The organism is Xanthomonas citri pv. citri, assembly GCF_000961215.1.
GTDB classification, from domain to species: domain Bacteria; phylum Pseudomonadota; class Gammaproteobacteria; order Xanthomonadales; family Xanthomonadaceae; genus Xanthomonas; species Xanthomonas cissicola.
Map to the genome: position 1 here is coordinate 4673378 of NZ_CP008998.1, position 57671 is coordinate 4731048.

46 protein-coding genes, 2 other RNA genes and 2 pseudogenes (2 of these 50 running past the window's edge) are annotated in these 57671 nt (G+C 65.6%); 21 read left to right on the forward strand and 29 right to left on the reverse strand.

Translation table 11 applies throughout. The features are described from left to right. Together AMD14_RS20620 and aroE are read right to left on the reverse strand one after the other, a co-directional pair. Positions 1-16: the start of a hypothetical protein gene (locus tag AMD14_RS20620; protein WP_015471456.1), read on the reverse strand. Its footprint begins 359 nt before the window's first position; only the first 16 of its 375 coding nucleotides appear in the window; the start codon lies at positions 14-16; its stop codon lies off the left edge, out of view. Further along, positions 6-857, reverse strand: coding sequence for a shikimate dehydrogenase (aroE, locus tag AMD14_RS20625; protein ID WP_003489839.1), 852 nt, complete (start codon positions 855-857; stop codon positions 6-8). The genes AMD14_RS20620 and aroE overlap by 11 nt, the downstream gene beginning before the upstream one ends. Before the next feature lie 64 nt (positions 858-921). Between aroE and AMD14_RS20630 the strand changes: the two genes are divergently transcribed. Then, positions 922-1803 carry a TolB family protein gene (locus AMD14_RS20630; RefSeq protein ID WP_011052687.1) on the forward strand — a complete coding sequence of 294 codons (882 nt, stop codon included), beginning with the start codon at positions 922-924 and terminating at the stop codon, positions 1801-1803. A gap of 465 nt (positions 1804-2268) precedes the next feature. On the opposite strand, the gene AMD14_RS20635 is transcribed toward AMD14_RS20630, so the two are convergent. Further along, positions 2269-4803: a PepSY domain-containing protein gene (locus AMD14_RS20635; protein ID WP_011052688.1), complete on the reverse strand. Its 2535-nt coding sequence runs from the start codon at positions 4801-4803 to the stop codon at positions 2269-2271. Between the two features lie 230 nt (positions 4804-5033). On the opposite strand from AMD14_RS20635, the gene AMD14_RS20640 reads away from it, so the two are divergent. Next, a complete protein-coding gene (locus tag AMD14_RS20640; RefSeq protein ID WP_015471454.1) occupies positions 5034-5783 on the forward strand; it encodes a DNA/RNA non-specific endonuclease in 750 nt (249 codons plus the stop codon). Between the two features lie 129 nt (positions 5784-5912). Here AMD14_RS20640 and AMD14_RS20645 read toward each other — a convergent pair whose 3' ends face one another. Then, a complete protein-coding gene (locus AMD14_RS20645; RefSeq protein ID WP_003489849.1) occupies positions 5913-6827 on the reverse strand; it encodes a LysR family transcriptional regulator in 915 nt (304 codons plus the stop codon). A gap of 92 nt (positions 6828-6919) precedes the next feature. Between AMD14_RS20645 and AMD14_RS20650 the strand changes: the two genes are divergently transcribed. Both AMD14_RS20650 and AMD14_RS24230 read left to right on the forward strand, forming a co-directional pair. Continuing rightward, positions 6920-7912: an SDR family oxidoreductase gene (locus AMD14_RS20650; RefSeq protein WP_011052690.1), complete on the forward strand. Its 993-nt coding sequence runs from the start codon at positions 6920-6922 to the stop codon at positions 7910-7912. A 64-nt stretch (positions 7913-7976) separates the two neighbouring features. After that, a non-coding RNA gene (locus tag AMD14_RS24230) (sX9 sRNA) lies at positions 7977-8053 on the forward strand. Positions 8054-8097: 44 nt separating this feature from the next. On the opposite strand, the gene hemB is transcribed toward AMD14_RS24230, so the two are convergent. Continuing rightward, the gene (gene hemB, locus AMD14_RS20655; protein WP_005916512.1) at positions 8098-9090 is read right to left on the reverse strand and encodes a porphobilinogen synthase; all 993 of its coding nucleotides are present in this window, start codon (positions 9088-9090) and stop codon (positions 8098-8100) included. Between the two features lie 218 nt (positions 9091-9308). Next, positions 9309-9551, reverse strand: a complete 243-nt coding sequence (locus AMD14_RS20665) for a hypothetical protein (protein ID WP_005916515.1) — start codon at positions 9549-9551, stop codon at positions 9309-9311. 225 nt (positions 9552-9776) lie between these two features. On the opposite strand from AMD14_RS20665, the gene AMD14_RS20670 reads away from it, so the two are divergent. Continuing rightward, complete coding sequence (locus tag AMD14_RS20670; protein WP_011052691.1) at positions 9777-10247, forward strand: hypothetical protein; 471 nt, start codon at positions 9777-9779, stop codon at positions 10245-10247. Between the two features lie 98 nt (positions 10248-10345). Here the strand turns inward: AMD14_RS20670 and AMD14_RS20675 are convergent, their stop codons facing one another. Further along, complete coding sequence (locus AMD14_RS20675; protein WP_015463711.1) at positions 10346-12136, reverse strand: DUF885 domain-containing protein; 1791 nt, start codon at positions 12134-12136, stop codon at positions 10346-10348. A gap of 304 nt (positions 12137-12440) precedes the next feature. Between AMD14_RS20675 and AMD14_RS24235 the strand changes: the two genes are divergently transcribed. Further along, positions 12441-12812 (forward strand): hypothetical protein, encoded by a 372-nt coding sequence (locus tag AMD14_RS24235; protein ID WP_011052694.1) that lies wholly within the window; start codon positions 12441-12443, stop codon positions 12810-12812. 251 nt (positions 12813-13063) lie between these two features. Here the strand turns inward: AMD14_RS24235 and AMD14_RS20680 are convergent, their stop codons facing one another. Beyond that, entirely contained in the window at positions 13064-15310 is a 2247-nt protein-coding gene (locus tag AMD14_RS20680; protein WP_015463712.1) for a S9 family peptidase, read from the reverse strand. A 327-nt stretch (positions 15311-15637) separates the two neighbouring features. Further along, positions 15638-16327 (reverse strand): glutathione binding-like protein, encoded by a 690-nt coding sequence (locus tag AMD14_RS20685; protein WP_015463713.1) that lies wholly within the window; start codon positions 16325-16327, stop codon positions 15638-15640. Positions 16328-16716: 389 nt separating this feature from the next. On the opposite strand from AMD14_RS20685, the gene AMD14_RS20695 reads away from it, so the two are divergent. The 5 genes from AMD14_RS20695 to AMD14_RS20715 all read left to right on the forward strand — a co-directional run bounded on the left by AMD14_RS20695 (position 16717) and on the right by AMD14_RS20715 (position 24317). Next, on the forward strand, positions 16717-19731 hold the full coding sequence (locus tag AMD14_RS20695; RefSeq protein ID WP_011052697.1) for a TonB-dependent receptor: 3015 nt from the start codon (positions 16717-16719) through the stop codon (positions 19729-19731). Between the two features lie 191 nt (positions 19732-19922). After that, complete coding sequence (locus tag AMD14_RS20700) at positions 19923-20624, forward strand: SapC family protein (protein WP_003487286.1); 702 nt, start codon at positions 19923-19925, stop codon at positions 20622-20624. After that, entirely contained in the window at positions 20614-21627 is a 1014-nt protein-coding gene (locus AMD14_RS20705) for a cupin-like domain-containing protein (RefSeq protein WP_011052699.1), read from the forward strand. Before AMD14_RS20700 ends, AMD14_RS20705 begins: the two co-directional genes overlap by 11 nt. Positions 21628-21637: 10 nt before the next feature. After that, complete coding sequence (locus AMD14_RS20710; protein WP_011052700.1) at positions 21638-23167, forward strand: tryptophan halogenase family protein; 1530 nt, start codon at positions 21638-21640, stop codon at positions 23165-23167. Between the two features lie 139 nt (positions 23168-23306). Then, entirely contained in the window at positions 23307-24317 is a 1011-nt protein-coding gene (locus tag AMD14_RS20715) for an energy transducer TonB (protein ID WP_011052701.1), read from the forward strand. Between the two features lie 235 nt (positions 24318-24552). On the opposite strand, the gene AMD14_RS20720 is transcribed toward AMD14_RS20715, so the two are convergent. Genes AMD14_RS20720 through AMD14_RS20740 form a run of 5 tightly spaced genes read right to left on the reverse strand, consistent with a single transcriptional unit; the run spans position 24553 to position 28961 of the window. Then, a complete protein-coding gene (locus tag AMD14_RS20720) occupies positions 24553-25746 on the reverse strand; it encodes an ABC transporter permease (RefSeq protein WP_003487291.1) in 1194 nt (397 codons plus the stop codon). Further along, positions 25743-26489, reverse strand: coding sequence for an ABC transporter ATP-binding protein (locus tag AMD14_RS20725; protein ID WP_003487292.1), 747 nt, complete (start codon positions 26487-26489; stop codon positions 25743-25745). The genes AMD14_RS20720 and AMD14_RS20725 overlap by 4 nt, the downstream gene beginning before the upstream one ends. A 31-nt stretch (positions 26490-26520) precedes the next feature. Continuing rightward, positions 26521-28122 carry an alpha/beta hydrolase gene (locus tag AMD14_RS20730; protein ID WP_011052702.1) on the reverse strand — a complete coding sequence of 534 codons (1602 nt, stop codon included), beginning with the start codon at positions 28120-28122 and terminating at the stop codon, positions 26521-26523. 54 nt (positions 28123-28176) lie between these two features. Beyond that, positions 28177-28377 (reverse strand): helix-turn-helix transcriptional regulator, encoded by a 201-nt coding sequence (locus AMD14_RS20735; protein ID WP_005914830.1) that lies wholly within the window; start codon positions 28375-28377, stop codon positions 28177-28179. Beyond that, a complete protein-coding gene (locus tag AMD14_RS20740; protein WP_005929261.1) occupies positions 28374-28961 on the reverse strand; it encodes a hypothetical protein in 588 nt (195 codons plus the stop codon). The genes AMD14_RS20735 and AMD14_RS20740 overlap by 4 nt, the downstream gene beginning before the upstream one ends. A 447-nt stretch (positions 28962-29408) precedes the next feature. Between AMD14_RS20740 and AMD14_RS20745 the strand changes: the two genes are divergently transcribed. Beyond that, on the forward strand, positions 29409-30971 hold the full coding sequence (locus tag AMD14_RS20745) for a GH39 family glycosyl hydrolase (RefSeq protein WP_040107691.1): 1563 nt from the start codon (positions 29409-29411) through the stop codon (positions 30969-30971). A gap of 118 nt (positions 30972-31089) precedes the next feature. Here AMD14_RS20745 and AMD14_RS20750 read toward each other — a convergent pair whose 3' ends face one another. Next, positions 31090-31362 (reverse strand): metal/formaldehyde-sensitive transcriptional repressor, encoded by a 273-nt coding sequence (locus AMD14_RS20750; protein ID WP_003487297.1) that lies wholly within the window; start codon positions 31360-31362, stop codon positions 31090-31092. A 65-nt stretch (positions 31363-31427) separates the two neighbouring features. Between AMD14_RS20750 and dmeF the strand changes: the two genes are divergently transcribed. Next, positions 31428-32450 carry a CDF family Co(II)/Ni(II) efflux transporter DmeF gene (gene dmeF / locus AMD14_RS20755; RefSeq protein WP_011052705.1) on the forward strand — a complete coding sequence of 341 codons (1023 nt, stop codon included), beginning with the start codon at positions 31428-31430 and terminating at the stop codon, positions 32448-32450. A gap of 72 nt (positions 32451-32522) precedes the next feature. Here dmeF and AMD14_RS20760 read toward each other — a convergent pair whose 3' ends face one another. The 3 genes from AMD14_RS20760 to AMD14_RS20770 all read right to left on the reverse strand — a co-directional run bounded on the left by AMD14_RS20760 (position 32523) and on the right by AMD14_RS20770 (position 36570). Then, positions 32523-33932, reverse strand: a complete 1410-nt coding sequence (locus AMD14_RS20760; protein ID WP_040107692.1) for a hypothetical protein — start codon at positions 33930-33932, stop codon at positions 32523-32525. A 61-nt stretch (positions 33933-33993) separates the two neighbouring features. Beyond that, positions 33994-36174 (reverse strand): TonB-dependent receptor, encoded by a 2181-nt coding sequence (locus AMD14_RS20765; protein WP_011052707.1) that lies wholly within the window; start codon positions 36172-36174, stop codon positions 33994-33996. A gap of 45 nt (positions 36175-36219) precedes the next feature. Then, positions 36220-36570, reverse strand: coding sequence for a DUF3088 family protein (locus tag AMD14_RS20770; RefSeq protein WP_015463716.1), 351 nt, complete (start codon positions 36568-36570; stop codon positions 36220-36222). Between the two features lie 128 nt (positions 36571-36698). Here AMD14_RS20770 and ftrA point away from each other — a divergent pair, with 128 nt between their 5' ends. After that, positions 36699-37709, forward strand: a complete 1011-nt coding sequence (gene ftrA, locus AMD14_RS20775; RefSeq protein ID WP_011052709.1) for a transcriptional regulator FtrA — start codon at positions 36699-36701, stop codon at positions 37707-37709. Between the two features lie 79 nt (positions 37710-37788). Here the strand turns inward: ftrA and AMD14_RS20780 are convergent, their stop codons facing one another. Further along, positions 37789-38616 carry a ferredoxin--NADP reductase gene (locus tag AMD14_RS20780; protein WP_162010803.1) on the reverse strand — a complete coding sequence of 276 codons (828 nt, stop codon included), beginning with the start codon at positions 38614-38616 and terminating at the stop codon, positions 37789-37791. 36 nt (positions 38617-38652) lie between these two features. On the opposite strand from AMD14_RS20780, the gene AMD14_RS20785 reads away from it, so the two are divergent. The 5 genes and pseudogenes from AMD14_RS20785 (at position 38653) to AMD14_RS20805 (ending at position 42690) form a co-directional block, all read left to right on the forward strand. Beyond that, a complete protein-coding gene (locus tag AMD14_RS20785) occupies positions 38653-39648 on the forward strand; it encodes an ABC transporter ATP-binding protein (RefSeq protein WP_011052711.1) in 996 nt (331 codons plus the stop codon). Next, positions 39645-40457 carry an ABC transporter permease gene (locus AMD14_RS20790; RefSeq protein WP_170913597.1) on the forward strand — a complete coding sequence of 271 codons (813 nt, stop codon included), beginning with the start codon at positions 39645-39647 and terminating at the stop codon, positions 40455-40457. The genes AMD14_RS20785 and AMD14_RS20790 overlap by 4 nt, the downstream gene beginning before the upstream one ends. A gap of 36 nt (positions 40458-40493) precedes the next feature. After that, positions 40494-40820, forward strand: a pseudogene (locus tag AMD14_RS20795) (DUF3800 domain-containing protein); the annotation flags it as partial. Between the two features lie 115 nt (positions 40821-40935). Further along, the gene (panE, locus tag AMD14_RS20800; protein WP_011052713.1) at positions 40936-41874 is read left to right on the forward strand and encodes a 2-dehydropantoate 2-reductase; all 939 of its coding nucleotides are present in this window, start codon (positions 40936-40938) and stop codon (positions 41872-41874) included. Between the two features lie 300 nt (positions 41875-42174). After that, complete coding sequence (locus tag AMD14_RS20805; protein ID WP_003487308.1) at positions 42175-42690, forward strand: hypothetical protein; 516 nt, start codon at positions 42175-42177, stop codon at positions 42688-42690. A gap of 12 nt (positions 42691-42702) precedes the next feature. Here AMD14_RS20805 and AMD14_RS24240 read toward each other — a convergent pair. The 10 genes from AMD14_RS24240 to mgtE form a co-directional block, all read right to left on the reverse strand. Beyond that, positions 42703-42779, reverse strand: a non-coding RNA gene (locus AMD14_RS24240) — sX9 sRNA. A 57-nt stretch (positions 42780-42836) separates the two neighbouring features. Then, the gene (locus tag AMD14_RS20810) at positions 42837-43238 is read right to left on the reverse strand and encodes an acyl-CoA thioesterase (RefSeq protein WP_011052714.1); all 402 of its coding nucleotides are present in this window, start codon (positions 43236-43238) and stop codon (positions 42837-42839) included. Between the two features lie 37 nt (positions 43239-43275). After that, on the reverse strand, positions 43276-43728 hold the full coding sequence (locus AMD14_RS20815) for a hypothetical protein (protein ID WP_003487310.1): 453 nt from the start codon (positions 43726-43728) through the stop codon (positions 43276-43278). Positions 43729-43765: 37 nt separating this feature from the next. Next, positions 43766-44092 carry a thioredoxin family protein gene (locus tag AMD14_RS20820; RefSeq protein WP_003487311.1) on the reverse strand — a complete coding sequence of 109 codons (327 nt, stop codon included), beginning with the start codon at positions 44090-44092 and terminating at the stop codon, positions 43766-43768. Further along, positions 44064-44546: a flavodoxin gene (locus AMD14_RS20825; protein ID WP_003487312.1), complete on the reverse strand. Its 483-nt coding sequence runs from the start codon at positions 44544-44546 to the stop codon at positions 44064-44066. Before AMD14_RS20825 ends, AMD14_RS20820 begins: the two co-directional genes overlap by 29 nt. A gap of 95 nt (positions 44547-44641) precedes the next feature. Next, positions 44642-45685, reverse strand: coding sequence for a ribonucleotide-diphosphate reductase subunit beta (locus AMD14_RS20830; protein ID WP_005914812.1), 1044 nt, complete (start codon positions 45683-45685; stop codon positions 44642-44644). A 176-nt stretch (positions 45686-45861) separates the two neighbouring features. Next, positions 45862-48360 carry a ribonucleoside-diphosphate reductase subunit alpha gene (locus AMD14_RS20835; RefSeq protein WP_003487314.1) on the reverse strand — a complete coding sequence of 833 codons (2499 nt, stop codon included), beginning with the start codon at positions 48358-48360 and terminating at the stop codon, positions 45862-45864. A gap of 1048 nt (positions 48361-49408) precedes the next feature. After that, positions 49409-50452 carry a DUF475 domain-containing protein gene (locus AMD14_RS20840; protein ID WP_011052715.1) on the reverse strand — a complete coding sequence of 348 codons (1044 nt, stop codon included), beginning with the start codon at positions 50450-50452 and terminating at the stop codon, positions 49409-49411. Between the two features lie 106 nt (positions 50453-50558). Beyond that, positions 50559-53267 (reverse strand): bifunctional acetate--CoA ligase family protein/GNAT family N-acetyltransferase, encoded by a 2709-nt coding sequence (locus AMD14_RS20845; protein ID WP_011052716.1) that lies wholly within the window; start codon positions 53265-53267, stop codon positions 50559-50561. Between the two features lie 115 nt (positions 53268-53382). Continuing rightward, entirely contained in the window at positions 53383-54750 is a 1368-nt protein-coding gene (gene mgtE, locus AMD14_RS20850; protein ID WP_005914809.1) for a magnesium transporter, read from the reverse strand. Positions 54751-55361: 611 nt separating this feature from the next. On the opposite strand from mgtE, the pseudogene AMD14_RS20855 reads away from it, so the two are divergent. Together AMD14_RS20855 and AMD14_RS20860 are read left to right on the forward strand one after the other, a co-directional pair. Next, a pseudogene (locus tag AMD14_RS20855) lies at positions 55362-56077 on the forward strand (carbonic anhydrase). 218 nt (positions 56078-56295) lie between these two features. Further along, on the forward strand, positions 56296-57671 hold the 5' portion of the coding sequence (locus AMD14_RS20860; RefSeq protein ID WP_015463719.1) for a monovalent cation:proton antiporter-2 (CPA2) family protein. Its footprint extends 436 nt past the window's final position; the window shows 1376 of its 1812 coding nt (coding positions 1-1376); its start codon is at positions 56296-56298; its stop codon lies off the right edge, out of view.

Genomic DNA, 57671 nt, shown 5'->3' on the forward strand with positions numbered 1-57671 from the left:
CCACGTCAGTCGGCACTGATCAGCACGGCCTCGCGCGCGCGCAGCGCGGCGTAGACCGGGTCGGTATCCGGGCGCACGCCATGCCACAGCGCGAAGCTCTCGGCGGCCTGCTCCACCAGCATGCCCAGCCCGTCGATGGCGTACCGGCATTGCGCCGCACGCGCCCAGGCAAGGAACGCAATCGCGGTATCGCCGTAATTCAGATCGACCGCGGCAGTCAGGCTGTTGACCAGGCCCAGTGGCAATGCGAACGCGCCGGCATCGCGGTCGCGGCCGGCGGCAGTGGCATTGACGATCAGTTCGAAATCGCCGAGCTCGCGCAGGTCCTCGATGTAACGCGACGTCACCCGCGCCGGCTCGCCCAGCGCATCGCACAAGGCATCGGCGCGCTCGGGCGAGCGGTTCACCACCACCATTGCGGTGATGCCCGCCTCCAGCAGCGCCGGCGCCACGCCGCGAGCAGCGCCGCCGGCGCCCAGCAGCAGCACGCGGCGGCCACGCAGATCCAGGCCCTGGCGCTCGGTGAGGTCGCGCACCAGGCCGGCGCCGTCGGTGTTGTCGCCCTGCCACTGGCCGTCGTTACGCACCAACGTGTTCACCGCCCCGGCCAGCCGCGCGCGATCGCTCAGGCTGCTGGCCAGCGCATAGGCGGCTTCCTTCAACGGCAGGGTGACGTTCGCGCCTTTGCCGCCTTCATCGGCGAAGCGTTGCAGCGCGGCGCTGAAGTCTTCCAGCGACGCGTCGATGGCGGTGTAGTCCAGCGCAATGCCGGTCTGCTTCCCGAAGTCGGCATGGATGGCCGGCGACAGCGAATGGGCGACGGGGTGACCGAATACGGCATAACGGGAGACGGGCATGAAACGCTCTCTGGTTGACTAGACTGTGCGCGACTTAGAGCCGCTCTTGAGGCAGGAACACCGCATGCACTATCGATGGACGCTGCTCACGCTGGCGGCAAGTTTACTCTGCGTCCCGTCCGCTTCGGGGCTTGCTGAATTCGGCATCGAGGGCATGGGTGTGGTCTCCACGCCGGCCAACGAGGCACGCGCCACGCTCAGCCCGGACGGACAGCGCATCGTTTGGGCCAGCGACCGGACCGGTGGCACCGGCGGCTGGGATCTGTGGCAGGCGCAGCTGCGCGGCGGGCGCTGGCAGGACGCGCAGCCGCTGCCGATCAATACCGCGCAGGACGAGACCACCCCATTGTTCAGTGCCGACGGCCGCTGGCTGCTGTTCGCCTCCACCCGGCCAGGCGGCGCGGGCGGCAGCGACCTGTACCGTGCACCGGTGGATGCGCAAGGCGCCGTCGGCCCGGTGCAATCGCTGGGCGCAGCGATCGACAGCGCCGGCAACGAGCGCGCACCGACGCTGTCGCTGGACGGCACACGCCTGCTGTTCGCCAGCGACGGGCATGGCGGTGCTGGCGGCATGGATCTATTCGTCGCGCACTGGGATGGGCAGGCGTTCACTGCGCCGGTGGCCTTGGTCGACATCAACAGCGCAGCCGACGAGCTGGACGCCGCCTGGCTCGGCGACGGGCGCGCGCTGGTATGGGCGCGCGGGAAGACCGATGACCCCAGCCAGTTGCTGCTGGCCATCTGCAAGGACGGGCATTTTGTACAGGGCTCGCCGCTGCCGCTGTCGTTCAACGGGCCGCAGGAGCGCACTTTCGGCGCGGTCGTGGATACGGCCAAGCCCGGCGAATTGCTGGTGACCGGCAGTGCTCGCGCGCCGCGCGCAGGGCAGTTGGACATTTACCGGATGAAGGCACCGGCAGCCGATGGCGATGCGAGTTGCCGTTGAGGTGGATGGGTGCATCGGTCAGATCGAGAAGATGTTATCTGGGCATTCGCCGCAGAGCTGCTGATCGCCTCCGATGAGGTGACTAGCAAGCCGTGCGACGCGAAGTCCTCATTCTTCAATAAACAACCAGCGAACTGACTGGCGTGGTGCTCTCCCACGCTTGCGGCACCGTTGGCGGCATGGATGCCGCCATTGAGCCTCAGGAATGGGTTCATGGCGTGTCCCGCGAGCGACGAGGACACCGCACGCTCGACCGGCGAGGATTTATTGATGCGTCCAACAGGTCGTAAACCGATACAACGCTGCACCAATGCCATGCAAACGTAGAACGCTCGCCACCCGAAGTGGGCGCGTATCCGTCGTCCACGGTGATCTGCGGTTCTACACTCTGCGCACCCGCACAGTGCTCACTCGCCAGGTTCTGCTAGCCGATGTAAAGCGGGGCTGGTGCCGTCATCGCCGCGCTCAGTACACATCGCGTCGATAACGCCCCGCCGCGGTCAATGAGTCCAGACGCGTGTCGCCGAGTACTTCGCGCAATGCCGCATCGACCTCGCGCGCCATGCTGTCCAGACTGCCGCAGACGTAAATCACCGCACCTCGGTCGATCCAGTGTCGCAACGTGTCGCCGGCGTCGCGCAAGTGATGCTGCACGTAGCGTTTTTGTGGTTGATCGCGCGAAAACACCCATTCCAGCTGCTGTAGATGCCCACTCGCCTGCCAGACCTGCAGCTCGTCGGCGAACAGGCGGTCGTGCGCCGCATGCCGTTCGCCAAACAACAACCAGTGCCCATGCACGCCGGCCAACTCGGCCTCGCGTAGCAGCGCGCGCAGGCCCGCAATGCCGGTGCCGTTACCGATCAAGACCATCGGCATCGTTTCGAGCCGATGGAACCCGGGATTGGTGCGCAACCGTGCGCGCACCGGCGCGCCGATCGCCGCGTGGCAGATCAACCAGCCCGAACCCAGACCGGGACTGCCATCGGCACGCGCCGTCAGCCGCACCACCACCATCGCAGTGGCGTCAGCCGGTACGCTGGCGAGCGAATAATCGCGTGTGGGCAGCCAGGCGCATGCGTCCAGCCAGGTTTGCGGATCAGGGCGATGGGCAAGCGGCATCGCGGGCGGCTCGGGCAGTACGCGCTCGGCGGCAGCCTGCTGCAATGGCAGCAGCTGCGCATCCACATGCACCAGTGCGTCCGGCGCCAGGCCCCATGCCGCCAGACAGGTGCGCACCTGCGCCTGGGCATGCGCAGGCTGCACTTCGAGGATGTCGCCGGCCTGCCACTGCGCATCGGCGGGTGGCTGCAGATCGATACGCCAGATCGGCGCCCCCTGGCTGCCCGGATTCAGATGCGTGCGCGAGGACAGGGTCCATTCGGTCAATCTGGGGCGTGCCAGCGGCGCCACGTTCATGGGTGCACCGGCGATCTGGCCCAGCTGCGCATGCCAGTGCGCCAGCGCCTGCGGGTCGACGTTGTCCAGTTCCACCGCAGGAAACAGGGCGCGTGCACCTTGCGCATCCAGCCACTGTTCGACACGCCGCGAGAACCCGCAGAACTGCGCGTATTGGCGGTCTCCCAGCGCCAGCACCGCGTAGGCCAGGTGCGGCAATTCCAGGCGTTGCCGCAGCAGCCCACGCTCGAAACCGCGTGCCGCATCCGGGGGTTCGCCATCGCCAAACGTGCTGATCACAAACAACGCATGCCCGGTGCGTTGCAGTGCCTGTGCATCCAGCTGCGCCAGCGAGCGCACCTGCACCGGCAAGCCGGCAGCCTGCAGATGCCCGGCGGCCTGCCACGCCAGGCGCTCGGCAAAACCGCTCTGGCTGGCAAACGCAATCAACCATGGTGCCGCCTGCGAGGCCGGTGCTGCGCCTTGCAACACCTTGCGCGCCGCGCGCAGCGCACGTTTTTTGCGGCGCCGATCCAGATATAGCATCCAGCCGGTGACGAAGAACACCGACATGCCCAGGCTGGCCAGCATCACCACGATGCGCCCGGGCAACCCGAAGAAACTGCCCGAATGCAGCGGGAACATGCTCACCGCCAATTGCTGCCCGCGCGGCAGCAGCGCGTAGTCCTGGCGCTGCAGCAGTGCTCCGCTGTCCGGCGCGATATCAAGACTGTTGTAGGCGCGATCGTGAGCCGGATTGTCGGGCAAGAACCGCACATTCAACGGCTGCCCGGCGCGCGTGGGAATGCGCAGATCCAGGGCGGCGCTGCGCGTGGCGGGAATGCCATCGAGCGTGCGCTGCACGCGTGCAAGATCGACGGTGGCCGGGCGGCTATCGCCTTTGTCGCCACGTATCGCAGGCGGGCCGCCGAGCAAGGCCACCATGCCATCGCGATACCAGGGGTAGGACCAGGTCAGCCCGGTCAGCGCGACCAGCAAATACACCAGCAAGCACCAGGTGCCGAACACCGCATGCAGGCTCCACAAAAAACTGCGCCCCTGCCGTCGCCATTCCACCACCCACCAGGTGCGCGGGCTCCACCACCGTCGCGGCCAGCGCAGATATAGCCCCGATGCGCAGAAGAACAGCAAGATGAGGGCGCCCGCACCGGTGACCGCCTGCCCGCGTTTGCCGGCCGTCAGGTTGCGGTGCAGGTCTTCGATGAAGGCAAACGCTGTACTCAGCCGCGGCGGCGCGACCCGCTCACCCGTGTAGGGGTCGAAGTACACCCGGCCCGCGCCCTTGCCGGAAAGACGCGCGGCAGACGGGCGCGCACCGGTGGGGTCGATCAACAGGCGCGTCACCGCCTGTTTTTGCCCCGCACCGGCTGGCGCCAGATCGAGCCGTTGCAGCAGCACATCCACCGGCAAGGCCCGCTCGCCCGCCGCATGCCGCTGCGCCAGTTGCGCAATGGCCGGATTGGCCATGCGCACGATCTCGTTTTCGAACGACATCGCCGCGCCGGTCAACCCCATCACCGACAGCACCAGCCCGGCAGTGATGCCGAGCAGCCAATGCAGCTGGAACAGGAGCGTCTTGATCAAGACCTGGCCACGAAACAGGACGGCCGGCCATTGTAGATGAGAATGAGTCTCGCATCCGATCTGCATCGATGCCGATGGCGGCCCGCGTCCCGCTGCACGCCACGCACCGGAAACGGTCCGTCTTGTCGGATGCGTTCTGCCTCGCCGTCATCTGCCGCACATGGCGCGGTCATCGTTCGGACATCGCGCATCGCCACCTTCCTCACTCCCCTTGGCAAGCGAGCTCTGCAATGTCCTTCTTCCTGCGCGGTTGTGTGGCCCTGGCAGTGTTGTGCACGACCTCCGTGGCGGCCGCCACGACCCGTTGTCCCACTCTTTACGCGAACGGCACCCCGCCTAGCGTGAGCAGCACGACCCGCACCACCGAGATCTGCCACACCGAATACGTGCTCCTGGCCTCGGGCGTGACCAAGGACCCGGCATATTCGGCCGAGCATCTCACCGACCAGCAGGTCGCCGGTGCCGAGGCGATCGGCCGGGTCGGCTCGTTTCACGATGAAACCGGCATTCCGGCCGCCGACCGCTCCAAAAGCTCCGACTACACCAACACCGGCTACGACCGCGGGCACATGACGCCGGCCGGCGATGCATCGACCGAAAGCTCGGAAAAAGAAACCTTTTCCATGGCCAACGTCGTCCCGCAGGACCACAAGCTCAACACCGGAGAGTGGGCGCACATCGAAGAGCAGGTGCGTCAGCTGGCCAAGCAACACGGCGAGTTGTACGTGGTGACCGGCCCGGCGTTCGACAGCGGCACTGCACCGACCATCGGCACCGACAAGGTCGTCGTCCCGGCATATGTGTGGAAGGCGATCTATGAACCGGGCGTGGGCGCCGGCGCGTATCTGTGCGTCAACGACAGCAGCATCAATTGCGACGTGGTGTCGATCGACGACCTCGTCGTGATGACCAACGTCGACCCGTTCCCCTCGCTCAGCGCCAGCGTGAAGTCGCACGCGATCGCGCTGGTGCTGCCGTAAGGATGGCCACCTGTGCGTGCGGCGGTCGGCTGCATCGCGTCGCGCAGGCGGACATCGCACGCAAACGGCAAACGGACTCGTTGATCGCAGCGGCTGGATGCCACGCAGGGCGCAGTCACCCAGCCGCTGTCAGTTGCTGCCGAGGCCAGCGTCCGGCGCGGCGCAGTGCGCGGCCAATCCATCTGCCAGGGCCGCGAACACCGCACTGCAGGCAGCGCTGGCGCGCAGGTCTTGATGCATCGTGACCCAGACGTCCAGGGCAACGCCGACCTGCTGCGGCAACACCGGCAGCAGGCCCGGCGTTCGCCGTGCCAACATCGCCTGGCAGAAGCCAATGCCGCACCCGGCGCGGATCAGCGCCAGCTGTGCCAGATCGCTGTCGGCCCGTAGCGCGAAGGCCGCAGGTTCCCAAAACGGGAAGCCCTTGCGCGCGCCGCGCAGAAACGGGGTGTCCGTGTCGAAACCTACCAGCGCATGCTGGGCCAGATCCTCCGGGCGCTGCGGCAGGCCATGCCGGTCCACATAGTCCGGATGAGCGTGGAGCCCGATCGCGACCTTGCCGACGCGACGCGCCACCAGCAGGTCCTGCTGCGGCCGGATCATGCGCACCGCCACATCGGCTTGGCGGTGCAGCAGATCCTGCACCCGATTGCTCAACACCAGTTCCATGCGCAGCTGCGGATGCGCAGCACGCAACGCAGCCAGGATCGGCGGCAGGATTTCCGCACCGACCACCTCGCTGGCCGAGATCCTGACCGTGCCCTGCACCGCCTCACCATGACGGCTGGCTGCGCGCTGCAACGCCGCGGCAATGTCGGCCATCGCCCGTGCATGGCTGCGCAACGCCTGTGCGGCGTCGGTCGGCAGTAGCCCGGTTTGCGAACGGACGAACAGCGGCACCGCCAGCAGGTCCTCCAACGCTGCGACATGCCGCCCGATGGTGGGCTGGGTCAGACCCAGCGCGCGTGCCGCTGCCGACAACGAGCCCTCCTCCAGCACCGCAAGGAAGGACCGGTAAAGCTCCCAGCTGATCGTGTCGGCCATACATAAATGTATAGCTGCACGCGCAGCTTCGGCAATTTATTCGTAGCCACGGCTTATCCACACTGGCCGCATCTCGACAGCGGAGCAGACCCATGACACAGACAGCAACCGCCCTGGTACTGGGCGCCAGTGGCGGCATCGGGGGCGAACTGGCGCGGCAACTGCGCGATGCAGGATGGCAGGTGCGTGCGTTGCAACGCGGGTTGGCGGCCACCGCCGAGCAGCGCGATGGCATCGACTGGCGCCGCGGCGACGCCATGCAACGGCACGATGTCCTGCAGGCAGCGCACGGTTGTGCGGTGATCGTGCATGCGGTCAATCCGCCCGGCTACCGGCGCTGGTCAGAGCTGGTGCTGCCGATGCTCGACAACAGTATCGCCGCGGCTCGCGCCGAAGGCGCCACCCTCGTGCTGCCTGGCACCGTCTACAACTACGGCCCCAGCGCCTATCCATCGCCGGACGAGGAGGCGCCGCAGACGCCGACCAGCCGCAAAGGCGCGATCCGGGTCGAGATGGAGCGCCGCCTGCAGGCCGCCACCGCGCACGGCGCGCGGGCGTTGATCGTGCGCGCCGGCGACTACTTCGGCCCGCGCGCGCGCAACAGCTGGTTCGCGCAGGGGCTGGTCACCGCAGGGCGCCCGGTCGCCACGGTGACCCTGCCCGGCGCGCCGGGCGTTGGCCATCAATGGGCCTACCTGCCCGACGTTGCGCAATGCATGCTGCGGCTGCTGCAGCGCCGCGACACGCTGCCAGCGTTCTGCCGCCTGCACATGGCCGGGCACTGGGATGCAGACGGTACGCAGATGGCCGCGGCGATCGGCCGGGTGGTCGTGCGCCACGGCGGCGCGCAACCAGCACTGCGCCGCTTTCCGTGGTGGGCACTGCCGCTGGCCAGCCCGTTCGTGCCGCTGGCACGCGAACTGCGCGAGATCCGCCCGCTGTGGCGCAACCCGCTGCGCCTGCGCAATACGCGCCTGCGCGAGGTACTGGGCGAGGAACCGCACACACCCCTGGACGACGCCGTCGAGGCGACGCTCGCCGGATTAGGCTGCCTGCCGACACCGTTGCTGGCACCAGCGCACTGACCAGGAGCAGCTAACAAACGACTGCGCAGCCGCCAGGCGGGCGCGGCCGGTGCTCGGAATCGGCATGTACCACCCACACACTGCGGTTCTGAGCGCGCCGTCCGCACCCACCTGACGGCTGCTCGCTACGTTTTGTTGGCCGCTCTAAGATGCGCCTGCGGCGACGTGGCCGCAGGCGCTCGCGCTCAGCGTGTTTCGCGCAACCAACGCGCCACTTGCGGGGCGAAATAGGTCAGCACGCCATCGGCACCGGCACGCTTGAAGGCCATCAACGCCTCGAGCACGCACTTGCGCTCGTCCAGCCAGCCATTGGCCGCTGCCGCCTTGAGCATCGCGTACTCGCCGCTGACCTGGTACGCAAAGGTCGGCACCCGGAATTCCTCCTTCACCCGGCGCACCACATCCAGATACGGCATGCCTGGCTTGACCATCACCATGTCCGCGCCTTCTTCCAGATCCAGGGCGATCTCGCGCAAGGCTTCGTCGCCGTTGGCCGGGTCCATCTGGTAGGTGGTCTTGTCGGCCTTGCCCAGATTGCCGGCGCTGCCCACCGCATCGCGGAACGGGCCGTAGAACGCCGAGGCGTACTTGGCCGAATACGCCATGATGCGCACGTTGAGATGATCGTCGGCATCGAGCGCGCGGCGGATCGCACCGATGCGGCCATCCATCATGTCCGAAGGCGAAATGATGTCCACGCCCGCCTGCGCATGCGACAACGATTGCTTGACCAGTGCCTCGACCGTGATCTCGTTGAGCACATAACCCTTGGCGTCGATGATGCCGTCCTGGCCGTGGGTGGTGTACGGGTCCAGCGCCACGTCGGTCATGACGCCCAGCTCCGGAAAGCGCGACTTCAAGGCACGCACCGCGCGCTGCGCCAGGCCGTCCGGGTTCCAGGCCTCGGCCGCATCCAGGCTCTTGCCGGCCGGGTCGATCACCGGGAACAGGTCGATCACCGGGATGCCCAATTCCAGCGCGTTTTCCGCTTCGCGCAGCAACTCGTCCAGCGACAGGCGTTCCACGCCCGGCATCGACGCAATCGGCGCGCGGCCAGACAATTCGTGCACGAACACCGGCCAGATCAGGTCATCGGTGGTCAGCGTGTTTTCGCGCATCAACCGACGCGAAAACGCATCGTGGCGCATGCGGCGGGGGCGGTAGTGCGGGTGGGCCATGACAAGGCTCCTGTAGACAGCGCATCAGTTTACGCCCGCCATCACGCGCAGGACGCGCTGCGACGCAGTGTCGCAGCGCTGCAACGGCAACCGTGCTGGATGCGTGCGCCTGACGGCACATCGGCAGCGCATCGCACGCTGTCTACACAGGCCCCACTCGCCTCGCGCACGCGACACGCGCCGGCGCGCACGTGCATCGCTGCCTCGTCGAGATCCTCTTAGATAATCCCGCCACCCAGGCTCAAGCGGATCACCCCGACCACGATCACCAGGCCATTGAGCACCAGGCCGGTCTTGGCACGGCCGCGGTTGCCTGCCGAGGTGAACAACAGCGCGACGGCGGCGATCAGCGCGCCCACCGCCGCGAACGGAATCAGGAACCAGTTGCCCCACCCCAGCAGCGGGATGAAGGCCAACACCATCCAGAGCAGCGCCACGATGCCCCACAACAGGCTGATCAATCCCACGTGCCACCTCGTCTTGAAGAAAGCACGAGCTTACCGGCACGGCCGTCCCCACACCGTGGGCGAGTGGTCATCATGACCAATGGCGGTTTGGCGGCAGCCTCACACCGGCATGGCTAGGGTGCGCCAAAGTGCGGCGCGATTCAGTCCAGGCGCCGGATCATCGCCGGCCGCTACCCGGCTTTCATTACCCAGCTTTCATTACCCAAGGGGGGGTCCACCATGCACAAGCAATCGCTGATCAGGAACGTGGCCATCGCGGCGGCCACCGCCGCCTTGCTGGCCAGCTGCGCCAGCAGCTCCAAGGTGATGCTGGGCCAGGCGCGCGCGCCGATCGACCCGGCACAGGTGCAGGTGTATTCCAACGCACCGGTCGGCTCGGTGGAAATCGCCCAGCTCGAATCGACCAGCGCCGCCGGCTTCGGCACCCAGGGCCAGACCGACGCCGCCGTCCAACGCCTCAAGCGCGAAGCCGCCAAGCTCGGCGCCAACGGCGTGGTCATCGTCGGCGTGGGCTCCGAACGCTCCGGCGGCGGCCTGTCGGTCGGCGGTGGCAGCTATGGCGGCCACGTCGGCGGCGGCTTGGGGATCGGCATCCCCACCACCCAGAAGCGCGCGGCGGGTGTGGCGATCTGGGTGCCGGCAGGGGCGGAGCAGCGCCCGGCACCGGATGTTCCGCCGGCGACGCGGTAAAGCCCGCAAGATTCACCTGCATCAATGCACCAGGGCGCGATGGATGACTGTTTGCAGCCTTCCATTGCGCCCTGTGGTTTTGCATCCGCCGGAGCTGGTTAGCGCTTGGCTTGTTGCGCGGGAATGAACTGCGTCTCCACCGCCTTGGCCAGCTGGTCCGGTGGCAGCAGTCCCTGGTCGAGCAGGAAGTTGTTGAAGGCCAGGCGGTCGAACTTCTTGCCCAGGGCCAGTTCGGTGCGCATGCGCAGTTCGAGGATGCGGGTGTAGCCGTAGAAGTAGCTGCCGGCCTGGCCGGGCGCGCGGACGGTGTAGCGGTCCAGTTCCTGGCGGGTCATGGCCGGCGACAGGCCGACGTCGTCTTCCAGTACCTGGCGCGCGCGTTCGCGGTCGATCAGGCCCAGGTTGAGCATCGGGTCGAGCATGGCGCGGGCGGCGCGCAACAGGCGGAACTGCAGGGCGATGAGCTGGCCGTCGAGCGGTTCGTACGGCACCATTTCCGCTTCGGCATACAGCGCCCAACCCTCGACGTTGACCGAGTTGAAGGCGAACATGCTGCGCGCCAGCGAGACGCCGCGTTCGACCATGGCGGTGAACTGCAGTTCGTGGCCAGGGCGGCCTTCGTGGGCGCTAAGCGTCCAGGCGGCCGAGCCGAAGTTGAAGTCGTCGTACTGCTCCTTCTTGGCGCCATCGGCGGTCGGGTTGCCCAGCGGCAACACGAACTGGCCCTGCTGGCCGGTATTGCCGATCAATGGGGCCGGCAGGAAGTGCGGGGCCGGTTGGGCCGCGCTTTCTGCGGCGCTGCCCAGGCGCATCTGCATCGGGCGGTTGGGCACATCGACGATGCGCTGCTGGCGGATGATCGGGTCGATCTGATCGATCACGCCGCGGTAGTGGGTTTCCAACTGGTCGTCGGCGATCTTGTTGCCCTTGAGGGCGCGGATCACCTGCACATAATCGCCGCCCTGCACGCCCTTGGCCTTGGCCACCAGCGGCGCCAGTTGGCGCATGGCCGAGCGCGTCTCCATGAACTCCAGTTGCGCGCGCTGGATCAACTGCTGCGGGGCGATATCGATCCCGACCTGCTTGAGCTGAAAGGCATACAGCGGCTCGGGCAGGCGGGTGTCCTTGCGCGCCTTGGGCAGCACGGTGCTGCGGGTCCAGGCGGCGTAGTCCTTGAGTTGCATGGACATCGCCTTGAGCGCCTCGTCGGCGCCGGCGATCTTGTACTTGGCGAACAGCTCGCCAATACCGGCCACATACGTGTCCACATTGGCCAGTGCCTGCTCGACTTCGCGCTGGGTGGGCTGCAGCAACGCCTTGTTGCTCAGCTTCTCCTCGTAGCGCTGGCGCGCCAGCGTGGTGGTGGGCGTGCTTCCCGGTACCAGGCCGACGTAACGCTTGAGGCGATCCAGCGCCTTGGCGCGGCGCTCGGGCACGGTTTGGTCGGAGAGCAGACCGTTGAGGCCACTGAAGACCGCCTCGGGAGCATCGCTCCAGGGCAACAGATACCGCTCGTTGAGCTCGCTGCCTTCGATGTTCTGCTCGGCCGCGCCGATCATGATCTGCAGGTCCTGGCGCACGTTGGCATCGCGCTCGGTGGTCAACTTCGTTTGCAGCGTGGCGCGCGCCTTGCGCATGGCATCGCGATAGCGCGCGGCGTTGTCCGGACCGAGGTCGACGACCTGATCGTCGTAGCCGGGCACGCCGAAGAAGCTGGCGTATTCGGGTTGGAACGGCGCCTGCGCATTGAGCAGGATCTGCGCATAGCCGTTGCTGGTCTGCACCCAGGCCGGGCTGGCGGGTACCTTGGCAATGCTTTGGCTGGTCTGCGCCTGGAGCGGCAAACAGGTGCCTAGCGCCAGAGCGACGGTAATCACAAGAGGCTTCATCGAGAAGATTCCAACAGGGCGATGCGCGACCGTACGCGGAGCACGCGGCGCCGACAACCTGCCGAAGGTCATCGTGCCTGCTGCCACAGTCCACTTCCTCGCCGCACACAAAGAATCGATGCAAGGAGACAGGCGAAGCGATTCATGCATTAAGCGGGAAAAACAGAAAGACTGGCCCCCTCATGGATTTGGCACTGCGCACCTGCTTTCACACGCTTACTACAGAGGCCAGCTGCACGCATACCGACTTTGACTTACCATAGGTAGAACGTACACTTCAAGAATCAGCACTCAAGGAATTGTCATGAAACGCTGGATAGGGATGTTTGCAGTTCTTCTGTTCACTCAGGCGGCTAGCGCAGCGGGACAAAGTGTTTATCAAGAGCTGGCATGCCGCAGCAATGATCCCTTTGTTTTTTGTACCCAGGGGTGCAAAGACGAGGACAAAAACTGGACGCCGATTGATCCGATCTCCGGAACCTGGGTCGCTGTTCCAGGCTATTGTCCATGGCCAACGAGTACCGGACCATGTTGTGTTGGCAATGTTTGCTTCAACGTCTGGACACAGACCGCCGTCACCGCAGTGGGCCAGTACATGAGTATTTGTCCCCAGGCGAAGAAGCAGGGCCAGTGGAAAGGAAAGCAACGGCCTGAAAAAGTTCCGTTCGACCATTAAACGGCGCCTTCCGGATAACGCTTGGTTTGAAGTGCAGTAAGCACGGAGTGTCTTGCGAGCACTGCACTCTCTCCACGCTCAAGCCTGCATCCAGACGAGAGCCCTGCTTTCTACAACGGTCACCCTGCTTCAACACTATGCATGAAGCCATCTATTTTTTTATTGAGTAGAAAGTTGGAATCTCTGACCAAGGAGTAGTGGTCACTCCCTGTTTTCCGCAGCTTTCGTCAGTCTCGAACAGACGTATTCAATCAGACGTCGGGGCCCCAAGATGATCCCAAGCAGCGTTCAATAAACGCTTCGGCAGTCTTGTAACGATGCAGCGCCGTGGCGCCCGACAACCCATGCTTCGCACCGGGATACGTCATCAATTCGAATGGGGTGCCGCGTTGCTGCAGCGCGCTCATCAGCGCGGTGGAATTGGTGAACAGCACATTGTCGTCGGCCATGCCGTGGATTAGCAGGAGCTTGGCGCGCAGGCCATCCAGATGCGTGGCGATGCGTGCGTCGCGGTAGCCTGCAGCGTTGCGAGCCGGCAGATCCATATAGCGCTCGGTGTAATGCGTGTCGTACAGGCCCCAATCGGTGACCGGCGCGCCGGCCACGCCGCAGGCATAGGCATCGCTGCGCTTGGCCAGCAGCATCAGGGTCATGTAGCCGCCATTGGACCAGCCCTGCACGCCGATGCGCTTGGCATCCACCCAGGACTGTTGCCTGAGCCAGGCCACGCCTTGCAGCTGGTCGTCCACTTCCACCGTGCCCTGCCTGCCGTACAGCGCGCCACCGAACTCGCGCCCGCGCCGCGGAGTGCCGCGGTTGTCCAGCGAAAACACCACGTACCCGCGCTGGGCCAGGTACTGGTCGAACAAGGCATCGCCGCGGCTGGGCCAGGCATCGAGCACGGTCTGCGCTGCCGGGCCACCGTACACGTAAACGATCACCGGGTAGCGCTTGGCCGGATCGAAGTGCTCCGGCTTGGTCAGCCGGTAGTGCAGCGGTGTCTTGCCGTCGGCGGCGGTGAGCGTGCCGAATGCGATCGGGCGCTGCGCATCGCGGTATCTGGCGTACGGATGCTGCGAGTCGGTCAGGTCGTTGTTCAGCAGTGTGGCGATCTTTTCGCCACTGGCGCGGAACAACTCGATCTGCGGAGGCGTGGTGCTGTTGGACCAGGTATCGACGTACACGCTGGCGTTGTTGGCAAAACTGGCCGCGTGCGTGCCGTTGGTGGCCGAACGCTTTTCGATCGCGCCGCCGGCCAGGGGCACGGCGTAAAGATGCGTTTGCGTAGGCCCGTCCTTGCTTGCGGCGAAATACACCGTGCCGGCCTGCTCGTCGACGGCGAGCAGGGCATCGACCACCCAGTTGCCCGAGGTCAGCGGCGTCAGCGTGCGGCCGTCGTCGGATGCAAGATACAAATGCGCGTAGCCGCTGCGTTCGGAGTTCCAGAGAAAGCGGCCATCCTTGAGAAACCGCAGGTCGTTGCTGAGCGGCACCCAGGTGGGCGAGGTTTCGGTGATGAGCGTGCGCTGCGCACCGCTGGCCAGCGTGGTTTCGATCAGCTCGAGGGTTTTCTGGTCTCGCGACTGGCGCTGGAAGGTCAGGCGCTGTGCATCGCGCCAATCCACGCGCGCCAGATAGATGTCCGGGTTCTTGCCCAGGTCGATCCAGCGCGGGGTGGCCTTGGCGCGCGGTGCGATCACACCTAGCTGCACCGCTACATTCGGCTGGCCGGCCTGCGGATAGCGCTGGCTGATCACCTCGGTATGGTCGGCATACACTTCCGGGCGCTTTTGCACTGGCACCTGCGCTTCGTCGATGCGCGCGAAGGCGATCGCCGAATCGTCCGGCGCCCACCAATAGCCGGTGTGACGCTCCATTTCTTCGTCGGCGACGAATTCGGCCACGCCATTGCCGATGGTCTCGCTACCATCCTGGGTAAGCTGCAGCGCGTTGCCACTGGCCAACTCGATCACCCACAGATTGCGCTCACGCACGAAGCTGACGAAGCCGCCCTTGGGCGAGAGCTTGGCGTCGGTGGCGAAGTTTTCGCCGTGGGTGAGTTTGCGTACCGCGGCCGCGCCGGTCTTGCGCAGGTCGTACAGATACAACTCGCCACCGAGCGGGAACAGCAGCGCATGCGCATCCGGCGCCCATTGGTAATCGACGATGCCGGTGAACGCGGCGATGCGCTGACGTTCACGGCGGGCTTTTTCGACATCGCTCAGGACCTCGGTGCCGGGCAGCACGACCTTGGAATCGACCAGCAGGCGCGTCTGGCCGCTGGCGATGTCGTATTCCCACAGATCCAGCTGGTTGCGATCGCTGTCCTTGCCGCGCAGGAAGGTCACGCGCGAGCCATCCGGCGCCACCCTGGGCTTCATCAACGTGGGACCGGAAAGCGGCAACGGGCCGGTGATGGCCTCCAGGGTGAGTTTTTCGGCGTGGGCCATGGGAATGGTGCTGAGCATGAGGGCAAGGGTGACCAGCAGGGCGCGCATCGATGATCCTGTCTGACGGCTGCGCACAGGATGCGGGGGCACTAGGGATTTGAGAAGCGCGGCGATCCTGGCGTTGGCCGCTCAGGCGTGCGCGCGTTGGGATTGATGGTGCCCGGGATGCGCACGCATCGCGAGATGTCTGTGGGCGGTGGGGACTGACACGTCGCTACGCATGGCGGGGGAGCGCACTTGGGGGGCGCTGTCAGTCTCCGGCGATGCCGTACCCTCACCCCTCTCCCGGGGGAGAGGGGCTCGTGCGGCCCCGTTGATGTGTCGCGCGCGTTTGATGCGCGTGTCCTGTTACGCAACCGCTGCTACGACGTTGCTTCAACGCTTGCCGAACAGGTGCTTGCGCTCTTCATCGCTGAGCGGCTGGCCCGCATTGGGATTGACCTGCTCCTTGAGCGCGTAGGCGCGCTGGGTCGCCGGGCGCGCGGCGATGGCGTCGTGCCAGCGCTTCAGATGGGGGAAGGCGGCGTAGTCGGGTTTGAGGTCGCCATAGACTTCGATCCACGGATAGCTGGCCATGTCGGCAATGCCGTAGTCGTCGCCGGCCAGGAAGGCGTGGTCGGCCAGGCGCTTGTCGAGCACGCCATGCAGGCGACGCACCTCGGCGTTGTAGCGCTCGATCGCGTACGCAATCTTTTCCGGTGCATAGACGTTGAAGTGACCCATCTGACCGCTCATCGGGCCCAGCCCGCCCATCTGCCAGAACAGCCACTCCAGTGCAGCGATCCGGCCGCGGGCATCGCGCGGCAGGAAGCGGCCGGTCTTCTCGGCCAGATACAGCAGGATCGCGCCGGACTCGAACACGCTCTGCGCACCGCCGCCATCGGCCGGTGCATGGTCGACGATGGCCGGCATCTTGTTGTTGGGCGAAATCTGCAGGAATGCCGGTTCGAATTGTTCGCCCTTGCCGATGTTGACCGGCTTGAGGGTGTACTGCAGCCCGGCCTCTTCCAGAAACAGCGTGATTTTGTGCCCGTTGGGCGTGGGCCAGTAGTACAGATCGATCATCGTGCGCTCCAGTCATAAGGTGGGGTCGTTGCGGCAGACATGACGCACGGCGGCATGCCTAGCATGCAGGCGTCGGACCGGAAGCGCCGTGGCGCCTGACGAATCCGCTTGCCGGTTGCGCATTCAAGGCTTGCGTCCGCTACGTCGGTGCCATCGCATCTCGAGAGACGTTGCCATCGAAGCTCGATGGTAAGGCCAAGCGTTTGCACACGGATGCATGACACGCCTCGCTCGGTGGAACGATGTGTGACGCGCGATAGGGTCGCGGCCGATGCTGCAGTGCAAATTGACTTTGTTAAGGCCGCACTAACAAATGCTGGATTGTTTCATCGACCTTTGCCTGCCCCGCCTGGGGCCGGCCTTATCTTCTGTTTGGGGAAGCAACGACCGTGAGAGAGACTCGCACCCTGCCGCGCACGCGGCGCTTGACGTCTGCCCTGCTGTTCGCCTTGTCGACTCCGCTGGCCGCGCAGACCGCGCCGGCGCCGCAATCGGCATCCACTGTCCCGGGTTCCAGTCAGGCCGACCCCGCCACCCTCGATACCGTCCAGGTCAGCGGCATTCGCGGCAGCCTTACCTCGTCGATGAACGTCAAACGCGACGCGCAAGGCATTGTCGACGGCATCGTGGCCGAAGACATCGGCAAGTTCCCCGATACCAATCTGGCCGAATCGTTGCAGCGCATCAGCGGTGTGTCGATCGACCGTTCGCTGGGCGAAGGCTCGCGCGTCACCGTGCGTGGCGTCGGCCCGGACTTCAACCTGGTGCTGTTGAACGGACGGCAGATGCCGGGCGCCAGCATCGAAGAATCCAACGCCTCCAACTCGCGTGCATTCGACTTCGCCAACCTGGCGTCCGAATCGATCTCCGGCATCGAGGTGTTCAAGACCAGCCGTGCCAGCACGCCCACCGGCGGGATCGGCGCGACCATCAACATCAAGACCGCCCGGCCGCTGGATAACCCCGGCATGCATGCCAATGTGGGCCTCAAGGGTGTGCACGACGCGTCCAACGAGAACCTGCCCGGCCGCCTGCAGGGCGATTCGCTGACGCCGGAAATCTCCGGCATCTTCAGCAACACCTCGGCCGACGGACGCTTCGGCGTGTCGCTGAGCGGCAGCTACCAGGAACGCGACTTCGGCTACAGCCAGGTCGGCGTCCCCAATGGCTGGCGCGCATTCCGTGGCGATTCCACCGCCTACGGCACCATTCCGCAGCCGGGCGCACCGGGTTCGGAAAACATCGTCAACCGCCCCGGTCCGAACGATATCTATTCGGTGCCGCAGAACCTCAACTACCGCGTGGTCGGCGTCGAACGCCAGCGCACCAACGGCCAGTTGACCCTGCAGTACAAGCCGCTGGACAACATCACCACCACGCTGGATTACACCTACTCGGAAAACAAGATCCAGCAGCAACGCAACGAGATGTCGGTGTGGTTCAACTACGGCCCGTCCGCCAGCGCCTGGACCAAGGGACCGGTCGCAGGTCCGATTACCTATTCGGAAATCGTCAATCCGCCCACCAGCGATCTGGCTACCGCCGGCTCCCAGGCGGCCACGCGCAACCAGAACAAGTCGCTGGGTTTCAATGTGGATTGGGCGGTGAACGATCAGTTCAAGCTCAACTTCGACATCCACCGCTCCACCGCCGAAGCCGGCGCGGACAGCCCGTACGGGTCGAGCAACTCGCTGGGCGTATCCGGCTTCTACCGCGGCACCTCGGTGGTGAATTTCAGCAAGGATTTCCCGGTGTTGCAGCAGCAGCTGGGCTTCGGGCTGAATGGCCTGGACCCGTCGCGCACGCTGGTCACCGGCTCGGCGTTTCGCAATAGCTACATGAAGTCGGAAATCGATCAGGCGCAGGTCAACGGCGACTTCACCTTCGAAAACTATTCGCAGTTGAAGTTCGGCATCGGCAGCACCGAGGTCAAGAACCGCTCGGCGTTTTCCAACGTGCAGCGCGACACCTGGGGCGGCAACGGCACCGCGGCCGATTATGCGGACGACCTGTGGATTCCCAGCTCGTTCGCGCAGTACTTCGATGCGATCGACGGCAGCGGCAATCCGGCGCAGTTCAACCAGCTGTTCCTGTTCGACTTCGAGCGCGTGCGCCAGGCCGCTGCGCAAGCCGCTGGCGATGAGTCGCTGTACCGCATCTCGCCGGTGTTCACCACCGACCGCCGCGTGACCGAAAAATCCAAGAACGCCTACCTGCAGTGGGGCAATAGCTGGGACGATCTGCGCGTGCCGATCAGCCTGGCCGCCGGCGTGCGTTACGAAGAAACCAAGGTCCAGGCACAGGCGCTGGTGCCGGTGGCCGTGGGCATCGACTGGGTTGCCAACAACGAGCTGCCGATCCGGCTGGCCGACTCGGCGTTCTCCGGTGGCAGCGGCAAGTACGAATACTGGCTGCCCAGCCTGGACCTGAGCTTCAAGCTGCGCGAGGACCTGGTGCTGCGCGGCAGCTACGGCGAAACCATCGGCCGGCCCGGCTGGGGCGACATCCAGGGCGGGCAGACGCTCAACCAGATCGGCCGCATCGAAGGCGGCTCCGGCCAGGAAGGCAATCCCGGCCTCAAGCCATTGCTGTCGCACAACATCGACCTGTCGCTGGAGTGGTATTACGGCGAGGCGAGCTACGCCTCGGTGGGGTTCTTCCGCAAGAACATCGACAACTACGTCGGCGTCACCACCCGCAACGACACCTCGCTCGGCCTGCACACGCCGGTGGGCGGCGCCTACTGGAACCAGGCGCTGGCCAATGGCTGCGCCACCGCCGACCTGACCTGCATCCGCAACTACATCTTCCGCAACTTCGCCGGCCAGCCGGGCGTGGTCCGCGGAACCGACGACACCAATGGCAATGCCACTGGTACGATCAGCGGGCAGCCGGGCGACCCGGTCGCCAACTTCTCCATCACCGCGCCGGCCAACCAGCGGTCGGCCTCGCTGGACGGTTGGGAATTCAACGTGCAGCACATGTTCGGCCAGAGCGGCTTCGGCGTGTCGGCCAACTACACCAAGGTCGACTCCGGGCTGACCTACAACAACTATGTGATCGGCGAGCAGTTCGCGCTGGAAGGCTTGAGCGATTCGGCCAATCTGGTCGGCTTCTACGACAAGGGACAATGGCAGGTCCGTGCGGCCTACAACTGGCGCGACGAGTTCCTGGCTGCGCGCTTCGACGGTAGCGGCCTGCCCAACCCGGTCTATACCGAAGCCTATGGCCAGCTGGATCTGAACATCGGCTACAAGTGGACCGACAACCTGTCGCTGAGCCTGGAAGCGATCAACCTCACCAACGAAATACAGCGCCAGCATGGCCGGCAGAAGAACGAGATCATCTATGCCACCCAGACCGGCCCGCGCTACATGCTGGGTCTGCGCTACAAGTTCTGGTGATACCGCTGTAGCGATGCAGGACTGACTGCATCGCTACAGCAAGCCGCACGTTCTCCCGGCAGCCTGGCTGCCGGGAGAACGTACACGGCCGTTGCACCCGCCCAAGGACGTGAACGCATCCGGGGCTTGCCGTGCAGTGGCGATTCGTTGAAGCATGGGCCACGCGCCCCCGCGTGCCGTGCCTATCCCCCATGACCAATGCTGTGTTGTTGAACAATCTCGATCACCGCGATCTGCGCGTGATCACCGCGCACGGCGCCGCCTATGGCGATGACGTGATGTCGGCTGCGACTTTTCCGCAGGAGTTCCGCCAGTTGCAGGCGCAATACCCCATCGTGTTCCATCGCAGCGGCGAGCGCAGTTTCCAGCCGCTGGCATTGCTGGGATTACGCCTGGGCGAAAACCTGTTCCTGGATGGGGCGCGTTGGGATGCGCCCTATATCCCGCTGGCGATCCAGCGCCAACCGTTCCTGATCGGCGAACAGCCCGATGGGCCGATGGTGCATGTGGACCTGGACAGCCCACGCGTCAGCACCACCGAGGGCCAGTTGCTGTTTCGCGAACACGGCGGCACCACCGAATTTCTCGACCACATCAGCCAGGTGCTGCGCACGCTGCACGATGGCCTGGTGGCCAGCACGGCATTCGTCGAACGTGCGCTGCGTTACGACCTGCTCGAACCATTCGTGTTCGAAGCCACCTTGAACAACGGCCTGGAATGCCGCCTGGCCGGGCTCTATGTCGTGCACGAAGAACGCCTGCGCGCACTCGACGACGCGGCGCTGCTCGAACTGCACCGGCATGGCGATCTGGAACCGCTGTACATGGCGGTGGCCTCGATTGCGCAATTGCGCCATCTGCTCGAACGCATGAACCGCCGTCATGCCGGCTGAGCCACGCGCCATCCAAGAGCGTCACGGCCTGGACCCGCAACAGCTGGACCCGGCCATCCTTCGCTCCACCACGCCGCTGGTGCTGCGGGGGCTGGTGCGCGACTGGCCGCTGGCCCGCGCCGGTGCCAGTTCTGCGCAGGCCGCTGCCGCCTACCTGCGTGGCTTCGACCGCGGCGAAGCGGTGGTGGCGCAGGTTGGACCACCGGAGATCGGTGGGCGCTTTTTCTACAACGCGGACATGAGCGGCTTCAACTTCCGCCCCGAACGCGTGCCGTTGGGCGTGGTGCTGGACACCTTGCTGCGCGACCTGCACACCTCCCAGCCACCGGCGATCTATGTCGGCTCCACCACGCTGGACACCTACCTGCCCGGGTTGCGTGCGCATAACCCGATCGCGCTGCCGCAGGGCGAGCCGCTGGCCAGCATCTGGATCGGCAACCGCACTCGCATCGCCGCCCATCAGGACCTGCCCGACAACCTGGCCTGCGTGGTCGCCGGGCGACGCCGTTTTACCCTGTTCCCGCCCGATCAGCTGGCCAATCTCTACATCGGTCCGCTGGATCTCACCCCGGCCGGGCAGCCGGTCAGCCTGGTGGACATCGCCGCACCGGACCTGCAGCGTTTTCCACGCTATGCGCAGGCGCTGGACCACGCCCTGGTCGCCGAGTTGGCGCCGGGCGATGCGCTGTTCATTCCCAGCATGTGGTGGCATCACGTCGAGGCACTGGAGAGCTTCAACGTCTTGGTCAATTTCTGGTGGCGGCAGGGCCCGGCCTATATGGATTCGCCGATGAACGCGCTGATGCTGGCGCTGCTGACCATTCGCGACCTGCCGGCCGAACAACGCGCCACCTGGCAGGAAGTGTTCCGTCACTATGTCTTCGAGCCCGACGACAGCACCGCCGCGCATCTGCCCGATGCCGCGCGCGGTGTGCTGGCGCCGATGGACGAGTCCAGCGCGCGCAGCCTGCGTGCGCGGCTGCTGCAACGCTTGAATCGCTGAGGATTTGACCATGCCCGACACCACGCCTTCGGACCCGCAGCAGCGCCCGGTACGCCGCGTCGTCATCGCCGGTGGCGGCACGGCCGGCTGGATGGCGGCTGCAGCGCTGTCGAAACTGCTGGGCCGGCACCTGCAGATCACCCTGGTGGAGTCCGACGAGATCGGCACGGTGGGGGTGGGCGAAGCCACCATCCCCAGCCTGGTCACCTTCCACCGCTTGCTGGAAATCGACGAAGCCGCCTTCATGGCCGCCACCCAGGCCACCATCAAGCTCGGCATCGCCTTCGAACACTGGCGCGATGTGGACCAGCATTACATCCATTCCTTCGGGCATGCCGGGACCGACCACTGGAGCGCCGGGTTCCAGCATTTCTGGTTGAAGGGGCGCCAGCGCGGGGTGGCGCGCGACTTCGGCGACTACTGCCTGGAACTGCGTGCGGCGCAGGAAGGCCGCTTCGCGCATCTGCCCAATGGCGGCATGAATTACGCCTACCACCTGGACGCCGGGCTGTACGCGCGCTTCTTACGCCGCTTCAGCGAAGGCTTCGGCGTCTCCCGCGTCGAAGGCCGCATCGGCCAGGTGGAGACCGATGCGCAAAGCGGCTTTCTTGCCGCACTGACCCTGCAGGACGGCACGCGGCTGGAAGGCGACCTGTTCCTGGATTGCACCGGCTTTGCGGGCCTGCTGATCGGCAAGACGCTGGGCGTGGGCAGCGACGATTGGTCGCGCTGGTTGTTCGCCGACAGCGCGTTGGCGGTGCAGACCGAATCGGTGGGCCCGCCGGTGACCTACACCCGTTCGCGCGCCGATCAGGCCGGCTGGATGTGGCGCATTCCGCTGCAGCACCGGGTGGGGAACGGCATCGTGTATTCCAGCCGCTACATGGACCAGGATGGCGCCCGCGCGGTACTGGAACGCAACCTCACCGGGCGCGCGCTCACCGAACCGCGGCCGCTGCGCTTCACGCCCAACCAGCGCCACCGCGTGTGGGAAAAGAACTGCGTGGCGCTGGGCCTGGCAAGCGGGTTCCTGGAGCCGCTGGAATCGACCAATATCCATCTGATCCAGCGCGGCATCATCCGCCTGCTGCAGACCTTTCCGCAGGTGATCAACGCTGTCGACATCGCCGAGTACAACCGTCAGGCGGCCCAGGAGATCACCCACATCCGGGATTTCGTGATCCTGCATTACCACGCCACCGATCGCCGCGACACGCCGTTCTGGCGCGACTGCGCGGCGATGGACATCCCCGATTCGCTGCGCCACCGGGTGGAGTTGTTCCGCCAGAGCGGGCGGGTCTTCCATCAGGCCAACGAGCTGTTCGCCGAGAACTCCTGGGTGCAGGTGATGCTGGGCCAGGGGGTGGTGCCGCAACAGCACCACCCGGTGGCCGACCTGATGGGCGATGCGGAGCTGAGCCGCTTTCTGGAAACCATCCGCACCCGGGTGGAGGCGGCGCTGGTGCGGTTGCCTGCGCACGCAGACTTCCTGCAGCGCTACTGCCCTGCCCCGCCGGTCATGGCGACCCCGGCGGGATAAATTTCGGCGATCTGCGGCGCAACCCTTGGCTTAGACCGCCCCAGCAATGCTAGATTGCGGCATTGCCGTCCATTGCGGGAACAATGGCCGGCGCTCGCCGCAGCAACGTTATCTTTCGCACTCGGGGTAAGGGGGACGCATGTTGGATCTGACACAGGGCCGTATGGCACGCCGGATCGCGCCGGTCATTTTGCTGGTGGGCCTGGTCGCCTGCTCCAAGCAGGAAGACAAGGCCGCCACCACCACGCCGGCGACCGGCGCCACGCCGGCGGCAACGGCACCCACGCCGGCCACGGCGGTCTCGCCGCAGGTGCAGTCGATGGCTGCCGAACAGTTGCGCGAATCGGCCACCAAAGCGCTGCAGGACAACCGCATGTACGCCCCGGCCGGCGACAACGCGGTGGAGTACTACCTGGCCTTGCGCGAGAAGCAGCCGCAGGACGCCACCGTCAATAGCGCGCTGACCGATCTGCTTCCCTATACGCTGATCGCCGCCGAACAAGGCATCAGCCGCGAAGAGTTTCCCGAAGCGCAGCGTTTGATCGCGTTGATCGAGAAGGTCGACCCGCAGGCACCGGCACTGCCACGCCTGAAGAGCGGCCTGGAAACCGGCATGAAGACCGCTGCCAACCGCTCCGAGCAGGATGCCGAGCAGGCCAAGAAGCAGGTCGAGGACAAGGCCAAGCAGGCGGCCGAGCAGAAGCGCCTGGCCGAGCAACAGAGCCGCGAGGCCGCCGCTGCCCAGCAGATTGCCGCCCAGCAGGAAGCGGCCCGCCAGCAGACTGCCGAGGCCGAGCGCCAGGCGGCTGCGCGGCGTCAGGCCGAAGCGCCGGCACCCACACCGGCGGCCCCGCGTCCGGCGCCGGCCGCCGCCGCTGCAGCCGCACCGGCCGCGCAGTCGCTGCGTCCGATCAGCACCCCGGCACCGCGCTACCCGGCCGAAGCGCTGCGCTCGGGTACCTCGGGCGAAGTGCTGGTGGAACTCACGGTCGGTACCGACGGCTCGATCACCGCCTCGCGCGTGCTGCGCGCCAACCCGCCGCGCGTGTTCGACCGCGAAGCCCTCAACGCGGTCAAGCGCTGGCGCTTCGAACCGGTGGCCGCACCGGTGACCACGCGGCGTACGCTGTCCTTCAATCCGGGCGATTGATGCCTGCGTCGTCGATGACATGGAAACGCAAAAGCCCGCAGCGATGCGGGCTTTTGCGTTGTGGCGATGGTGCGTTGTGGCGATGGTGCGTTGTGGCGATGGTGCGTTGTGGCGATGGTGCGTTGTGGCGATGGTGCGTTGTGGCGATGGTGCGTTGTGGCGATGGTGCAGCGTCGGTATTGCGCGTTGGAGGGTGCCGCAGGAACTTGCAGCAAACAGCCGCCACGCAACAACCTCAGCCCGAAATCGCCAGACGCTCCTGGTGATACCGGCGCACTGCCGCATACCACAGCAATGCCGCCACACCGAAACCGGCCAGCAGATACACCGCCCACGTCTGTAGGTTGATGGTCTCGTGGCGGATCACCTTCAACAGCATCTGGTTCTGCGCCAGAAACGGCACCGCAAAATGCCACAGCTGCGTCTTCAGCGGATAGGCCATCAAGGCGTAGCCTGGCAGCATCGGCAGCAGCAGCAACCAGGTCATGTGCGCCTGCGCTTCCTTCATGCTCTTGGCCGCGGCGGCCAGATAGGTCAGCAGCGAAGTGCCGACAAACAGCATCGGTACCAGGATGAAGAGCATCTGCAGCATCGGCACGAAGCCGACATTGAGCTGGCGGCCCAGATTGGATGTGGAGAGCTGCGCGCTCAGCTTGAATGCCAGCAAGGTGAGCAACAGCGACACCATGCCGATGACGCAGGCCGCAGCGATCTTGCCGCTGACGATGGCGCTGCGCGGCGCAGGCGTGGCCAGCAACGGCTCCAGCGACTGGCGTTCGCGCTCGCCGGCGGTGGCGTCCAGAATCAACGACGCGCCGCCCAGAAACGAGGTGATCACCAGCAACACCGGCAGCAGCATCGCCATCATCTGGCCGCGCTTGGCTTCGGCAGTGGCCAGATCTTGCGCGGCGACTTCCAGGGGCCTGGACACCTGCGCGTCGATACCGCGCGCCAGCAGCCGCAAGGCGCCGACCTGCTGGCTGTAGGCGGTGAGCGCGGCCTGCAAGCGCATGCTCGGCACATCGGCCTCGCGTCGGGTGCTGTCCTTGATGATCTCCACCAGCGCCGGCCGGCCTTCGCGCCAATCCTCGGCGTAGCTGTCGCTGATGCGCAGCGCCACATCCACATCCTGGTTGCGGATCGCCGCGGTCAGATCGGCTGGCGCATCCACGGCATTGAGCCCCTGCGCGGCCAGAAATCGCACCAGATTCGGTGCATTGCTGCGACCGAGCGTGGGGATGTCCAGCGGCTTGTCGATCTGCGTGCGTACCCGGCTTTCGCTCAGGGCGCCCATGCCCAGGATCAGAATCGGGTACAGCAGCGGCGACAACAGCAACGCCAATGCCAGGGTGCGCCGGTCGCGCGAGATGTCGCGCAATTCCTTGCGCAGCACGGTCCACAGCGTGGACAACAACGATGTGGTGCTCATGCGTGCAGCCCCTCGTCCGAGCCGATCGCCTTGACGAAGGCGTCTTCCAGATTGTGTTCACCGGTGGCAGCGCGCAATTCCTCGGCGCTGCCGGAGGCCACCACTTTGCCCTTGGCGATGATGACGATGCGGTCGCACAGCGCGGCGACCTCCTGCATGATGTGGCTGGAAAAAATCACGCAGCGCCCCTCCGCACGCAGCTGCTGCAAGAAGCCGCGCATGGCGCGGGTGGTCATCACATCCAGGCCGTTGGTGGGCTCGTCCAGGATCACGTTGCGCGGGTCGTGCACCAATGCGCGCGCAATCGCGGTCTTGGTGCGCTGGCCCTGGCTGAAGCCTTCGGTCTGGCGGTCGAGAATGTCGTCCATGTCCAACGCGCTGGCCAGCAGCTGCGTGCGCTGGGCGATCTGGCTGCGCGACATGCCATGCAACTGGCCGAAGTAGGCAATGTTCTCGCGTGCGGTCAAACGCTTGTAGACGCCGCGTGCGTCCGGCAACACCCCGAGTGCGCGGCGCACCGTCACCGGATCCCGGGCGGCATCCACGCCATCGACCGTGACGCTGCCCTGGTCGGGCCCCATCAACGTGTAGAGCATGCGCAAGGTGGTGGTCTTGCCGGCGCCGTTGGGGCCGAGCAGCCCGGTGATCTGGCCATCGGCGGCGCTGAAGCTGACCCCGTCGACGGCTTTCACCAGCCCGGTCTTGGTCTTGAACGACTTATGCAGAGTATCGACGACGATCATGCGAGCGCCTCCGTGGCGTGGTCGATGCGGCTCATGGTTCCCATCCGTTGAACGAGGTGAAGGCAGGCACGGTGTTGAGGCTGGCAACGCAGGTGGTATCCAGCGCCTTGGCATCGGCGGTCTGCATGAACTGGCTCAGCACCTTGGGCATGCAGCCCAGCCGGAACACGCCATGCCCCTGCCCGGGCGCAATCACATGCCGGCCGTTGGGCAGTCCCTGCAGCACGCGCTCGGCATAGCGTGGCGGTGTGACCGGGTCGAGCGCGCCGGAGAGCAGCAACACCGGCAACGTGGAGCGGAACGGGGCGCTCGCGGCAGCCGGCGCCGGCTTGGAGGGCCACACCTTGCATGGTGCGAAGAACATCTCGGCGACCTCGTTGCCCAGCAACGTGGTGTCCTGGTGTGCGGGTGGGTGATAACGCCCGGCATCTTCGCTGCACAACACCGACCATTGCATCAGGCGATTCATCTGATCGGACATGCCCGACGCGCTTATCTGCGCCAAGGCCATCAACGAGGGGTAACGGCCTGCGGCGGCTTCGTCCAGCACCAACGGCAGCAGCGACGCGGTTTCCGGCGCATACGAGAAACCGAACGCCAGGCCGGCCACGGTGTCGGCAGTGACCTGTTCGTGGCGTAAGGCACCGGTGCGCGGGTCGCGATACTCCACCGCCACCGGTGCCTGCCGCAGCCGCTCGACCACCTGGCGCAACTGCGTGGCGGTATCGACCGGAAAGCGCTTGGCGCATGCAGGCTGCTGGCGGCATTGCGCAGACTGCAGCGCAATCGCATCTTCGAAGGTACGCGCGAACTCGCCGCCGATCACCAGATCGTTCGGCGCCACGCCATCGATCACCACGGTGCGCGTGTGCTGCGGATAACGTGCGGCATAGTGCTGCGCCACGCGCGTGCCGTACGAGGCACCGATCAGATTCAGCGTCTGCACGCCAAGCGCTGCGCGGACCGCATCCAGATCGCCAATGGCTTCGCTGGTGGTGTAGTACCGCGGGTCGGCGTCGTTGCGCAAACCCTCGGCGCATCGGGCCGCATACGCAGTCAATTGCTCGGCGGTGGCTTCGCTGCTGTTGTCCAGCGCCAGCGGCTTGCCGGCCGCGTCGCGACACTCCAGCGGATGCGAGCCACCGGTGCCGCGCTGATCGACCAGAAAGATGTCGCGCTGCTTGCGCACTTCGTGCAGTCCCATGTCCACGATCGCAGCGACTTCGGTGGCCGATTGCCCCGGCCCACCGGCAATGAAGAACACCGGGTCCGGCGTACTGCCCCCGCCGGCCTCGCTTTCCAGCCAGGCGATCTTCAACGCGATGCTGCGCCCGTTCGGTGCGGCCGGATTTTCCGGCACGCGCAGGCTCGCGCATTGCGCTTCGATATTGCCGGCAGCACCGCCGGCGCTCAGCGTGCACGGGGTGAACCGCAACGTGCCGTAAGGATTGCCTGCGGCATTGCCGGGTGGGTTGTTTGCCGCAGGCTGCGGCGCAGTGGTACCGGGCGCTGTCGCGGTGGGCTTTGCTGCAACGTCGTTCGCTGCGGCCGGCGCTGCAGCGCGCTGGCATCCGGCAGCCAGCATCGCGATCAGCACTGCCGCCACCATCGTGGATTGCTTGACCATCGTCATCCTATCTCCTGGCATTGCCTGTCCCCTGACGTTGCATGCGGCCACACGTGACCGTTACTGCCCTTCTTCGTAAAGAAAAACGTGCTCGATCGATTCCCCAAACAAGCGTGCGATACGGAACGCCAGCGGCAGGCTGGGATCGTATTTGCCGGTTTCCAGCGCATTGATCGTCTGCCGCGACACACCCAGCCGTTCGCCAAGCTCTCCTTGCGACCACCCATTGGCCTCGCGCAATTCGCGCACGCGGCTATTCATTCAAAACGACGCGCGTGGATGCTTTTGGTGATGCCGTAGATGGCGCACAGCAGGGGAAACACCCACAGCATCGCCGCGCTCGCCGGAACATCGATCAACTCGGCGGCCTGCAGAAATCCGGCCGTCATGTACGCACCGCTGACCAGCCCGGCGGCAATGGCGATCGCTTCCAGCTCGATCCGCCGTTGCATTTCATCAGAATCGCGCACGTAACGCGCCACCGCACGAATGACCAGTACGACCAGCACCGCCGGCAGCAGGGCGATCAACACCCGCGCCCAGTTGGACCCGACATGCCCAAGCAGATAGCGCCAGAACAGCATCACCAGTACGTACAACACCATCGGGATGCCGAATTCGCGGTAATACCGTTGCGCCAGCATCGGGCGGGCGCTGTCGCGCATGCTGCCGCGCATCAGCCACATCGGCACCGACAGCAGCATGCATGATCCACCGATGCCGGCGCTGAGCCCGGCAAGGTAGTTGTTTAACGGCAGCACCTGCCACAGACCGAGCAGCCCAATGCCGAGGAAGGCCAGTCCCACGCAGAACACCAGCAGCGCCTTGCGTTTGCAGCTTGTCATCGCACGGCCTCGGCCAAGCCATGACGCGCACTGCGCGCATGCCCGGCGACCGTGCGCACAGCGCATCGCGTTGCGCGGTCATGCCTGCATTCCATTCGCCTATGCTGCCGCCGCATCTCATTCGCCTGTCAAGTACGCTTGACAGGCAAGATGCGCCCACTGGCGCTTACTGTCAAGCACCCTTTACACATTCGAACGCGGTTTTCCGCATCCGTCTTCATTGCCTGGCCCAAGCGGCGAACACCCGTCGCGGGACGTCGGCTGGTAGGTACAGACGACACACAGCCGCCGCAGCGTACGCGCGGCACATCCCGCTGCCGAGCCACGGCCGCGTTCGCATGGCGGCTGCCCAGCTGTGTTGCTGGCCTCGCTGCATCACGCCGCAGGTCGGCAGTGGTCTGCCGCGCATGCGTTACGCTGCCGGCTCGAACTTCAGCAGCAGCGACGATGCGGTCAGATTTCTTGTTGGTAGCGGCACTGTGCTGCGCAGCGACCTCTGCCATGGCGCAGCACGCAGCGCCGCGCACGATCCAGCTGGATCTGGCCACGGCTGGCGCGCCGGTCGATCGTTTCTACGACCTGTCGGTCGGCTCGGATTTTCCCGGCACCTTGATCCGCAACGACACGCAGGCGCATCTGGTGCCTGCAATGCAGGAGTTGGGGTTTCGCTACATCCGCTTCCACGATGTCTTCCATGATGTGCTCGGCACCGTCAAAGAGGTCGACGGCAAACTGGTGTACGACTGGACCAAGCTGGACCAGTTGTACGACGCGCTGCTGGCCAAGCGGATTCGCCCGTTCGTCGAATTGGGTTTCACACCAAGCGCGATGAAAACCTCAGAGCAGACGCTGTTCTACTGGAAGGGCAACACCTCGCATCCGGATCCTGCCAAGTGGACGCAGTTGATCGATGCGTATGTGCGCCACATCCGCGCGCGCTACGGCGCCGAGGAAGTGCGCCAGTGGTATTTCGAAGTGTGGAACGAGCCCAATCTGAAGGATTTCTGGGAGAACGCCGACCAGCAGGCGTACTTCGATCTGTATGCGAACACGGCGCGCACCATCAAGGCGATCGACCCGCAACTGCGCGTTGGCGGCCCATCGACGGCAGGCGCCGCCTGGGTACCCGAGTTACTGGCCTTCGTCGCCAAGAACACGCTGCCGATCGATTTCGTCACGACGCATACCTATGGCGTGGATGGCGGGTTTCTCGATGAGAACGGCAAGCAGGACACCAAGCTGTCCGCATCGCCGGATGCCATCGTCGGCGATGTGCGACGCGTGCGCGCGCAGATCCAGGCCTCGCCATTTCCCAACCTGCCGCTGTACTTCACCGAGTGGAGCAGCAGCTATACGCCGCGCGATTTCGTCCACGACAGTTACATCAGCGCGCCGTACATCCTGACCAAGCTCAAGCAGGTGCAAGGCCTGGTGCAGGGCATGAGTTACTGGACCTATACCGATCTGTTCGAAGAACCCGGCCCACCGCCCACGCCCTTCCACGGCGGGTTTGGGCTGATGAATCGCGAAGGCATTCGCAAACCGGCCTGGTTCGCTTACAAGTACTTGCATGCGCTCAAGGGCCGCGATGTGCCGCTGAGCGACGCACATTCCCTCGCCGCAGTGGACGGCACGCGCGTCGCCGCACTGGTGTGGGATTGGCAGCAGCCCGTGCAGGCGGTGAGCAATACGCCGTTCTACACCAAACAGGTGCCCGCCACCGACAGCGCGCCGCTGCGCATGCGCATGACCCATGTGCCTGCCGGCACGTACCAGCTGCAGGTGCGCAAGACCGGCTATCGGCGTAACGACCCGTTGTCGCTGTACATCGACATGGGCATGCCCAAGGACCTGGCGCCGCGCCAGTTGACGCAGCTGCGACAGGCCACGCGCGATGCCCCCGAACAGGATCGGCGTGTGCGTGTGGGCGCCGATGGCGTGGTCGAGATCAACGTGCCGATGCGCAGCAACGATGTGGTGCTGCTGACGCTGGAGCCGGTGGCGCGCTGACCGCAGAAGTCGGGGTGCCACGCGTTAGAACGACGGGGCGCGACCCGCCCATGCAGACCGTGCCACGCGCATGGACCACAGCCGGCCCAGGGTGGGCGCAATTGTCTGTCGGCCGCGCTTACTTCAGATAGGTCTTGAGGATGGCGGTGATGTCATCCACCGCCAGCTCACGCTCGCCCGGTGCCTCGGGTGCGGCGACGTGATGCTTCAGATGCTCGCTGAGCAACTCGACCATCAAGCCTTGCGCCGCGCCGCGAAACGCGGCCACCTGGGTCAGCAACGCGGTGCAGTCCACGTCCTGCGCCAGGGCTTTTTCCAGCCCTTCCACCTGCCCGCGGATCCTGCGCACGCGCGCGAGCAGTCTGGATTTGTCCTGATTGAGATGTGCCATCGCCGTATACCCCCCAGGGGTATTTAGGATACCCTGTGGGGGTACCTTAGCCAGAGCCACCGCCGATGTCGATCACGCACGCCGCGCCGCATTGCACCCAGTCGCACACCTTTGCCAGCGCCAACCCGCTCGCCGAGCGCAGCACCCGCAAGGCGGTGATCCTGACCGTGCTCATGATGATGGTGGAGATCGTGGGCGGTTGGACGCTCAACTCCATGGCCCTGCTCGCCGACGGCTGGCATATGAGTTCGCATGCGCTGGCGCTGGGACTGGCGCTGTTCGCCTATCGCTTCGCGCGGCAGCATGCCGGCGATGTGCGCTTCACCTTCGGCACCTGGAAGGTGGAGGTGCTGGGCGGTTACACCAGCGCGATCCTGTTGCTGGGCGTGGCCGGGCTGATGGCATTCCAGTCTGTGGAACGCTTGTTCACGCCCAAGCCCATCCAGTATCAGGAAGCCACCTTCATCGCAGTGATCGGCCTGCTGGTGAACCTGATTTGCGCGTGGTGGCTGCGCGATTCGCATGGACATGGCCACGCGCACGGGCATCACCATGGTCACACACACGACAGTCATGGTCATGGTCATGGTCATGGTCATGGTCATGGTCATGGTCATGGTCATGGTCATCACCACGATACGCACAGCGATCTGAATCTGCGCGCGGCATATCTGCATGTGGTGGCCGATGCCGCGACCTCGGTGCTCGCCATCGTGGCGCTGGTGGCCGGCATGCACTGGGGCGTGACCTGGCTGGACCCGCTCATGGGCATCGTCGGCGCGGTGCTGGTCACCGTCTGGGCCTGGGGATTGCTGCGCAGCACCGGCAGCGTGTTGCTGGATGCGGAAATGGACGCGCCGGTGGTGGCGGAAGTGAAGCAGGTCATCGCCGCGCTTGGGCATGCGATCGACATCGACGACCTGCATGTCTGGCGCGTCGGCAGCGAGCGTTATGCCTGCGTCGTCAGCCTGGTCACTGCAGCCGACATCGATGCGGACCTGGTGCGCGAAGCACTGCAGATCCACGAAGAACTGGTGCATGTCACGGTCGAGCTGCAGCGCCCGCCGGCGCTCCCTGCTGCGGCCTAGCAACTCGGCAGCGCAGTGCCATCGCGCGCTGGTTGGCGGGCGATTTTCAGTTGATCGCTGACACAGCAGACATCATGAAGTCACCGCCGGCCTGATCTTGCGCAAGCTCAGCAGCAGTCGCCGCGCGCCAAGCACCACACCGGTGAGCGAGAACGCCAGCCCGAGCAGCAGCGGCACGATCTGCACGACGCGCCTGATCACAGGATGCGACTGCAGCAACGGGACGTTAGTGGTGTGGATGGCCAGATACAGCCAAGCGTAAGTGCGGCGGCTGGCATCCAGCGCCAACAACACCGTACCGCTGGCAGGGTCGAAATACAGCGCGGTGCGCGCGGGCGCTGCTGTTGTCAGCCGCACGGCATCGGCTGCGATTGCGTCGGCCTGGCGATACAGCGCTTCGCCACTGTCAGGCACGCCCGGCAGCGGATCGAGTGTCCACACGCGCGCGGCCGCTTGCCGGATCACCTCAGGCGATAGCCGAGTGCCGGTGATGCGGCCGACCAAACCTTCGCTGACCACCGTGCCTTCGGGGCTGCGTGCAACGGCGACGGGACCGCTGCCGACCGCAGTGAAGTCGATCTGCGTCGCGCCCGACAGGCAGCGCAGTGCGCCGACATCGATGCCTGCAAACACGACCGGCAACGGCGCTCCGGAATAACGCGCCACCTGCCCCGGGTCCGGAATGCCTCTGGAGAACAATCTGCCGTGATCCATCGACAGCCAGCCGCTGAAGATCCAGCCCAGTACGAACACGGCGGCGACCAGGCCCAGCCCGTGATGCCAGCGCAGCCAACCGCGGAAACCGGACCACGCCGGCTTGGGGCTACGCGCGCGTTGCCAGGTGCGGTACACACCTAGCACGGTGCCGGCGCTCGCGCTGCACAACGCCGCCAGCGCCAGCCACCACACGGTGCGGTCCCAGGCAGTGAAACTGCGCCGGAGCTGGGTGAAATACAGCCAATGCGGAATCGAGCCGACCCAATTCCAGGCGCGTTCGTTGGCGCGGGTCCGTTGCACCACTTCGCCGGTGCGCGCCGACACGTACAACACCGTGCCAAGGCTGTCGTCCAGCGCAGCGCGATAGAACGGCCGCCACGGATCGAACTTCTGATGCACCACCCATTGGTCGTCATCCAGCGGGCCATCCAGCCGCCGCACGCCAGCATGGCCGAAACCGGCGGCGATCCTGCTGGCCGCTCCGGCGCTTAGCCGCTCACGTACGCGACCATCGATGCCATCCACCGTGGCCGTGGTGGTCGCGCTGCCAACCACGTACCCGGGGCGACCGTCGATCGACACCAAGCGCAGCGTGATGGCGTCGTGGACGTGGCGCAGCGCCTGCGCAGGTGCAACCGCCAGCTTGCGCAGATCGATGCGTTCGGCCTCGCTCCAGCGCTGTTGCGGGCTTAACGCCGGGAACGGCACCAACGCCAGCACCAGCCCGCTGGCGAACCACACTGCGAACATCAGGCAGAACGCCACGCCCGTCCAGCGATGCAACCAGGCGACCCAGAATATCTTCGGCCTGGGCCGTGCCAGCCGGTCAGAAACGTGCATGCAGGCTCAGCTCCACCGTCCGTGGCAAGCCCAGGATGACCTGCCCGGGATAGAACACGTCCGCCCATTGCACGTAGTGCGTGTTGAACAGATTGTCCGCGTGCAGCGATAGCGACACCTCGGAATTCATATCGTAGGTGGCGTACGCACCGGTCAAGGTGTACGACTCCAGACGCAGCGTGTTGGCGAGGTTGCCGTAGCGCGTTCCGACATGGCGCACCGAGGCGCCCAGCTCCAGCGGCAGGCCGGCGACGTTTCTCACGCTGGTCCAGGCATTGAACAGCGACTTGGGTACATTGGTGGGGCGGTTGCCGGAGGCGTCCAGGCCGCTATTGCTGTCGATGAATTGCGCGTACTCGGCATCGACGTAGGCGTAGTTGGCATTTGCGCTCCACTGCGAGGTCAGCTGCGCATCGACGCTGAGTTCGAACCCGCGCGAGGTTTGCCGCCCGATGTTGCTGAGCGCGTCCTGGGCCGTCAGCGCCAGGATGTTGTTGCGTTTGATGTCATAGACCGCCAGCGTGCCGCTCAGGCGTTGATCGGCCGTGGCGGCCTTGACGCCGACTTCCGCCTGCCGCGATTTGCTCAACGCAAAATCCTGCCCCGCATTGACGATGAAGATATTGGAACCGACCGGGTCGGTGGCGGTGGTGTAAGAGGCGTACGGGGTGATGTTCGGGGTGAGCGCGTAGACCAGACCGAGACGGCCATTGGCCGGGCGGTAGGTGCGTGAGAAACTCGATGCCGCCTGAAACCCACCATCCGGACCGAAGTTCTTGCGATCCAGATCGAGATATTCGTAGCGCCCGCCGAGTACCAGTTTTGCCTTGTCGGTGACATCCAGCGCATCTTCGAAAAACAGCGCGGCATTGGTCCAGGTGGTGGGGCTGCGTCGGCGCACGCGTTCGCCGAATTCACCGCTTGGTCCGCGTGCGTCCACCGCCACGCTGTCGCCATCGGGGAAGCCGCGGTTCCTGACGAAGTCCAGGCGACTGTAATCCAGCCCCACCACAAGCCGGTTCTTCAGCCCTGCGATGCGCTGGTCGAAGGTCGCGCTGGTCTGATTCCCCCACAGCGCCTGCTCGTGATACACGAAGAAGCGATCACGCTCGATGCGCCCGCTCTGCGGGTTGTAGGTGTAGTTCTCCGCATTGATCCAGCGCCGATCGGCATGGAAGTAATAGGCCATGTTCTGCACGGTGATGGCATCGGTGACCTTCCACTTGAGATAGGCCTGCGGCCACAGCTGACGCGAGTCGATGCTGGCATCGGCCACGTTGTAGTTGGTGCGGCGCGTGGCGGCATCCACCACTTCGCCATTGGGCGCGCGCAGGATGCCGTTGATGGGCGTGCGTGCCGCAGCGGCCGGCAACAGCGGGGTACCGAAGTAGGTCGAGGGCTGGTCTTTTGCGTAATCCAGCGAAAATTGCGCGCTGATGTCTTCGCGCGGGTGCCACAGCAGCGACACGGTGGCGTTGATCGCGCTGGAATCGGCGCCGTGCACATAGCCATCAGACGACACCTGGCTGATGTCGGCGCGATACGCCCAATCATCATTGATGCCGCCGCCGGCACCGACGCCGAATACCCGGCCGCCGTAGCTGGACGCGCCCAGCAGCAGTTCGTATTGCGCAGGGCCGAAGGTCGGCGCCTTGTTGGTCACATTGACCGCGCCGCCCACCGCGCCCTGGCCATAGATCACCGACGCCGGGCCTTTCAACACTTCGACCGATTGCAGGTTGAAGGTATTCTGCGGCCGGTTGGTCATGTTCGACGGTCCCAGATACAGGCCGTTGTGCAGGATGGTGATCTGCCCGTCGGTGAAGCCGCGCATCGAGAAGGTCGCCGGATTTCCCGGCGAGCCGCCAGTGTTGATGCCTGGCAAACTCTCGGCTGCCTTCTCCACGCTGCGTAGCCCGCGTGCTTCGATGGCGGCGGCGTTGATCGCATCCAGCGTACCGGGCGTCTCGCGCGCGGACAGATTGAGCCGGCTGCCGGTCGGGGTGAATTGCTCCAGCGAACGCAGGCGGCCGCTCACGACGACCTGGTCCAGCGTGGTCGCCTCGGTGGCTTGCACCGTGGCTGTCTGCTGCGCGCGTGCGGCGCCGATGCAGCCCAATGCGGCGGCAATCGACAAGGACAGCAGCGTGGCTTGCGTGCACGTCATGTGCGTTCTCCAGAAAGGCAGGTGGAAGGCCGGAGCGCGCGTACCTCAGCGCTGCCGTGCAACGGCGAAACGGTGCGAGAGGTAGGCGCGAATGGCGGCCTCGTCGTCGATCACGCGGTAATGCCCAGCGGGTTTGCTGCCCGCCACCTCGACATCGGTGCCGGCCAGCACCAGTACCGGCAGCGACTGCTGCTGCTCGCCCAGCAGATCGACCAGCACCTGCCTGGGCCGCGGAAACGCCAGCCGCCGGATCTCCAGCCCCTGCGCGATGGCCGGGGCAATGCTGAGCAAGCCTTCGATGGCGATGCAGTCGCCGCAGTAGAACGGGCCAGCGCCCTCGACCGCGAATGCGGTGTCGGCCAGGAATAAGGTGTCGCGCACTGGCGGGTTGCTCACCGATCGCTCTCCGGGGGGAAGGTGCGGCCTGGCCAATGGCTCAGCCCGCACGACAAGGACCAGGCGCCATGTTGCGCAGCAGCAGGCGATGGGTGAAAGTGGCGTAAACGCCATCTAGCGGTCATTTCATGCCAACCTCCACACCCCGCGCGCGCCGCCATGGCTTGCCACCCCTGGTGGTGGTGGTGGCGTACGACCAGCTGGGCTTGTTCGAATTCGGCATCACCACCGAAATCTTCGGATTGCCGCGCCCGGAAGTGGGCCCGGGCTGGTATCGGTTTGCGATTGCAGCGGCCGAACCCGGCCCGCTGCGCGCACTTGGCGGGCTTCGCCTGGAAGTGGATGGCGGGCTGGATCTTCTCGATGCTGCGCACACCATCATCGTTCCCAGCTGGAGAGATACCAGCGCGTCGGCACCGGCTGCGCTGATCAAGGCGTTGCAACGTGCGCACAAGCGAAGGACGCGCATCGTCTCGATCTGCGCCGGCGCGTTCGTGCTGGCCCAGGCGGGTCTACTGCAGGGGCGCAGGGCCACCACGCATTGGCGCAATGCCGAGGTGCTGGCCAGCCATTACCCGCAAATCACCGTGGAGCCGGGCGTGCTCTACGTCGATGAGGGCGACATCCTGACCTCGGCCGGCAGCGCTGCCGGCATCGATCTCTGCCTGCATATCGTGCGCGCGGATTTTGGCCCGGCAGTGGCCAACCAGGTCGCCAAACGGCTGGTGATGCCGGTACACCGCGATGGTGGGCAAGCCCAGTTCATCGACCGCCCGGTGCCGCCGATCCACGAAAGCACCCGGCTCGGCCCCCTGCTCGAGCGCATCACCCAGGACCTCACCGCCAACCACTGCGTGGACGCACTGGCCAGCGCGGCAGGTATGAGCCGGCGCACGTTCTTGCGCAGGTTTCAGGCCACCACCGGCATGTCGCCGGGCAAATGGATCGTCAACGAACGGCTCAACCGTGCGCGCGAGATGCTGGAAACCTCCGGCGCCGACATCGAACAGATCGCAACGCGCTGCGGCTTCGGCTCGACCGAAACGCTACGGCACCACTTCCGCCGCGCGCTGGCGTTGTCGCCAACGCAATACCGGCGCGTGTTCGGCGGGCATCGCGACGCTGGCGAGGGGATTTGAGCGCGTGGATGCATATCGCGCGCCATAGCCCGGCGGCGGCGCACAGACGCCGCCCGCATGATGACGCCTGTGCGGCTCTTCAGACCTTCGGCGGCGTGGAGCTGACGTATTTCTCGCGGCGGATCTGCGCACTCGGCAGGCCGGCGGCTTTGAGCGCGTCCAGGCAGGTGTCCACCATGTCCGGGTTGCCGCACAGGTAGGCGATGTCGTGCGCGGCATCGGGCGCGAACTCGGCCAGGTGCTGCTGCACGTAGCCGTGCCGCACATCGGCGTGCGGCTGGGCGGGCACTTCGCGCGAGAAGCACGGTACGTAGCGGAACTGCGGATGCGCATCGGCAAACGCGCGGAAGTCGTCGCCGTACAGCAACTCGGCCGGGGTGCGTGCGCCTTGCAGCAACACCACCTGCACACCGCGGGCGGCGATTGCCTCGGCGAGCAGCGGCAGCATCGAGCGGTAGGAGGTGACGCCGGTGCCGGTGGCGATCAGCACGTAACGCCGGTTGTGATCGCCCGCCTGCAGGCAAAAGCGCCCGTAGGGCCCGCTTGCCTGCAACTGGTCGCCAATCTCCAGGCCCTCGAACAAGGCCGTGGCCGAGCCGCCGGGCACGAAGCTCACCGCGATCTCCACTGCCTCGCCCGGCCCCAGCGCATGATCGTGGATGGTCGCCAGCGAATAGCTGCGCTTGGTCGGCGTGCCATCGGCGTAGTCGAAATGGATCTGGATGAACTGGCCGGGCTGGAAATCCAGCGGCTGCCCGTCGTCACGGACGAACTGGCAGTGGGCCACGGTGGGCGCAATCATGCGCCGGTCGACAAGCTTGAGGGGGAATTGAACGGGCACGAACGTATTTGGGACAGTCTGTGATCGGGGCAAACCCCAACGGGCTTCTATAATAACGGGCTGCAACTCGCTGCGCCGTCGCCCTGGCGCAAAGGACCCGGCTTGAATTCCCCATCTCCCACTGCGCCCGCCCTGCGCGTGTGCGATCTGCGCAAGACCTACGACAACGGCACCCAGGCGCTCAAGGGCGTCTCGCTGGACGTGGCGCCAGGCGATTTCTTCGCCCTGCTCGGCCCCAACGGGGCGGGCAAGTCCACCCTGATCGGCATCATCAGCTCGCTGGTGAACCTGTCCGGCGGACAGGTGGACGTGTTCGGCACCGACCTGGTCCGTCACCGCAGCGATGCGATGCGGCTGATCGGCCTGGTGCCGCAGGAAATCAACTTCAACCTGTTCGAAAAACCGTTCGACATCCTGGTCAATTACGCCGGTTTCTACGGCATGCCGCGCAGCGAGGCCGAGGCGCTGGCCGAAGTGGAACTGCGCCGCGCGCACCTGTGGGAGAAGGCCCAGGTGATGAGCCGCACGCTGTCCGGCGGCATGAAGCGCCGGCTGATGATCGCCCGCGCCATGATGACCCAGCCGCGCCTGCTGATCCTGGACGAGCCCACCGCCGGTGTGGATATCGAGATCCGCCGCGACATGTGGCGCGTGCTCAAGGACATCAACGCCGCCGGCACCACCATTATCCTGACCACGCATTACCTGGAAGAAGCCGAGCACCTGTGCCGCAACCTGGCCATCATCAATCACGGCCAGATCGTGACCCAGGGGCCGATGCGCGAACTGCTGGCCAAGCTCGACGTGGAAGGCTTCCTGTTCGATATCGACGGTGAGCTGCCGGCGCAGTTGCCGGTGATCGAAGGCACCACGCTCACCGCCATCGACGGCCACACGCTGGATCTGGACATGCCGCGCGCGATGGACCTCAACCGCGTGTTCGCCGCGCTGGGCGATGCCGGCATCCGCGTGCGCTCGATGCGCACCAAGAGCAACCGGCTGGAAGAATTGTTCGTTCGCCTGACCGGGCCCGGCGAGACCGTCGCCGCCCCGGCTCCTGCCGAAGCGGCGCCCGTGCGCCCGGCAGGCCACCCATGAGTCCTTCGGAGCCGTCGATGTCCGCCACGCCCGCCACACCCCGCCAACGCAACTGGATTGCGCTGCGCACCATCGTGCGCCGCGAAGTGCAGCGCATCCTGCGCATCTGGGGCCAGACCCTGGTGCCGCCGGCCATCACCATGACGCTGTACTTTTTGATCTTCGGCGGGCTGATCGGCTCGCGCGTGGGCGAAATGGGCGGCTACAGCTACATGCAATTCATCGTGCCGGGCCTGGTGATGATGAGCGTGATCCAGAACAGCTACGGCAACATCTCTTCGAGTTTCTTCGGCGCCAAGTTCGGCCGCCATGTCGAAGAGCTGCTGGTCAGCCCGATGCCCAACTGGGTGATCCTGTGGGGCTACGTGTCCGGCGCGGTGCTGCGCGGGGTGATGGTCGGGGCGATCGTGCTGATCATCGCGATGTTCTTCACTCCGGTGCGGATCCCGCATCCATTCGTCACCCTGACCACGGTGCTGCTGGGCGCGACCATCTTCTCGCTGGCTGGGTTCGTCAACGCGGTTTACGCCAAGAAGTTCGACGACGTGGCGATCGTGCCCACCTTCATCCTGACCCCGCTGACCTACCTGGGCGGCGTGTTCTATTCGGTGAAACTGCTGCCCGGCTGGGCCGAAGCCGCGACGCATGCCAACCCGATCTTCTACATGGTCAACGCGTTCCGCTACGGCCTGCTCGGTAGCTCGGATGTGCCGATCTGGGTGGCCTACGCACTGATGCTGGGCTTTGTCGCCGTGCTCAGCGCGCTGGCGTTGTGGCTGCTGCGCCGGGGCGTGGGGCTGCGGAGCTGATGGCACAGTTCAGCGACTACATCGTCTTTGTCGATGAGAGTGGCGACCATGGGATGGCCGTTGACTACGCACGTGCTCTGCGAAGCGCGGGGATGCAGTGAAGATCAAGATCTGGAACTGGCGTTCCGCCGCATCTGCGGGGGAGATAATTTCTCCGGACTTGAACTGCCATTCGATCCGGTCATCTGCGATAAGAAGAGCAACGCAATTGGCCTTCAATTGGCGGATCTAATCGCGCGCCCCATCGGAACACGCCAGCTTCATCCACTGCAGCCCAACCGGGCCTGGCAGGTGATTGAGCAAAAACTCGATAAGGATCGAACTGGACGCTATCTGGGCTACGGCTTGAAGTGTTTTCCATAAACAAAAGGCCCCGGCGAATCCGCCAGAGCCTAATGCCGACCGAGAATCCCCGATCCGGCACGAAGTCTATCACTACATCCGGCATGTACCCAACATCACATTGAACGGAGAACCTATGCGCATCCTGATCCTCGGCGCCGGCGGCACCGGCGGCTATTTCGGCGGACGCCTGGCGCAGGCCGGCGTCGACGTCACCTTCCTGTTGCGCGAAGCGCGTGCGGCGCAGTTGCAGGCAGACGGCTTGCGCATCCGCAGCCCGCTGGGCGATGCCGATCTGCAGGTGGCGCATGTCACCGCCCAGGACTTGCCGGCATTGGTAGCGCAGCAGCCGTTCGATCTGGTGATCCTCAGCTGCAAGGCCTACGACCTGGACAGCGCCATCGAGGCGATTGCGCCGGCGGTGGGCGAGCACACCACGGTGCTGCCCATCCTCAACGGGCTGCGCCATTACGCGGCACTGGACGAACGCTTCGGCGCGGCGCGTGTACTGGGCGGGCTGTGCTTCATCAGCGCCACCAAGGGCGAGCACGGCGAGATTCTGCACCTGGGCAAGCCGGCGGCGATGACCTTCGGCGAGCGTAGCGGCGACGCGCATTCGGCGCGGGTGCAGGCGTTTGCCGCCGCCTGTGCGCAGGCCGACATCACCCATGTGGCCAGCGAGCAGATCGCGCAGGAACAGTGGATCAAGTACAGCTTCCTCACCGCGCTGGCCGCGGCCACCTGCTTGATGCGTGCGCCGGTGGGTGCGATCGTGGCCACCGACGACGGCCGCGCGTTGATCAACGGCCTGTACAACGAATGCCTGTGGGCCGCCGATGCAGCCGGGCAATCGATTCCCGAGCCCGCACGCGCCAAAGCATTGCAGACGCTGTTGCAGGTGGATTCGCCGTTGAAGGCCTCGATGCTGCGCGACCTGGAAGCCGGCCAGGACGTGGAAGCGGCGCAGATCGTCGGCGACATGCTGGCGCGCGTGCGCGAGACCGGCCGCAATGCCCCGCTGCTGATGGCCGCCAATGTGCACCTGCAGGCGTATCAGGTGCTGCGGCATCGCTGATGATGGCGGGCAACTGTGCGCCGCCTGCGCGTGTGAGCCGTCTCCCCCATCCGCCCTTCGGGCACCTTCCCCCCGCAGGCGGGAGAAGGGAGCGGGACCAAGGATGCGGGTCGCTACACGGCTATGGGCCAATGGCCTCCGTATCCACTCCGCAGCGTTGCTCTGGGACGTCCCTTCTCCCGCTCGCGGGAGAAGGTGGCGCGACGCGCCGGATGAGGGCGCGCCGGGTTGGCGGCACCTTCGCGCTGCAACGACGCGGTGCACACGATGCTCTGCTTCCCATCGCCCGCCTCGCCCCTGATGAAAGCGCTCAGCCACCTGTTTCGTGCCGGTCATTTCGTGATCCTGGCGTTCTTCGTGCTGTGCGCGGCGGGCCTGGTGACGATGGCCGGGCTGGAGTTGTGGCACGGCTTCACACCCGGCGGCGACATGGTGGTACGCGACCGTTTCAACGTCGTGCTCGAAGCTGTCGGCCTGCTGACGGTGGCGCTGGTCACGCTCGAACTGGGCCAGACCATCTTCGAAGAAGAGATCCTGCGCGACGTCAAGGTCAGTGGCCCCACGCGCGTGCGGCGGTATCTGTCGCGCTTTTTCGTGGTGATCGTGATCGCCCTGGCGATCGAAACGCTGGTGTCGATCTTCGAGCTGATGCATGCCGACCCGGCCAAGCTGCCCTACGCCGCTGCCGTCGGCTCATGCGCGGCACTGCTGCTGATCGCCTGGGGCGTGTTCGTCAAACTCAATCGCAGCGCCGAAGAGCTGGAACCGGAGGCGATGGAAGAAACCAAGCGCGAAGACCGCGAAGTGCAGGAGTAGCGTAGTCAACGCCGCTGGCGACACCTAGCGAGCAGTCGTCAGGCAGGCGTGGGCGGCGCGCTCAGCACCGCACTGTCCACGTCGCACATACCGCACCGAGCACCGGCCACGCCCGCATGCGACGGTGCAGTCGCTATCGGCTGCTGTTAGTGCGCCGCTGGCAACGGCGGCACCGCCGTCGGCTTGCCATCGGCATCGAGCGCAATCATCACGAACTGCCCGCGCGTGCACAGCTCGCGCGCGCCGCTGAGCAAGTCTTCGGCGATCAATTCCACTTCCACCGTGATCGAGCTACGCCCCACCAACACCACGCGGGCAATGGTTTCCACCATCTGGCCCTGGCGGATCGGCAGCTTGAAATCCACCTGATCCGAACGCGCCGTCACCACGGTGCGGCGCGCATAGCGCGAGGCGGCGAGAAACGCGGCCTTGTCCATCCACGCCAGCGCCTGCCCACCGAACAGCGTGCCCAGGTGATTGGTGTGATTGGGAAACACGATCTCGGCCATGCGGGCTTCGGTGGGTGCAACAGGCGTGGAACTGGTCATGAAGAAGTGCCGTCAGAAGGAAGGAAAGCCAGCCCGCTCAGCTACGCAGTGTCGGCAGGAAACTCAGGTCCAGGTGGTAACGCAATGGCCGCTGCGGATCGACGAACACACGCAGCGGCTGCCCCTCGCGCAGGAACGGCTGCGGATCGGTCCACAGGTTGTCGCTGCGATACTCGGCCAAGGTGTCGTGCGTGCGATCGTGGCGATTTGCCAGGATACGGAACGGGTGCATGCCGTTGACCTGCAAAGACGCATTGCGTTCAACGCAGACGAAGCGCGCTTCCACCACCGTGCCATGCCGGCGCAACCAGGCGACGCGGCGCGCATGCCAGACGCGATAGCCGAGGATGCCGCCACCCACGCCGCCGAACGCCACGCCCAGCAGCAACAACATCCAGCGCGCCTGATCCGGCAGCAGCGCCGCACCGGTCAACAGGCCCAGCCCCGCCAGCAGGAAGCTCCAAGCGACGATGGTGACGGTGGTGTTCATCGCGAGGCGCCTCGCATCGACCGGGCGCCCGTCGCCATCACAGGCCGCTGCGGACCGCCGCTTCCACCTGCGCCGGCGACTGGAAGCCGGGCAAGCGCGCCACTTCGGCGCCGTCGCGATATAGCGCCAGGGTCGGCGTCTGGCGCAGGCCCAGGTCGCGGAAGAAGTCCTCGCCCACCACTTCCAGCTTGACCTTCAACAAGGCCACGCCATTGGCGGCATCGCTGTTGGCGAACTTGTCCAGCGACATGTCGAGCATGCGGCAGCCGGGGCAGTTGTCCTTGTAGAAATCCACCAGCGCGCGCGGATGCGCAGCCAGGGTCTGGGTGTAGTGCTCAGGCGACGTGACGGTAATGGTCTGCATTGGGATCGTTCTTGCATTGGGCCAGAACCGTGTCGGTCCAGGCGGCGATGGCCTGCGCGTCGCGCTGGCCGTGGGGCATCTGTTCGATGGTCAAACGCGGAAACGGGCTGTCGAAGAAGCGCGCGATACGGTGCACCGCACCGCAGAAATACTCCTCGCCCCACTGCGTTTCGCCGGTGCCGAATACGGCAACGCGCGGTGGCTTGCCCAGCGTGTCGACCAACTCGACGATGAAACGCTTCATCTCTGCCGGCGTACGACCGCCGTTGTCGGTCCAGCTACCAAGCAGAAACAACGCGTACTGTCCTGGCGCATGCGGCACCTGGGCCAGGGTCTGCATGTCGGTTTCCAACCAGGTCACCGCATGCCCGGCCGCTTCGCAGCGCAGCGCCACCGCACGCGCCAGATCGCGTGTGTTGCCGCTCAACGATGCCAGGGCAAGCAGGATGTTCATGGAGTCTGGGAATGGGGAGTCGGGAATAGGGAATCGGAACAGCGGGACGCGTCTGCTTTCGCTCTTACCATTCCCGATTCCCTATTCTCTATTACTCACAGATCGTCGAAGCCGTTATCCGAGTTCGTCTTCTTGTACGAGGCATTGCGCATCTCGAAGAAGTCGGTCTTGGTCTCGGTGAAGTTGTCGGCGTAGGCCTTGATCCACGGCATCACGTTGTCGTTGGCGCCTTCGTACAGCTTCTCGATGCCGAGCATGCCGGCCATCTTGTTGGCGCGGTACTTCACGTAACGGATCATCTCGTCCACGTCGATGCCGTCGATGCCGTCCAGCACTTCGGCGGTCCACTGGGTTTCCAGATCGATCGCGTGTTCGAAGGCCTTGTGCACGTAGTCGGTGAGCTCGTCGCCCTGCAGCGCCTGGTTCTCGCCGATGATGGCGCGAATGAGCTCGCTGATGAACTTCGAATGCGCCAGTTCGTCGCGGTTGATGAAGCTGATGATCTTGCCGGTGCCGGTCATGCGGTTCTGGCGCACCAGATTGTAGAAATACGCAAAGCCGGAATAGAAGTTGATGCCTTCCAGGATCGAGGACTGGATCAGCGAACGGATCAGCGTTTCGGCCGTCTTCTCGCGCATGAAGTCTTCGTAGGCGCCCATGATCGGCGCATTGCGCTTGATGATGGTCGGGTGCGTGCGCGCGATTTCGAACACGCGGTTCTGGTCGGCCAGGCCGGTGATCGAGGCCAGCACGTAGCTGTAGCTCTCGTTATGGATCACTTCCTGCTGGCCGATGATGGCGGCATTGGCATGCGCGGCCGGGTCGGTGATGTATTCGGCCACGTTGTAGATGAAACGCGTCTGCGGCGAATCCAGCGTGGCCAGCAAGCCGATGATCGAATCGTAGGCGTTCTTTTCGCGCGCCGACAGCTCGTTGTACTGGCGCGCGTCGCCCTTCATGTCCACCTCGTCGGGGATCCAGAAGTTGGTCGACAGTTCCTTGTAGGCCCGATAGAACGACGGGTACGGGATGTCGTTCCAATTCAGGATGCCCGAGGTCTGGCCGTTGATGATGCCGGTCGAACGGTTCGGGTTGCGCGGCTCAAGGATCTTGATGCGGTCGAGCGGTGTTGCGGACATGGGTTTCTACTCGTGTTTCAGGCGTCGCCCACGCGTACAGCAGGGACAACAGCAGCAATCGTTCTGGAGGAAAGCCCCCTGAGTCAGGGGGCGCGCCAAAGGCGCGGGGTGTGGAAGCTGATGAAGCAGGGTCCACGGTTCGCAACGCGAACCGTGGAAGCGAAGCGCGAATGCGCTTAGCTACTGCACCACTCGCACTCACTGATGTCGATGTCGTTGGAACGCACGTAGTACGTGGTCTTCAAGCCTTCGCGCCAGGCGGTCATGTGCAGGTCCAGCAGCGTGCTCGCACGGATGGTGCTGGGCACGTAGAAGTTGAAGCTGATCGATTGGTCCACATGCCGCTGGCGGCGCGCGTTCTGGCGCACGCTGGCGAACTGGTCGACCTTGTAGGCGCCCTTTTCGTAGTACGGCCAGGTCTCCAGCGACAGGCCGGGCGCGGCAACCGGGCGACGGAAGTCCTTCTTTTCTTCGTAGTAGAACGCGCTGTAGATCGGGTCGATGGAGGCGGTGGAACCGGCGATCTGCGCGGTGCTCATGTTCGGTGCAACCGCCAGCATCCAGGCATTGCGCACGCCATTGACCGCCACCTGCGCCGACAGCTCCAGCCATTGCGGGCTGTTGTAGTCGCGTGCACGGAAGTACTCGCCGTTGTGCCAGTCGCTGCCGCGGAACACGCTGTAGGTGCCCTTTTCCTTGGCCAGCTCCATGCTCGCCTGGATGGTCAGGTAGTTGATGCGCTCGTACAGCTCGTCGCTGTAGTCCTCGGCTTCCTTGGCATTCCAATGGATGCTCTTCTGCGCCAGCAGATGATGCCAGCCGAAGGTGCCAAGACCGATCGCGCGGTACTTCTGGTTGGTGATGGTGGCCTGCGGCACCGGCAACTGGTTCAGATCGATCACGTTGTCGAGCATGCGCACCTGGATCGGGATCAACCGCTCCAGCACGTCGGCGCCCAGCAGATCGGCCTGGTCGGCCTGCACGGTGATCGCGCGGCCCAGGTTGATCGAGGACAGGTTGCACACGACGAAATCGCCCGCCTTCTTGGTGGTGACGATCTGATTGCCGCTGATGATCTCCTGCATCATCCGCGTCGGGCTCATGTTCTGCAGGATCTCGGTGCACAGGTTGGACGAATAGACCATGCCCTCGTGCTTGTTCGGGTTCTTGCGATTGACTTCATCGCGATAGAACATGAACGGGTTGCCGGTTTCCAGCTGGCTGACCATGATGCGCTTGAAGATCTCGATCGCCTTGACGGTCTTGCGCGTGATGCGCTCGTCGGCGACGACTTCTTCGTACTTGCGACGGAAGCTGCCGTTGGCGTCGCCCTTCTTCTCATCGAAGAAATCCTGCAGGTACCAACCCTTGATCCGCTTCACCTCGTGCGGGTCGAACAGGTACCAGTCGCCGCGGCGCTCGACCGCTTCCATGAACAGGTCGGGGATGCACACCGAGGTGAACACGTCGTGCGCGCGCAGGCGCTGGTCGCCGTTGTTCAGGCGCAGGTCCAGGAACGCTTCGATGTCGCGGTGGAAGATGTCCAGATAGACCGCGATGGCGCCCTTGCGCTGGCCCAGCTGGTCCACCGACACGGCGGTGTTGTTGAGCTGCTTGATCCACGGCACCACGCCGCCGGACGAGTTGGACACGCCGCGGATCGCCGAACCCGACGAACGCACATAGCCCAGGTAGGCGCCGACGCCGCCGCCGTGCTTGGACACGCGCGCTACGTCGGTATTGGAGTCGTAGATGCCCTGCAGGCTGTCGTCGACGGTGTCGATGAAGCAGCTCGACAGCTGGCCGCCGACCTTGCCGGCATTGGCCAGGGTCGGGGTGGCCACGGTCATGTACAGGTTGGACAGCGCCCAGTAGGCCTCGCCGACCAGCTGCATGCGGCGCTCGCGGCTGCCCTTGCCGGTACCGATCTCGTCCTGCATCAGGTACAGCGCGATGGTCAGCCAGCGTTCCTGCGGCAGTTCGAACACGCCGCGCGAGCTGTCGGTGGCCAGGTAACGCGTGGCCAGCAGGTACAGGCCGTTGTAGGCGAACAGCTTGTCGCGCTCGGGCTCGATCATCTTGCCGGCTTCGATCAGCTCGTCCTTGGAATAGCGACGCAGGATGTCGTTGGAATAGACATTGCGGTCGGCCAGGCTTTCCTGCAGGCCGACGAACGAGCCGTACTTCTGGCTGGCGTCGTAGAAACGGTTGCGGCTGGCGCGCTTGTACAGGCGGCGCAGGTACAGACGCGCAGCGAAGTGCTCCCATTCCGGGGTGGTCAGATCGACACGGGCTTCGGCCTCGCGGATCAGGTGGTCGACCAGGTCGTCGGCGTTGACGCTGTCCTTGCGCTCGACGAACCCGAACACCGAGCGCTTGTAGTCGGCCACGTCCAGCTGCGGGAACTCGGCATGGATCTGGTCGATGGCGCGATCCAGGCGCTCCGGCTCGAACGGAATCTTGCGATTGCCCGCTTCTTTCGTGATCCAGGTGGAGACGTTTTGTTCTTCGATGGTCTGTGCGTGCATTGCAATGGCTTGGCGGGGAGGCGGCACGATGTCCGACGGGTCGGTCAATTCCGGCGCGCCGCAGGCGGGCGCGGCAACGCTGGCGGGAACGCTGGTGGGTGTTGCGGTACCGGCGGCGATCGCGGAAAGGGTGTCGTTGGTGGTCATGCGTCCTCCATGCGTAGGCACACGAACCCGCTCGGGACGGGCTGCGACCGGATCCGGATTCCCTGGACAGCGATGGCGGTGCGGGACGAGCGGCACGCAAGACAGCAGTCTGCGGCGCATCGCCATCACCAGCCATCTCCTCCCGGAGATTCCACGGCCGCCACCGCGCGGTGTGCTGTCGCGTGGTGGTCGGTGGCGAAGCAACCGCGGCGCAACAAGACCACGCCGCCAACTCCAGGCAACGCCCGGATGGCTGTAGTCATAGATGCGACCGCGGCAGGGAGACCGGTTCGACCGCGGCCCTGCCGCGATACGTGCTCCCACTGGTCCGGCCGCCTTATGCGACCAACCACCGACTCCCCCAAGATAGTGGGGTGCCGGTGAGGGGTCAACACCAAATGTAGGAAAATCCGGAAAACCCTTACAGCACAAAGCACTGTCTGACGAACGGTCGATGCGGCTCCCTGGAACCCGCCAAATTGGTTGCGCAGTCAAGACCCAAACCGGCAATTCTGTCGATACAGTTGGGTCTGGTTGGGTGTGCCGAGACACCCATCGAGGCGGAAGCTGGTCACGGTTGCCCCTGACTGCCTCAGGCGGCACCGCACGCCTGGGGCGCTGCTCCGACCCCGGCAGTGGGAGGACTCGCCACTGCCGAATCCAGGTCGAGTGCGCGGCGCCTTCACCGCTCGCGGGACACGCCGTGAACCCGTCCCCAGGGGCTCGGTGGCGGCATCCATGCCGCCACACGGTCCCGCAATCGGCGAGGACACCGCACCAGAAAGATGGCTGGCCGCTTTGTTGAAAACCATACATACCGACCAGCTCGACGGGTCCTTGCCCGCCCACCGTCGCGGGACCTCACGCGGCATGGATGCCGCGTAAGAGCCTACCCGGACGTACTTGCGGCGTGTCCTGCGATGGCGGGCGGGCACGGGCCCTGCAGCCAAGCGACAGAACTAGCGACGCCCGCCCGATGGCCAGCAAGGCGCTGTCAGCCGCTCTCGAGTGAACGGCGTGACGCCTTGCGCGCTGCCCGTGCGCAAGATCAGATCTCGGTCGGCCCGATGTGGTGACGCTTGCGGTAGCGGATCGACGACCACACCGAGGCGGCGATGAAGGCCACGCCGATCAGGCCGGTCAGCACCTCCGGCACGTGGTAGACCGTGCCCACCAGCATGATGATCGCCAGCACGCCGATGGCGTAATGCGCGCCGTGCTCCAGGAACACGAACTCGTCCAGGGTGCCCTTGTGCACCAGGTAGACCGTCATCGAGCGCACGAACATCGCGCCGATCGCCAGGCCCAGCATGATGATCACCACGTCGCGGGTGATGGCGAAGGCGCCGATCACACCATCGAACGAGAACGAGGCGTCCAGCACTTCCAGATACAGGAAGGCGGCGATGCCCGAACGCTTGGCCGGGCCCATGCTGCCGTCTTCGCTCTCTTCGGCCTCGAACAACGCATCCACGCTGCCGACCAGCAGATACAGCAGGATGCCGCCCAGGCCTGCGAACAGCACGCTCTGGAAGATGCCGTCCGGCAGGAACAGCTTGGTGCCCAGCAGCACCGACACCGCCACGATCACCGACATCGCATCGGCCTTGCCCAGCTTGCCGACCAGCCGCTCCACCGGGCCCAGCCAGTGCAGCTTGCGCTCCTGGTCGAACAGGAAATTCAGGAACACCAGCAGCAGGAACATGCCACCGAAGGCGGCGATGGAGGGGTAGTTATCGGTCAGCACCTGGCTGTAGCGGTCCGGCTCCTTCAGTGCCATCTGCATCACCGGCACCAGGCCCATGCCGGTGGCCACCGACACGATCACGATCGGGAACACCAGGCGCATGCCGAACACGGCGATCAGGATGCCCACGGTCAGGAACAACTTTTGCCAGAACGCGTTCATGTGCTTGAGCACGCCGGCGTTGACCACCGCGTTGTCGAACGACAACGACACTTCCAGCACGCTCAGCACCAGGCACAGCCACAGCGCCTGCCAGATCCCCATCGATGAGGTGTGGCCCCACCACGCAGCCAGGCCCAGGCAGATGACGGCGACCAACAACGACATTCTGAAATCGCGAAACATTGACACTCCCAGGCGGGCCGAGACGACAGCCGGAGCAATAGGCCAGGGCGAGGCCCGGCAGATCCGGCGTGCGGTGGAGGATGGGGGACCGCGGCGTGACGCAACGTCAGGCCGGGCGCGGCTCGCCCATTATAGGGAGTGTCACCGCCATCAGGGTTGCATCGTCCGGATCCGGGCGCACGCCAAAGCCCAGGCTCTGGCACATCGCCAGCATGGTACGGTTCTCGCGCAGCACCTGGCCTTCGATCTGCTTGAGACCCAGCCAGCGCGCGTACTCGATCATGATACGCATCAGCTGCCAGCCGATGCCGTGGCCCTTGAGGTCCGAGCGGATCAGGATGCCGTACTCGCCGCGCTGGTAATCGGCGTCGGCGTGCAGGCGCACCGCGCCGAGCATGTCGCCGGTCCTGGGGTCGATGGCCACCAGCGCGATGGAGCGGGCGTAATCGAGCTGGGTCAGCCGGGCAATGAATTCATGGCTGAAATGCTTCACCGACTGGAAGAAGCGCAGGCGCAGGTCCTCGTCGGTGACGCGGGCGAAGAAGGCGCGGAACAGCGCGTCGTCTTCCGGGCGCACCGGGCGCACCAGCGCATGGGTGCCATCGCCCAGGCCGATCTGGCGCTCCCATTCCTTGGGGTACGGGAAGATCGCAAAGCGCGGATGGCCGCGGCCCTTGTGCAGCTTGCGCGCCGGCGCCACCGCCACGCGCGCGTCCAGCGCGATCACGCCGTCGCGGTCGGCCAGCAGCGGGTTGATGTCCAGCTCGGTGATTTCGGGGATGTCGGCCGCCAGCTGCGCCAGCTTGACCAGCACCAGCGCCACCGCGCGCTCGTCGGCGGCCGGCACGTCGCGGTAGGCCTTGAGGATGCGCGAGACGCGGGTGCGGCCGATCAGTTCGTGGGCCAGGCGCAGGTCCAGCGGCGGCAGGGCAAGCTCGCGGTCGTTGATGACCTCCACCGCGGTGCCGCCGCGCCCGAACACGATCGCCGGACCGAACACCGGGTCGTCGGCAATACCGGCGATCAGTTCGCGCGCCTTCGGCCGCAGCACGGTGGGCTGCACGATCACCCCTTCGATCGCCGCAGTGGGATGCGCCGCGCGCGCACGCGCCAGGATGCCAGTGGCCGCTTCGCGCACCGCCGCCACGCTGGACAGGTTCAGGCGCACGCCATCCACGTCGGACTTGTGCGCGATCTCGCTGGACAACACTTTCAATGTCACGGTGCGGCCGACTGCCAGTAACGGGTCGGCCAGCAATGCGGCCTCGTTGGCGGTGGCGGCCACCTGCAGCGGCACGATCGGGATGCCGTAGGCCGCCAGCAGGCGGTTGGTGGCGACCGGATCCAGCCAGCGCCGGCCGGCCGCCAGGGCCTCTTCCACCAGCGTCCGCGCGATGCCGGCATCCACAACGAAGTCTTCCGGCAGGCTGGGCGGGGTCTCCATCAGCGCCGCCTGCGCCTCGCGGTAGCGCACCAGGTGGGTGAAGCCGCGGACCGCGTCCGATTCGGTGGCATAGGTAGGCACGCGCGCGGCGTTGAGCGCGGCAATCGCCGCGTCGTCCTGGCCCAGCCACACCGCAAACACCGGTTTGTCGCGCTGGTAGCGGTTGCGCTGGTCCAGCGCGCGGGTCAGCGCCTTGGCCGCATCGGCCGAGGAGGTGAACGCGGTGGGCACATTGACCACCAGCAGCGCGTCGTTCTCCGGATCGTCCAGCAGCGCTTCAATCGCCGCGGCATAGCGCGCGCCGTCGGCGTCGACAATGATGTCGACCGGGTTGCTGCGCGACCAGCCTTCCGGCAGCGATTGATCGAGTTTTTCCAGCGTCTTGGGCGACAACTCGGCCAGGGTGCCGCCACGCAACACCAGTTGATCCACCGCCAGCTGCCCCACCCCGCCGCCGTTGCTCAGGATGGCCAGGCGCCGGCCCGGGAAACTGCCGAGCCTGCCCAGGGTTTCGGCGGCGGCGAACAGCTCGTCCAGCGCACCCACCCGCAACAATCCGGCGCGCGCGAACGCGGCGCCATACACCGCATCCGAGCCGGCCAGCGCCTGCGCGTGGGTGTCGGCATTGGGATTGATGCGGTACTGGCGGCCGGATTTGACCACCACAACAGGCTTGGCACGCGCGGCGGCACGTGCGGCCGACATGAACTTGCGCGCATCGCCGATGCGTTCGACGTACAGCAAAATCGCGCGGGTGCGGTAGTCGGTGGCGAAGTAGTCGAGCAGATCGCCGAAATCCACATCCAGCGTATCGCCCAGCGACACCACCGCCGAAAACCCGACCGAGCGCGCCACGCCCCACTCCACCAGCGCGGCGGCAATGGCGCTGGATTCGGAAATCAGCGCCAGATCGCCGGCCTGCGGACAATGCGCGGCGATGCTGGCATTGAGTCGCGCATGCGGGGCGATCACGCCCAGGCAGTGCGGGCCGAGGATGCGCATACCTTTGGCGCGCGCGGCCGCTTCCATGCGTGCGGCCGGCGAGCCGGGACCGCTGCCCAAACCGGCAGTCAGGATGATCGCCGCGGCCACACCACGCCGCGCGGCGATGGAGACGATGCGCGGCACGATGCGCGCCGGCGCGGTGATCACCACCAGGTCGGGCACCCACGGCAGATCGGTCAGCCGCGCCACCGTGCGCACGCCGTCGATCTCGCTATAGCGCGGGCTCACCCAGCCGATCTGGCCAGGAAAGCCGGCTGCGCGCAGGTTGCGCACCACCGCCCGCCCGGCCGAACGATCACGCGGGCTGCCCCCCACCACCGCCACGGTGCTAGGACGAAAGACCTGCTGCAGGTGGTACGTACTCATCGGACGGGGGACGCGAATGCCATCGCACTACGGTACACGCACTGGCGTTTCAGGGCATGGGGTGACGGATGCATGCGCACATGCATGCATCCGTGATTACCCGGTCGCGATGCCTCTACAACAGCGTGCCGCTCAAGATCAGCGCGGCGATGCTGAAATAAATCACCAGGCCGGTGACATCCACCAGCGTGGCGACGAACGGCGCCGAGGCGCTGGCCGGGTCGAATCCGAAGCGTTGCAGCACGAACGGCAGCATCGAGCCGGACAGCGAACCGAAGGTGACGATGCCGATCAGCGCCGCGCCGATGGTCAGCGCCACCATCTGCCAGTGCGGGCCATAGTCGTACAGGCCGGCGGTCTGCCAGATGGTGATGCGCACGATCGCCAGCACGCCCAGGATCGCGCCCAGGGTCAGGCCGGTGGGCAGTTCGCGCAGCGCCACTTTCCACCAATCGCGCAGGCGGATTTCGCGCAGCGCCAGCGAGCGGATCAGCAGCGAGGTGGCCTGCGAGCCGGAGTTGCCGCCCGAGCTCATGATCAGCGGGATGAACAAGGTCAGCACCACCGCCTTGGACAGCTCGTCCTCGAAGTGCTGCATCGCGCTGGCGGTGAGCATTTCGCCCAGAAACAGCACGCTCAACCAGCCGGCGCGCTTCTTGATCATCTGGCCGAAGCCAATCTGCATGTACGGCTTGTCCAGCGCTTCCATGCCGCCGAACTTGTGCACGTCTTCGGTGGATTCGGCGATGAGCGCGTCGAGCACATCGTCCACGGTGACGATGCCGAGCACGTGGCCGCGCGCATCCACCACCGGGATCGCCAGCAGGTCGTGGCGACGGATCAGCCGCGCCACTTCTTCCTGGTCCAGTGCCGGGTCCACGGTGACCGGGGGATTGACCTGCGCCACGTCCAGGATCGGCGCCTCCGGCGCGCCGGTGATCAGGCGGCGCATGGTCACCACCTGCTGCAGCACGCGGGTGTGCGGGTCGAGCAGGTAAATCGCGTAGACGGTCTCGCGGCTGCGCTCCACCTCGCGGATGTGCTGCAGGGTGCGCCCCACCGTCCAGTCCGACGGCACGGCCACGAACTCGGTGGTCATCAGCGCGCCGGCGGTGTTGGGCGGATAGCGCATCAGCGCCTGGATCGACAGCCGCGCCTCGGCGCTGAGCAGCCACAGCAGCGGCTGGCGCTGTTCGGCATCCAGGCCATGGAAGATGTCGGTGGCGCGGTCGTCGGCCATCTGCCCGAGCAGCGAGGCGGCCTGCTCGGCCGGTAGCGACGCCACCAGCGTGCTGGCATCGCGCAGCTCCGGCTGTTCGAGCAATTTCACCGCACGCAGCAAAGGCAACGCGGCCAGCACCTGCGCCGCTTCGTCGCGATCAAGGGTGTTGAGATATTCCACCGCATCGGCCGTGTTGAGCTCGGCCAGGGGTGCGGTCAGTGCATCGGCGCCTTCGGCAAGGCGCAGGATTTCGTCGTACATGGTGGTTCGCCTGGTGACGACCGTCGTCGATGACAGCCGGCGAACCTGGGCCTCAGGCGCGCGCCAGCTGGGTCATCGACCCGGGTCTAGGGTGACTGTCGCTGGACATGGGTAAGGGCTCCAAAGGTGCGTACCGACCGGTGATCCGGGCGATGGCGCGGCGCAGTCTGCGCGCCTGAGTCGGCTTGGTCAATGCCCTGCGCGCAGGCCGCTTAGAGCGTGTTATGCACATTGAGATGAGATGCGTTGGTGGCCAGCGGTGCGCAGCGGGTGCCGCGTGGCGCCGGCTTGGCTGACGCCAACGCAAGCCGCGCGGCGCGATGTGGGGCGTGCCGGCGCTCGGGGGTGCGCAACGTTGCGGCCAGGCCCGGGATACATGCGTGGCGAAGCCCAGCGCCTGCCGGGCCAGCGTTTTGGCGGATGCCGATGCACCGTTGCCGTGGCGGCGCTGGCCGCCGCGACAGCGCCGCGCAACCGCCTGTCGCCGCGCCGTGCTGAGAGTCACACTTCATTGCTACAGTCCGCTTCCCGCAACGCCTGGCGCGTTGCTTTTCCGCCATGGCATCGGCCATCGCATCCACGCAGTGCGTTTTTTCTTCCGGAGTTTGTGCATGCCCGCTTCCAGGTCGCTTCTGTCACGTCGCATCAGCCCGCTGTGCCTGTGCATCGCCGCCGGCTGGGGCGCGGTGGGCATGGCGCAAACCGCACTGCCCGAAAGCAAGCCGGTGGAGGCGCACGAGACCGCGCCGCATACCGCGCCATCGACGCCAACCTGGGCACGCTGCTGCTGAGCTACAGCGCCGTGCCGCTGGTCGTGCGCAACACCGGCCATTCCATCCAGCTGGATCTGCACGATGGCGGCAGCATGGCGACCGGCGGCAAGCAGTATCAAGCCTTGCAACTGCACTTCCATCACCCCAGCGAGCATCTGTTGAACGGCCGTCGTTTCCCGATGGAAGCGCACCTGGTGCATCAGGGCCCGGACGGAACGCTGGGTGTGCTGGCGATCTTCTTCGAAACCGGCAAGGCCAACACGGCCTTCCAGCGGGTGCTCGACGCCATGCCCAAGGACAAGGATCAGACCCGGCAGGTCGCCAACGCGACGGTGAGCGCCGAGGCGTTTCTTCCGCCGAGCAATCAACGCAGCTTCTATCGCTACGAAGGCTCGCTGACCACGCCGCCGTGCAGCGAAACGGTGGACTGGGTGGTGCTCAGCCAGCCGGTGCAGGTCTCGGAGGCGCAGATCAACGCATTCGAACGCGTGTACCCGTTCAATGCACGCCCACTGCAGCCGCTGGACCGGCGTTTTCTGCTTAAAAGCCACTGATTGCTCGCGCGGTGTGTCGACCGTGCGCGGCGTGTCACGCACCGCCTGCGCACCGACCGTGCGGGCGCGGGCGGTGCCGGACTGATCCGCGCACACAGCCGCAGATAGGTGCCGGGCCGCATCGCGCAGCCGCGCATCGCCGCCGTGCAGATGGCACACGCGTGCGCGCAGGCCAACGGACCTGCGCGGCATAATGCATGCCTCAATGGAGAGTACGCATGCATAGCGGTGGTCTGGAACTGGCCTTGGTGCTGATGCTGGCCGCCATCGTGGCAGTGCCGGTGTTCAAGCGCTTCGGCCTGGGCGCGGTGTTGGCCTACCTGGTCGCCGGCGTGGTGCTCGGGCCCGATGGCGCGGGTGTCGTGCAGGATGCCGAACGCATCAGCGGCGCGGCCGAGATCGGCGTGGTGATGCTGCTGTTCGTGATCGGGCTGGAACTGTCGCCGGCGCGTCTGAAGGTGATGCGCCATTCGGTGTTCGGCGCTGGCGCCACCCAGGTGCTGGTGACGGCGGTGATCCTGGGCGGTTTGTTGATGGCAGCCCAGCTGGGCTGGAAGAGCGCGTTGATCGTCGGCGTGGCGCTGGCGCTTTCATCCACCGCGGTGGGGCTGCAATTGCTGGCCGAACGCAAGGCGCTGAGCAGCGACTACGGACGGCTGGCGTTTGCCATTTTGCTGTTCCAGGATTTGATTGCGATCCCGTTGCTGGCGGCCATCCCGTTGCTCGGCGGCAGCAAGAACGCAACGCTCCAATGGCAGGACGTGGCCAAGGCGGTGGCGGCCCTGGCGCTGGTGATCGTGTGCGGGCGCTTTGTGTTGCGTCACCTGTTCAACGTGGTGGCGCGTACGCGCATGCCGGAAGTGTTCACCGCCAGCGCCTTGCTGGTGGTGCTGGGCACCGCCTGGATCATGCAGGAGGCCGGACTGAGCGCCAGCCTGGGCGCCTTCATCGCCGGCGTGTTGCTGGCCGATTCGGAGTTCCGCCACGAACTGGAATCGCAGATCGAACCGTTCGAAGGCTTGCTGCTGGGCCTGTTCTTCATCTCGGTGGGCATGGGGATCGATCTCCACCGCGTGGTGGCCGAGCCGTGGTTGATCGCAGCGGGCGTGGCGATATTGCTGGTGGTGAAGTTCTCGCTGCTGGTCGGCATCGGCAGCGTGGCCAAGCTGCCGCTGCGCAGCAGCCTGATGCTGGGCAGCGTGCTGTGGCTGGGCGGCGAATTCGCCTTCGTGGTGTTCAACGAAGCCGACCGCGTGGGCCTGCTGGAACCGGCCAATCACGATCGGCTGGTGGCCATCGTCGGCGTGTCGATGGCATTGACCCCGCTGTTGCTGCTGGGCATGCAACGCATCCTCAACGGACCGCTGCGTGCGCGCGCACCCAAGACCGATCGCCCGTTCGACACCATCGATGCGCAGACCCCCAAGGTGCTGGTCGCCGGCATGGGCCGCTTCGGCCAGGTGGTCGCGCGCCTGCTCACCGCACGGCATGTGCCGTTCGTGGCGCTGGAACACAACCCCGACACGGTGGAAGACCTGCGTCGGTTCGGCAGCCAGCTCTATTACGGCGATCCCACCCGTCCCGAGCTGCTGCG

Coding starts and splice junctions, on each gene's coding strand:
- AMD14_RS20730 (WP_011052702.1), bottom strand. CDS start 28,122: ATGACGATGGTCAAGCAATCCACGATGGTGGCGGCAGTGCTGATCGCG.
- panE (WP_011052713.1), top strand. CDS start 40,936: ATGCGCATCCTGATCCTCGGCGCCGGCGGCACCGGCGGCTATTTCGGC.
- AMD14_RS20675 (WP_015463711.1), bottom strand. CDS start 12,136: ATGAAGCCTCTTGTGATTACCGTCGCTCTGGCGCTAGGCACCTGTTTG.
- AMD14_RS20830 (WP_005914812.1), bottom strand. CDS start 45,685: ATGTCCGCAACACCGCTCGACCGCATCAAGATCCTTGAGCCGCGCAAC.
- AMD14_RS20820 (WP_003487311.1), bottom strand. CDS start 44,092: ATGCAGACCATTACCGTCACGTCGCCTGAGCACTACACCCAGACCCTG.
- AMD14_RS20740 (WP_005929261.1), bottom strand. CDS start 28,961: ATGACAAGCTGCAAACGCAAGGCGCTGCTGGTGTTCTGCGTGGGACTG.
- AMD14_RS20645 (WP_003489849.1), bottom strand. CDS start 6,827: ATGGCCGACACGATCAGCTGGGAGCTTTACCGGTCCTTCCTTGCGGTG.
- dmeF (WP_011052705.1), top strand. CDS start 31,428: ATGTCGATCACGCACGCCGCGCCGCATTGCACCCAGTCGCACACCTTT.
- AMD14_RS20765 (WP_011052707.1), bottom strand. CDS start 36,174: ATGACGTGCACGCAAGCCACGCTGCTGTCCTTGTCGATTGCCGCCGCA.
- AMD14_RS20845 (WP_011052716.1), bottom strand. CDS start 53,267: ATGAGTACGTACCACCTGCAGCAGGTCTTTCGTCCTAGCACCGTGGCG.
- AMD14_RS20825 (WP_003487312.1), bottom strand. CDS start 44,546: ATGAACATCCTGCTTGCCCTGGCATCGTTGAGCGGCAACACACGCGAT.
- AMD14_RS20670 (WP_011052691.1), top strand. CDS start 9,777: ATGCACAAGCAATCGCTGATCAGGAACGTGGCCATCGCGGCGGCCACC.
- AMD14_RS20725 (WP_003487292.1), bottom strand. CDS start 26,489: ATGATCGTCGTCGATACTCTGCATAAGTCGTTCAAGACCAAGACCGGG.
- ftrA (WP_011052709.1), top strand. CDS start 36,699: ATGCCAACCTCCACACCCCGCGCGCGCCGCCATGGCTTGCCACCCCTG.
- AMD14_RS20810 (WP_011052714.1), bottom strand. CDS start 43,238: ATGACCAGTTCCACGCCTGTTGCACCCACCGAAGCCCGCATGGCCGAG.
- AMD14_RS20700 (WP_003487286.1), top strand. CDS start 19,923: ATGACCAATGCTGTGTTGTTGAACAATCTCGATCACCGCGATCTGCGC.
- AMD14_RS20630 (WP_011052687.1), top strand. CDS start 922: ATGCACTATCGATGGACGCTGCTCACGCTGGCGGCAAGTTTACTCTGC.
- AMD14_RS20680 (WP_015463712.1), bottom strand. CDS start 15,310: ATGCGCGCCCTGCTGGTCACCCTTGCCCTCATGCTCAGCACCATTCCC.
- AMD14_RS20710 (WP_011052700.1), top strand. CDS start 21,638: ATGCCCGACACCACGCCTTCGGACCCGCAGCAGCGCCCGGTACGCCGC.
- AMD14_RS20650 (WP_011052690.1), top strand. CDS start 6,920: ATGACACAGACAGCAACCGCCCTGGTACTGGGCGCCAGTGGCGGCATC.
- aroE (WP_003489839.1), bottom strand. CDS start 857: ATGCCCGTCTCCCGTTATGCCGTATTCGGTCACCCCGTCGCCCATTCG.
- AMD14_RS20720 (WP_003487291.1), bottom strand. CDS start 25,746: ATGAGCACCACATCGTTGTTGTCCACGCTGTGGACCGTGCTGCGCAAG.
- hemB (WP_005916512.1), bottom strand. CDS start 9,090: ATGGCCCACCCGCACTACCGCCCCCGCCGCATGCGCCACGATGCGTTT.
- AMD14_RS20750 (WP_003487297.1), bottom strand. CDS start 31,362: ATGGCACATCTCAATCAGGACAAATCCAGACTGCTCGCGCGCGTGCGC.
- AMD14_RS20705 (WP_011052699.1), top strand. CDS start 20,614: ATGCCGGCTGAGCCACGCGCCATCCAAGAGCGTCACGGCCTGGACCCG.
- AMD14_RS20745 (WP_040107691.1), top strand. CDS start 29,409: ATGCGGTCAGATTTCTTGTTGGTAGCGGCACTGTGCTGCGCAGCGACC.
- AMD14_RS20815 (WP_003487310.1), bottom strand. CDS start 43,728: ATGAACACCACCGTCACCATCGTCGCTTGGAGCTTCCTGCTGGCGGGG.
- AMD14_RS20790 (WP_170913597.1), top strand. CDS start 39,645: ATGAGTCCTTCGGAGCCGTCGATGTCCGCCACGCCCGCCACACCCCGC.
- AMD14_RS20840 (WP_011052715.1), bottom strand. CDS start 50,452: ATGTTTCGCGATTTCAGAATGTCGTTGTTGGTCGCCGTCATCTGCCTG.
- AMD14_RS20715 (WP_011052701.1), top strand. CDS start 23,307: ATGTTGGATCTGACACAGGGCCGTATGGCACGCCGGATCGCGCCGGTC.
- AMD14_RS20685 (WP_015463713.1), bottom strand. CDS start 16,327: ATGATCGATCTGTACTACTGGCCCACGCCCAACGGGCACAAAATCACG.
- AMD14_RS24235 (WP_011052694.1), top strand. CDS start 12,441: ATGAAACGCTGGATAGGGATGTTTGCAGTTCTTCTGTTCACTCAGGCG.
- AMD14_RS20735 (WP_005914830.1), bottom strand. CDS start 28,377: ATGAATAGCCGCGTGCGCGAATTGCGCGAGGCCAATGGGTGGTCGCAA.
- mgtE (WP_005914809.1), bottom strand. CDS start 54,750: ATGTACGACGAAATCCTGCGCCTTGCCGAAGGCGCCGATGCACTGACC.
- AMD14_RS20640 (WP_015471454.1), top strand. CDS start 5,034: ATGTCCTTCTTCCTGCGCGGTTGTGTGGCCCTGGCAGTGTTGTGCACG.
- AMD14_RS20835 (WP_003487314.1), bottom strand. CDS start 48,360: ATGACCACCAACGACACCCTTTCCGCGATCGCCGCCGGTACCGCAACA.
- AMD14_RS20805 (WP_003487308.1), top strand. CDS start 42,175: ATGAAAGCGCTCAGCCACCTGTTTCGTGCCGGTCATTTCGTGATCCTG.